Raw genomic sequence first — 56338 nt, 5'->3', positions numbered from 1 at the left:
CGTCAAAAGTTCTGTTAGCTAAGCCTGGTATGGTGTCCTTATAGTCCGTCTTGAATCCATTCAAATCTGCCCAGTTGACAAAGTCAATTTCAACTTGCTTTCTAGCTGATGAGGTCTCATTGTGGTAAAGCACAAAGTGAAGCAGCGGATTACCAGAAGCCTTAGACCAGTTATAAAGCATCACCCATTGAGTGAAGGACTCAACAAAGCGCTTATCGTTAGCATAAATAATCCGTCCAAGGTCGGTCGGCTTATATACGCCGGGGGCTAAAAGACCAAAATCTCGAAGATAGTACCTAAAATTTTCGGCTTTATTCTTTCCAACGCCAGATAGCCTTATGATTTCCTTATAACTGGTATCTGTATTATTGTAAAGCGTATTTAAAAAGTCGGAAAGGTCTCTCAAAACTACCTTGAAACCACCATACTGGATTAGCGAAGATTGCAGCGTTGATTCCATATGCTATGTGTCAATCCTTTTGTTAGCCAAAATGTAATCTGAGACTTTCATAGAAGGCACATTTTTGACATTGTCAAAAAAGGAAGCGAAAATCCTAATAATTAGGCGTTCTATGGCAACCCTTTGCTGTTTAGTAAGCCCAGCTGGCAGGGTATCAAAACGATAAAAATCCCAGTCTTCTATCTCCTCGCGATTTTGTCGAATCCTTCGAATAAGGCTCTCAGCTTCACCGATGTAAATCTTTTTGCTTTGAGTATCAATCAGATTGTAGATGACATTCACTGCTTCAATCTGACTTGGAAGCTCTTCGCGACCCCTCCAATTGCCTTTTACAAACCGAAAAGCCTCTTTATCATTCAGGCTATCATCAATTTTCTGCAGTGTATGTGATTTGATGAGTTCTTGGAATAACTCAATGTAAATCGGTTTCTGCTTATAGTGACATTTAAACCAGAATGTCTTCATGCTTGCATCAAATTCGATGTCTAGAAACTCCCAAAATGGTATTTCCTGCTCAATGTCTTGCGAGTCATATTGGGTCTTTCCTTTGCGTAGGTCTTGTTCGATACTACGCATGTAGCTCATGACAAAGACGTCTTTTAAAGCGTTGCCTAATTCCTTGGGAAAGAAAAGACGGTAAATCGTTTTCGAAGGAGAGTAAAGAATTCTACCCTTGAACTCACGATTTTCATACATTATCCGCACATGGCCATCAACATTGTCTTTGCTTCGGCAGAGACTAAACAGGGTTTCTATCTCCCAAACCTTCCATAAAAACTTTGGAATAGGAGTATAAGCCTGTTTAAAAACAGCTGCGTCAACCTTTTTACGCCAGAGCGGAAAATCAATGTCAGACCGTTCGTGCCTCATAAGCTATATAAAGCACGCAGCACAGCCTTCCTCTTCGTTCGAATCGTCTAGAATATCCAGTAGAAACATAGAGTGAGTAGTAAGCTTTTTTGCGGCCTCACGCTTAATGTAATCTGCCTTAATTTGTTGGACTCGCTCAGGTTGCATAAGCTCCGTTAACGTTTCGCGCTCATTCCAGGCATAGCCTTCTTTTTCATAAGCTATAGCTTTGGTATAAAGCTCTGGGTGTTGCTCAAGGAGCCATACCCACTCTATTTTTTGCTGGAAGAAACAGAAGTAGCACCCTGAGCGGCTGCGAGAATAATGGCCAACTTGACCATTTACTTCAAATTCCATCTCTTCGTAATACTTCGGGACGCCCACCCCGCTATTGCGTAGAATGCTGAATATGTCCTTTTTAACTAGGACATCCTTGTTTTCAACAAGTGGAAAAGAAGAAAGCTGCGCTAGTGGATAACTAGTTGATTGCAAAAACCTAAACACCAGATTGTTAAAAGACTTGACGTCGGCGTTTAGTAGCAGCGACGCTTTGCGGTTTTGTGGAAATTTTGGAGATATTGGTAAGTCTATCAAAGAAATAAACTCATCATCAACCTCAACAACTCCTTCACTTATCCAGCTCTGAATCATCGGTATTGATGAGTTGCTTAAAAACTTTGCCACTACATCTTCACTCCAAATATTCTGCCTGAAAGGGAAGATGGATTGGATATTAGATTTCTTTGAAATGTATCCTTCCCGTTCCTCATCGCCGCGAATACCGACATATGATATCACCAAGTCGTTGCCAATGAACCTCTCGAAGGGCTCTAGCTTCAGCTTCTTCGTACACCACCTTGCCTGTGAAGAGGGTAAGTAGCCACTGTATTGCTTTAAAAAGTGGTCAAAAGCCTCATGTTCACTGTTTTCAGCGCCTCTGAGTATGTGAATCTTCTTGCCTAGATAAGACTCTAGGTTGCGAATCAATTCATAAGTCTCTTCGAGTTCCTTCCCAGTATCAGAAGAATAGTACTCAATATCCAACTCCGGATAATTGTCCTTCATGTAGATAGCGAGGGCAGCACTGTCTTTACCTCCGGAGATGCCCAAGACATGTCGTACTTTCTGGCTCATGATTGCAGTAGTTTATTGAGAAGGTTAACCACGATAGCTAAATTAACTTGCTTTCCATGGTTCATAAGATTGAGACGAAGGAGAAGCGCGTCGGTATCCTTCTTAACAATTTGCTCCTTGGCTTTGGGCAGTCTGATAAGGGCTTTTTGCACTTCCGTACCAAAAGCGCTAAGCTCGATGGATGTAGCAGATTCTTTCTTCGCGTCAATGTTGCTGGCTGATAGGCTAGTTAGACTGTCCAGGTCAAGCAGCATTCGCTGAAATTTATCGTACAGTACCGATTCATCATCATCGCTGATGACATCCAGCGATTTGCCAACTACAGCTTGTGCCATGGCACTGAGCCAGGCGTCGCGGTCGGTGCTAGCCGAGTTAAGCCGCTGCACGAAAACTCGCTGGTTGGCCATCAGCATAGGCTGACTGAGCTTTTTAAAGCGTTTCTGCAATACAGACTTATACTCAGTAAACGGAATAGCTTGACCTACTACTTCTACTTGGATAAAGCTCTCAAAGCGATTCAGTAGCTCAGGGTAGGCATGGCGAATGCTACGAATAGCATCCTCAATTTTTTGAATATACTCTGATAACGACTCCGGCGAACTGAGTAGGGCATTTAGGGTGTAACCCAGTGCCGAAGGAAATTCATCAAAGAATGTTTTCTCAGGGTCTGTGGAAGTAACAATTGCTTTTCTTAGCGCAAGAACTTCCTTATCAAGACGCTGGGTATTCTTGGCGTAGGCAGGAAGCTGACGGTGAAAAGACAAGAATGGTCGAATTGTCTCAACAAACGTCTGGTTATCAACGAACAATCGGTCTTGTTGCTGGAGAAATGTGCGGTAGCTATTGAGTAAGTCCAGCTTAACGCCTTCGATGTCAAAGGTTTTTACCTCATAGTCGGACGGGTATTTGACAACTAGGTCAAGTATTTCATCCGATAGCTGAGGAATGTAGCCCTTGTCCCCAAACATACCGTAGTCATCCCGCTTAAGGAAAAGGAAAGTGGGTATCCAAAAATCTAAAAAGCCCTGCTTAAGCTTAAACGGTGCCGCTGCCAACTTTTCGTATAAGCCTGCTACAGACCGACGACGCTCCTTTGCACTCTGCAAGAACTGCTCTGACACCTCCCACAGCTGCTTGAAGCGATTAGGGTCGGGGTGCTGCTCATTACGACTTCCAAAACTGGTTGAGATTCCATTGGCCTTGAGCAGCGAGAGGTAAATAGTCTTTTCAGGAGGGAATTTGCTTTTCTCAAACCCGAGGTCAGGTTTGTCCCAATCTGTTACCAGCGCTTTAAAGTACTGCCGGCGAGCAGTAAAGATGGAGCTCGAAATAACGTGCCGGTTGACTAGTTCATTCTTGAAAACCGGGGTGCTCGGGTAGACAGTTTGGCAAACCCGAGATAGTAGTTGATTGAAAAGGCGTTGCGAATGAATATCCTTCTGCTCGCCCTGCCATAGCCAGGTAAGATGCGTAGAGCCAACATAAAGATTGCCTAATATGAAGTGGTTGAGCGTTTTGCGCGCAGCTTCAATATTCTCATCCAACAGACGCAACGCGATTTTATCGTCCGCATTATCGGCTTTTACCTGCTCAAGCTTCTGCAGCTCGTAAAGCAAATCGATGATGTCACGGGTGTTTTCGTAGTGCACGAAAATCAGCGCTTGGTCGGTATGTGCCGCCGAGTGAGCCCGTACCTTTTCAGCCGACAAGGCTTCGTTAAAGACCAAATAAATCAGACCGTCTACTTCACCGGTGGGGTGGTCGGCTCGTAGCTCGTCGGTGATAACGAACTTGAACTGGCGTGGCGTACCAAACTCGTAGGTGTAAGCTTTGGCCAATACTGGTGGCAGGTCATCATAACGTTGGAGCAACGCTGCTACAGCATCACTCTTTGCAATCTTCTGTTCAGCCTCAATCAAGGCGGCTTCCACGTCCAGTGTGGTGCCGTTGTTAGGAATGAAGCGTTTAGCGTGTGGCCGATACAGAATGATTTTATGCTTCTTCAGCGCTTCAACTAACTCAGCCGCATTTTCAAGGCCCAGCGCACTCTTAGCGTAGCTCACTAAGAATGCCTGATTCAGATTACTTCCCTGAGCAGCCGTGATGTTAAGCAGCCCAACGGTTTTGAGCAAATGCTGGTAGGCCTCAATGTCTTCCGAAAAAGTCCGCTCAATCTCATCTAATCCATTCCGAATGGCTGACCACGCAGCATAGTCCGGGTTGAATTTTGACTGGAGAAACGAGTAGAAGTTGAAGAATAGATAGTCATAAACCTGCCCGATGTGATAAAACGCCCCAGGCCGGTCACGACGGAACTGTTTCAAACTGGTGTGGTCTGATGCTTCTAGGAAAGAAAAGAGGCTGCGCTCGTTCTGGCCGTAGCGTTGCAAACAAAGCGTAAGTACGTTTGCGGCTAACAGGTCAAGGGGAAACAGGCCCGTCGCTACCTCTGCGGCGTATGCCGGCTTTAAGTCAAAGGCCCGCGTGTCATTAGCAATAAGGACCGTTTGCAAGACAGCCTCTTCCTCATGAGCATCGCGCCTAGTCGCGTCCAGGTGCGTGGCAGCCAAACGAAGTAACTGCTCAATCGGCTCATTGAACGTTATCTCACGAAACCGCCCCTTCACCTTACTCCATTCCTGTCGTTGTGGTACACTTAAGCCAAAAGCATAAGCATCAACGTTCTGGTGCACTGTCGTAATGAGCAGTACATTGTGGCGTGGGTCAGCTGCGAACTCGGCTAGGCTCTGGAAAAAGTAGACTGCGGCCCCAGGGTCATTCGCAGCCGCATGTTCCAGGAATTTGCCAAACTCATCTATCAACACAACCAGACGGCCCTTTTTCAGGATATCCTGGTGCTGATAGTAGAGTGCCGCTAGGATAGCAGTACCCTCGGCTCCTGGCTCCAGGCCATAGCGCTCGGCCATAACGTTAGCCAGGGACTGATATTCACCAATAAAGCGCACGACCTCGGTAGGGCCTGTACCAAAGAGTTTGTCGCGGAAGTAAGGCTTTTGGCCAGTAAGGTTTTGTTCTAAGGCCCACAGAAAAGCACTCTTACCAGTGCCATAGGAGCCAATCAGCGTGAAAGCCCGAATACCAGTCTGGTAGTCGGCCAGCAATTGGGAAACGATGCGCTTAGTATTATCAGTCGGGATGTAGTTCAATGCCCGATTGGCATCCCGCACGATATTGACCGAGGGGCTAAACATGGACTGAGGCATAGTAATTTCTTAAAATCTGGTACTTATCAGCCGGCTTTTCGCGGAATTGTAGCTCGCGTACACCGGCCTGGTCATTATAGGTAAGGAATTCGTGGCTACTGACCAGTTGTTCAATCTTGCGCAACAGACCAGCCCGGTTCATCCCAAACACGGCACATGGCATCCCAGGGTCATTTTCGAGGGTCTCCAAGTTGACCGACATACCGATGCTAGGGGAGTCCAGCAAACAGTAAAGTATCCAGTCGGCTGGCACATCATCGCGGTCTGAAGGCGTAATAACGTAGACTGAAATCTCGCTTTTACCATCCTCGTTTTTTCGCGGGAATGAATGCACTAAGTCTAACTCAGTTAGTATGCCTGAAAAGCTGTCTTCGCGGTCTTTTACCTTTGTACCTCGCTCGGAAGTACCCCGATAATACATTTTCAGAAAAACCCCGAAGTCTTCGCTGATACTTTTGGGACTCACCGTAAAGCTTTCCTCGCGACCTTTCTGCTCGATAAATCTCCCGTAATCCTCACGTGTGAACTCAATCTTACGCTTTCTAAACTCATCAAAAATGAGCCAATAGGTGGAAGCGAACCTAGTACGGACTAATTGATAGTGAAGCAACCACAAGGTGGCATTATCCTCTAAAAACGCATCAAACGGTGCTCCTTCATCATGGTACCCAAATAAAAGGTCAGCTAGTTGAGTAGGCTGGTCGGTTGCTTCGTCCAGTAAGCCAAAGGCCCGTAGCCAATGCTTGATAGCCCTCACCATATTGTTACCAACCCCTAGTATAACGGGTGCGTCATCGGCGCTGAACGTGCGGCCTTCGCGTAAATAATCATAGCCCTTCTTAAGCCATAGCAGCCGGCACTGAAAGCTGTCATGACCACTGAAAGTGTACTTATAGGATTGCAACATATCTCAAAAATGTTCGGCTAACCACCTTCAAAGGGTGCGAAGGCGAGTAAAAGTAGCATCAAAAATGCTATTAATTTTAGCTAAGCCGAATTAGGCAAATAGCTTTAGGATGCGAAAGGAAAAACTAGTGAGCCAAGTTATCAAGGCAGGTGTTCAGTTTGAGACCGCGATTGATTAGGTTTCTAGTAGCATTGGGTATCCCTACCTAGCATCAGTGGCTCTACTGGCCCCGCAGTCTCAACTCCGGTGGTCTGATTAATAAGATTAGAGATGTCATCGGAAGGCATAAGGAGGAAGAAAGAGAGCAGGAATCCACTGCAAAGTACGGGTTTCAAATGCCATTATTACACCGTCATAACACGAGCGCACTAAGTGGAGACTTGAACATGCAGAGCTTCAATAGATAAGCGAAAGCATTGCGAGTTTACAATTGCTTTTCTGCAATCACAAATTTGCAATTGTAAAATCATGATTGTAAATTCACTCGTTCAATATTTGTTCCTTTACCCATGAGCCAGCAAAGCATCAATCTGGAACGGTCCCAAACGTGGGATGCCCTCTGTTTCCCCGTAGCGTCCGTACCATTGGAAACCCTACTTCCGATTGGCTACCGCATCGTGCCCAGCGACCGTAAGCAGGCCATTGTGGGAGAACTGCCGGATGGGACGAAGAACATATTCGCCATGCAGAGCGGTGAGTACAGCCTGATTAAAAACGAGGTCCTGCGCGAGGCCGCTGAGTTGTACCTGCCAGGGCACACCATTGATGCCAGCTTTACGCCACAGGGGGAATTTTCCATCAACTTGATTCTGCCCGACGAAGTCAATATCGCATCGAGCTCGGCGAATACCAAAGTGGTGGACCGGCTTTATAAGTCGATGATTATTAACAACTCTTACTCAGGAAAAACGCCGTTCTCGCTGCAAGGCACGGCGTTAAAGGAACACATTGAGACGGGTACGACCTCGAAAATGCGGGTGAGCTATTACCGGCAGGTGTGCACCAATGGCCTGATGGGCTGGGCCGATGATTACATGAGCTTCGACCAATACTTAACCTGGCTGCTGAACGGCAAACCGAAAAAGTTTAAGGACGCACTTAAAATCAAGGATGCCGAGCTGGCCGTGCTGACGGGCCGCCAGGTGCAGCGCGAGCAGGAAGTGCTGGTGGATAAGAAGTTTCACCACAAAGGCCTCAACCTGGAGGTGTTTAAAAAGCAGCTGGCCAGCATCTTTACCGCCTTCCAGAGCCAAACCAACTCGCTGACTCCGACCATCGGGGTCTACAAGGAGCTAGCCAAACGTCCCACGCCGGAGAACCTGGCTACGGTCATTACCGAGAGCGGCTTGCCGAAAATGCTGGCCCGCAATGCGATGGACCGTCTGGCTGAGGAAATGAGGCTGCTGGAAACGCCCGCTAACCTGTGGCTGGCTTACAATGCCGTGAACCACGCGCTGTTCAACAGCCGTAGCTCGCTTTCCATCAGCGACCGGTTCCGACTGGACGAGGCCGCGTTTCATCAGTTGGCCACGCTGGCCCTGACCTAGCCCACCGGGGGGATGCGCATGGCCGCGTGGTCGTAATAGAGGGTAGCCCAGCCATTAGGGTTGGGGCTACCCTTCGTGCGTTGGTGCAGCACGTCCCAGACTTCGGAGTAGGGAATGCTCACTCGCGTCCAGTCGGCGAGGCGGCGGCCGTCGAGCAGAACATCCAGTCGCAGTTCATCGTCCCCCAACTCAAGGTTGCGCGTCGTTTCCTCGTTGAGCCACATAACGGCCAGCCACCAACGCGCAGGGTCGTCGCCATCTTCGTTGTCTTCGACGTGGTCGTAATAGTTGGCTTTCAGAAAGTAATGGTTCTTGGCGTCGGGCAGGCCGGCGGCCACCGCTTGCAGCGCCGCGGCGAGGGGAGCAGGGCAATTCATGATTCCGTGATTACGCTTTGTTGGTAAGCCCAGTCTTCGGGCAACAGAATGGCCTGCATGAAGGCGGAATAGCCCTGGTCGCGCCGTTCCAGCGCGTGCCGCCGCAACGCCAGGCTACTTTTGCTTTGCTCGAAGCCTTCCTGCTCGACCACGCGCCGCATCTTAGCCGGTAGGCCTTCAAGCCAGTCCAGGTAGTCGGCCTCGGTGATTTCGCCTACGGCCTGCTGCTGGTAGCGGTAGCTGGCATTGCCCAGCCGAAACAGGCGGGCGTGCTCTATCCGCTGCTCTTCCGGCAGGGCAGCTAGAAAGTCCAGCTGCGACTGGTGAAATTTATCAAGCGGGTGCCGGGGCTGAAGCAGGTTTTCCATACCTTATATAATAGGTGCGCCAAGTTACAAACCCAGCGAGTGGGCCGCGTTATAGGCAATGATGTCGTCGAGCCGGGAGTAGCGGCTAATCATGGCGTCGGTTTTCTGCTTTGTCTGGTTTTTGATGAATTCGTTGGACTGCCCGTTGAGCTTGGCCGTGGTGATGAACGAGGCGCGCAGCGAGTGAGCCGAATACTTTTCGCCCAGGTGCTCCTTCACGAGCAGGTTCACGCGCCGGTCCGACAGCCGTCGGCGCGAGGGGGTGCCCGCTTCCCCGGTTTTGCCCCGCGCGAGCGACACGAACACCGGCCCTTCGGTGCGCTCACCCAGCAGCTCCACCCAGGCCTTGTAGGCCCGGATGGGACAGAACAGCGGATTGGAAGCGTAGAAAACGGCTTTTTGCTCCAACTCCCCGGCCTGGTTGGTTTTACTTTTGGGCAGGCTCAAGATGAGGGCCGCATCGGTCAGTTCAATGTGTTCCAGGTTCAGGCCCACCAGCTCGGAGCGGCGAAAGGCCCCGGTGAAACCTATTAAGAGGAGTGCGCGCGCCCGCACGCCTTCCGGGCGGGTCAGGTCCAGTTCGGCAATGCACTTTTTTAGGTGGGCCACCGAGAAAGCCGGGGCCTGCTTCTGCTTTTTGCCCACGGCGCGGGCCACGCCCTTGCGCAGCACGTCCAGCGCCGGCGCGCTGATGGCCGAGGGCAGCCCCAGCAGCTGGTGATTCTTCTCGATGGCGGCTAGGTGCCGGTTGATGGTGGCCAGCTTGCGCGGGATGTCGGCCAGGTGCGCCACGTAGCTGGCGAGCGTGGCCACGGCGGCCGGCCAGGGCGTGAACTCGTGCGCGGCACAGAAGGCTTCGTAGCTGCGCAGGTCGGCCGAGTACGCCAGGCGGGTGTTGTCCGCGCCTTCGAGGCCCAGGGTCAGGTAACGCCCGACGTTGGGTGCCACTTGCCCGGCCAGGTCGTTGGCCAGCGCCAGCGCCGGCAGCTCGCCGGTCACGGCCGGCAGGTTCTTCTTTCCCTTTGGTACCATCTATGTTTTTGCAATTGCAAAATATGAGGCTGCAAGTGCGCGTCAAATGTACGAAAAACTTAGGTCCGATAATTAATGATTATAGAACCTAAGTTCTGAAAATGGGCGAAGACGAACGTGGTTGGAGCAGCCAAAAAATACGAGCACTGCGCTTCGCAAAACTTCACACTATTTTTACCAACCGCATTTCCATTCCGCTGCGCGCTTTTACTGTATGACCAAAAACTACCCGCTGCTTTTTCTACTCCTTATTATAAGCATGCCCGCGCTGGCCCAGCGGCCCAAGCCGGCGGCCGTGAGTTTGCCCCCGGCCGATACGGTCTATTTCGACCGCGACTGGGAACGGACCGAAACGCTGGAAGAGGTTGCCTACGCCCGCATTGCCCACCACGACGCGGCGGGCAAAACGATGGGCACCGTGCGCGACTACTTTTACCCCTCCTGGAAAAAACAATGGGAAGGCAAGCTGGCCGCCGAAAAACCCGACAAGCCCACGGGCCTGTGCTGCGGCTGGCACGAGAACGGCCAGGTCAGTTTTCGGGGTACGTATCTGAACGGCGTGCAGCAGGCCGACTTTCGCAGCTGGCGTGAGGACGGACGGGAAATCAAGTGTGCTTCCCGCCTGGTAGAAGCCCTGCCGCTGAGCAACGCTTCCATTCATTGCAGCAACTGCCTGCACTCCAGCCGCAAGGTGTTTACGGTGGATATTCCGGACGGCACGGTGGGCATCGTTTACAAGCTCGACGTGCGCGACGAGGGCCAGCCGCCGGTGTCGTGGTCCACGGCTTTAGCCATGGCGGCGGTAGTGGGCAGCGGCGGCACGGCGGCCCCGGCCCTGCTGGGCGCAGCCGCTTCCGCCCTCACCAAGCAAGGCAACAATGCCCCGCCCACAGTCAGCACCAAGTGCCACTGGTACATCACCGCCGACCCGGCCGCGGCCAACCAGTTTCTGGCGACGAAGGGTACTATTACGGATATGCAGGCCTGCCTGCGGGCCGCCGCGAATACGCCCCAGGAAACCCGTCCCATTACACTGCCACCGGGCACGCGCCAGCTCTTTGTGTGCGTAAATAACGATAACTACACCACCGACGCAACGGCCACGCTCAGCGTGAGCGCCCTGGTGCAGGCGTGTAAGTAGGGGGCAGAAAACGGAAAATTTAGCAGCGCCTGATTGAAAACACCAAGGCCACCGTTGCCGTTACCAGCACCCCGAACGTCGCCTCAACTTTTGCCGTGACGTTTCGCTGAGTGAACAAGCCGTAAACCTGCCATTTTTGTGGTTGACCGCGTGGCCCGGCTCCGCTTTTTCTGCCTGATTTTTTACTCCGTTGCTTTCGTTCTGGCGGTGGCGGCTCTGTTCCGCTACTTATGTCTGCTCCCGCTTCCTCCGTGCCTGCGCCTTTCTTTGAGCCGGACACATTGCTGCACGAACTGATGGCCGTCTCGCTCACGGGCATCAACCTGCTGCGCCCCTGCTATGGTCCTACCGGTGAGTTGGATGATTTTGCCCCGGAGTATTTCAACCCCGCTGCCCAGCGCATGACCGGGCTACCCGAGCAGCCCGCCGGCACGGCTCGCACCCTCTTCCCCAACATTTTCGCCAACGGTATTTTCGATTTTTACCGGCAGGTATTTGAAACCGGCGAGCCCGGCCGCTTCGAGCTGTACTACCAGGCTGACAGCCTCGACAACTACTTCCTCGTGGCGGCCCGCCGCAGCGGCGAGCTGCTGCTGGTGAGCTTCACCGACATGAGCGACCAACCCCGCACCGCCGCCGAAAATGCGCTGCGTGCCGCCCAGGCTGCCGAACAGGCCGCCCGCGCCGAGGCCGAGGCACAACGCCGGCGCTTCCACGAGGTACTCATGCAGCTGCCCGCCCACGTGGCCGTCTACCACGGCCCCGACCATATTTACCAGTTCGTCAACCCGGCCTACCAGCGCGTGTTTCCGCACCGCAGCTTCGCCGGCCGGCCGTTTCGCGAAGCCATGCCGGAGTCCGAGGGGCTGGGCGTTATCGCCTTGTTCGACCGGGTGTACCAGACCGGCGAGCCGTTCTATGCCCAGGGGCTGGAAGGCTGGTTTGACTTTCAGGGCACCGGCCAGCCCGAACAGTTCTTCTTCGACCTCTCCCTGCACCCGCTGCGCGACGCGCAGGGCCGCATCGACGGCATCCTGGACTTTTCCTACAATGTGACGGAGCAGGTGCGCGCCCGCCGCCAGGTCGAGCAGCTCAACCAGGAGCTGGAAGCCCGGGTGCAGGAGCGCACCCACGAAGCCCAGACTGCCCGTGCCCAGGCCGAGTGGCAGCGCGCCCGCCTCGAACAGTTTTTCATGCAGGCGCCGGCCGCCATCTGCGTCTTCGACGGGCCCGAATTCCGCTACGAGCTGGTGAACCCCGCCTACCAGGCCCTGTTTGCCGGCCGGCCTCGGGTGGGCCTCACCCTGCTCGACGCCCTGCCCGAGCTGGCCGGCCAGCGCGCCCTGCGCACGATGCAGGAGGTGTACGACACCGGCCAGACCCACCGCGAAGCGGGCGTGCTGGTGCGCCTGGCCCGCCCCGGCGACGGCCAGCTGGAGGACCGCTACTTCGACTACATTCAGCAGGCCCGGCGCGACGAGCACGGCCGCGTCGATGGGGTGCTGGTGTTTGCCTACGAAGTGACAGACCAGACCCTGGCCCGCCAGCGCACCGAGGCCCTCCAGGCCGAGCTGCTGGCCGCCGCGCAGCGCCAGGCGCAGGAGCGCGAAACCTTCTATCAGGTGTTCGAGCAAACCCCGGCGCTCGTCTGCATCCTGCGTGGCCCGGAGCACCGCTACGAGTACCTGAACAGCGCTTACCAGCGCCAGTTTCCCGGCCGCCAGCTGGCCGGCCGCCCCGTGGCCGAGGCGCTGCCCGAAACGGTGGAACAGGGCTTCATCGCGCTGCTCGACGGCGTTTACCACACCGGCCAGACCTATTTCGGCCAGGAGCTGCTGCTCACCATCGAAGCCACCGCCAACGCTCCGGCCCAATCCGACTACTACAACCTGACCTACCAGGCCTACCGCGAGCAGGGACAGATTGTGGGCGTGTGCGTGTTTGCCTACGTCGTCACGGAGCAGGTGCGGGCCCGCCGGCAGAACGAGGCCCTGCAGGCCGAGCTGCTGGCCGCGGCCCAGGACCAGGCCCGGGAGCGGGAAGAACTGTACCAGGCCTTCTCGCAATCCGCGGCTCTGATTCTGCTGCTGCGCGGCCCCGAGCACCGCATCGAGTACGTGAACGAGGCCTACGCCCGCCTGTTCCCCGGCCGCGGGCTGCACGGCAGCCCCATTGCCGCCTCGCTGCCCGAAGCGGAAGCCGACGGCTTCACGGCCCTGCTTGACGGCGTGTACCACACCGGCCAGCCGTACGTGGGCACGGAAGTGCCGCTGACGTTCCGGCCCGACGAGGGCGGCCCGGCCCACACCATTTACTTCAACTTCACCTACCAGGCCTACCAGCAGCACGGTCATACCCAGGGGGTGTCGGTGTTTGCCTACGATGTCACCGAGCAGGTGCGGGCCCGGCAGGAGCGCGAAGCCCAGCGCCAGCAATTGGCGGCCATCTTCGAGCAGGCGCCCGTGGCCATCTGCTTGTTTAGCGGCCCCGGGTTCGTGCTGGACCTGGTGAACCCCCCCATGGGCGAGATGCTGGGGCGCCCGCTCGACCAGCTCGTGGGCCGGCCCTTCTTTGCCGCCGTGCCCGAAGTGGCCGAGCAGGGCCTGCCCGCCCTGCTCGAAGCGGTGCGCCGCACCGGCACGCCGTTCGTGGCCCAGGAGCAGGAAATCCGCCTGGCCCGCCACCGCCCGGGCGAAACCGGCTTTTTCAACTTCACCTACCAGCCCCTGCGCGACGCCCAGGGGAACGTCACCGACATTACCTGCGTGGCCGTGGAAGTGACCGGCCAGGTCCTGGCCCGCCGGCAGGTCGGGGCCACCAACCAAGAACTGGCCGCTGCTAACCAGCAGCTCAGCCGCACCAACGTGGACCTCGACAACTTCATCTACACCGCCAGCCACGACCTGAAAGCCCCCATCACCAACATCGAAGGGCTGCTTGATACGCTGCACCACGAGCTGCCCGAGCAGCCCCCCACGGGCGAGGTGGCCTACATCCTGAATCTGATGCAGGGGGCGGTGGAGCGCTTCAAGCGCACCATCGACCACCTCACCGAAGTCTCCAAGCTGCAAAAGGAGCACGACCCACCCACGGCGCACGTGGCCCTGGCCCCCGTCCTCGAAGACGTGCGCCTGGACCTGGCCCCGCTGCTCCGGCAAACCGGGGGGCGGCTGCACCTGCCCACGCAGGCATGTCCCCCGCTCCGGTTCTCGGAGAAAAACCTGCGGAGTGTGGTGTACAACCTGCTCAGCAACGCCCTCAAGTACCGCCACCCCGACCGCCGCCCCGACGTGCACGTGCGCTGCCGCCAGGAAGCGGGTTACGTGGTGCTGGAAGTGCAGGACAACGGCCTGGGCCTGGACCTGGCCCGCGAGGCCCAGCTCTTCGCCATGTTCCAGCGCCTGCACACCCACGTCGAAGGCTCCGGCCTGGGGCTGTACATGGTCAAGCGCATGCTGGAAAACGCGGGCGGCAAAATCACCGTCCAGAGCCAGGTCGGCGAGGGCACCACCTTCGCCGTGTATTTCCCTCACTAAGCTTTCCCGCAGCCGTTGCTGCTGCTTGTTCATGTCCGCCATCCGCTGCACCCTCCTGGTCGACGACGACCCCACCACCAACTACCTCAACCGCAAGCTACTCCAGCGCCTGGCCGTCACCACGCAGGTTCGCGAGGCCCTCAACGGGCAGGAAGCCCTGGACGTGCTGGCCACGTCCTGCACCACGCCCGACGCGCCCACTTGCCCGGTCCTGATTTTCCTCGACGTCAACATGCCCGTCATGGGCGGCTTCGAGTTTCTGGAAGCCTACCAGCGGCTGCCCCTGGCCCAGCGGCGGGCCATTGTCATCGTCATGCTCACCACCTCCCTGCACCCGGCCGACGTGCAGCGGGCCGGCTCACTGCCCGTGGCCGGCTTTCTCACCAAGCCACTCACCGCCGAGAAAATCCAGCAGGTGCTCCAGCAGCATTTTGGCCATCCCGCCGGTTAAGCCGCTTCGCCGTTCGTGCCGACGGCACCAGCGGCGGCGCAAGTGGCGAAGCGGCCTACCCAAGGCTCGCGGCAACGCGCTCCATGGGGGCGCTCAACCGGGTATTCGGCGGCCATGTAACTTTTGGACCAAACTTTTAACCAAGGCCGAAGTGCTATGCACTGCCGGCCATTGGCCAGGGCTGGCGTGGAATGGTTTAAACATACGCCAGCCCTGACCGCAATGACGGGTAGCTTACTTCTTAACTATCAGGTCCATGCCGCACTTAGGGCACTTGCCGGGCTTGTCGCTCACTACTTCCGGGTGCATGGAGCAGGTGTAGGTGGTAGCCATGGCGTCGGGCGTGGTGGTAGATGCGCTGTCGGGGGCCATGGTGGTTTCGGCGGCGGGTGTGGTGGTCGTGGTTTCAGTGGTGCTCTTGTTGTCGGAGCAGCCGCTGGCGGCAAACGTGAGGCTGGCCAGGGCCAGGCCGAGGGGGAGGAACTTGTTCATTGGTTAGAATGGAAAAAAGGGTAAGAAACAGGCCGAACCGCGGCCCTGACGGTAATAATTCTGGTGGTTGGGGCTACATGGCCATGCCGCTCATGTGGTCGTCGCCGGCCCCCTGGCGCAGGGTAAATTCGCTCTGCAGCAGGTAGGCCCCGCTCACGACCAGCTGGTCGCCGGGCCGGACTTCGCCGGTGATGGCCACGGTGGCGGCCGTGCCCGCGCTGGTGCGCACTTGCACCCGGCGAAACTGCCGCTCGCCGGTCTGCTTCCAGACGTAGCTGGCGGCCCCGTCGTGAATAATAGCCTCCTGCGGGACACGCAGGGCAGTTTGCGTGGGGGCCGTGGCCGTGGTGGCAGCTGACGCGGCCGGGGCATCGAGCAGCACGTTGGCCTGCGCGCCGGGCTGCAAGGTGCCATCGGGGTTGGGTACCTGAATGCGGGCCAGGGTAATCTGGCTGGCCCCGCTCAGCTCGGGGCTGAGAAATACCACGTGGCCACGCAAGGGTCGCGCCCGGCCCACGACCTGCACGGCTACCGACTGGCCTAGTCGTAACCGGCCGGCATCGGCGGGGTAGAGCTGGGCTTCAACCCACACGCTGCCTAAATCGCTGAGGGTGAGCAGCGGCGAGCCTTCGGCCACGTACTGGCCCTGCACTACGTCCAGGGTTTGCACGGTGCCGGTAGCGGGGCTGTAGTAGGTCACCAGTGGACTGGCCTTGCCGCTGCGGGCCAGCTGCCGCAGCTGCCCGGCCGACACGCCGAGCAGGCGCAGCTTCTGGGCCGTGGCTTCGGCGAAGTGCCGGTAGGTGGGCTCGGCCACCTGCAAGTCCTGGGCCAGGGCCAGCAGGTATTCGCGCTGCAGGGTTTCGAGCTGCTCGCTGTACACCGAAAATAGCGGCGCGCCCCGGCGCAGCAGCTGCCCGGTCTGGCGCACGTAGAGCTTCTCGACGCGGCCGGCCACCCGGCTGCTAATGCTTTGGGTGCGCTGGGCATCGGCCGTGACGGTGCCGGTGAGCAAGGCTTGGGGCGCGGGGGCCTCGGCCGGGCCGGTAGCCTCACTACCCGCTGAGTTGTTGCCGATAGTCTGGACGCGGATGTTGCCTAATTCCAGCTGCTGGGCCGTGAGGATGAGGTCATTGGCGGCCGGGTTGCCGCCGGGCATGGCGGCCATCTCGGCGGGCGTCATTTTGACGGCGGGGCGACTGGAGGTTTTCACTAAATCCATGCCGCAGATAGGGCAGCTGCCGGGCTGAGCCTCGCGCACCTGCGGGTGCATGGGGCAGGTGTAGACGGCGGCCGAAGCGGCTTTTTTGGCGGCTGGCGCAGCCACCGGGGCCGGCTGCACCCGTATCAAATCCATGTGGCAGATGGGGCAGCTGCCGGGGCCATTCGCGTGGATTTGCGGGTGCATGGAGCAAGTATAGTAAGCGGCTTTAGCAGCCTCGGGGGCGGCAGTTTCGGCTGGGGGCTGGGCTTGCTGACAGGCCGCAACCGTCAATGCCAGCAGCATGAGCAGCAGCCGGCCCGCCCGGCTCAGGACCGAAGCAGGGAGTAAACGCGGGTTATTCATGGGCGGGGGGCGTAGGCGCGCCGACGGACGCGGTTTGGATGAAGCCTTCGCTGTCAATCAAGTACTGGCCGTTGGCGGCCACATCTTCGGTGCCTGCCAAGCCGTGCAGCACCTGCACCTGGGCGGCGGTGCGCTGGCCCACCTGCACCGCTACCGGCACGAAAGTGGCCCCGCGCCGCACGAAGGCCACCTGCCGGGTGCCCAGGTCAACCACGGCGGCGCGGGGTAGCCAAAAGATGCCGGCCAGCGCCAGGGCCGCGTCGGGCACCAAGTGACCAGTAAGACGCTGTCCGCGCCGCAGCCGGCCCAAGGGGTTGGGCAGATACACGCGCACGGCGGCCGTGCTGGCTCCGCTGCGAAACTCGGGCTCCACGAAATCGAGGCGGGCGGTAAGGGGCGGCAGGTCGGTGCCCTCGGCCACCACGCGCAGGCGCTGGCCGGGTCGCAGGCGGGCCAGCTCGGGCGGCGTGGGCTGGAAGATGCCCCACACCTGGTCGGTATTCATCACCTGAAACAAGGTCTGGCCGGTGGCCACGTAAGCGCCTTCGGTGAGGGTGAGGCGGCTGGATGGGGAGTTGGGGTCCGACGTGGCGGGCGCGGCAGCGGTTCCGCTCATGCCGGGGCTGGCTCCACCGCCGGCCGCGCCCATCCCGCCGGCGCTGGCGGCCACGTCGCCCATGCCGCCGGCCGGGGCGGGCGGCTCGTTGGAAGCCGGGGTTTCCACCACGTAGCCGTCGTAGGGGCTGAAAACGGCCATCCGGTAGCTGGCGCGGCGGGTGCGGGCCAGGTCCGCGAGCTGGCCTTCGGTGAGGCCGAGCAGCAGCAGCTTGCGGCGGGACCCGCTCACCAGCGGCTGGTTGTCGGCATCGTTGGCTAGCAGAAAAATGTACTCCTGCTCGGCCGTCACCAGCTCGGGGCTGTAGAGCTCCAGCAGCTTCTGGCCCCGGCGTACGGGCTGGTAGTTGTAGCGAATCAGCAGGCGCTCGATGCGGCCGCCGAAGCGGGCGGCCACGGCCCGGCTGCGGCGCGGGTCGTACTCCACCAGGCCGGGCAGGCTGAGTGTGTCGGCCGCGCCGTTGGGGCTTACGCCTTCGGCGCGGGGGCGCACGGTGGCCACGGCCGCCACCACGGCGGCGTTGGGGGACTGCACCACGTTGCCGAGGCCAGCTTCGGCCCGCGCGGCGGCGTTGTTGAGCACCTTGGGCACCAAATCCATGCCGCAGATGGGGCACTGGCCGGGGGCCTCGCGCACGATTTGCGGGTGCATGGGGCAGGTATACTGCATGGCCGCCGCGCTGGCCACCGGCTGAGCGCCGGCCTGCGACTCGGGGCCGTGGGCCTGGCCGTGGCAGCCGGCCAGCAGCGCGGCGGCGGCCAGCAGCGTCAGCCACCGGGCGCGGCGGGGCGGGCGCGAACTATTGCTCAAGTTCCTGGTCATAGCGCACGTGTAAGGTCATCAGGTCGTATTGGGTGTCGAGGTACTGCAGGCGGGTCGTGAGCCAGGTTTCCAGGGCTTCGACCACGGCCGGGAGCTGGGCGGTGTTCTGCTGGTAGGCCAGCAGCGTGACCTGGTAGTTCTTGCGCAGCGCCGGCAGAATGCCTTTTTCGTAGTTGAGTACCTGCTCGCGCTTCACCCGCAAATCCGATTGCAGGGTGGTGATGCGACCGGCCGCCTCGTTGAGCAAATCCGCCCGCTGCTGCTGCACGGCGCGGGCCTCAAGGCCGAGGGCGGCGGTGTTGGCCTTGTACTCGCGGGCCGCCCACGGGGCGAAGGGAATGGTGACCATGGCCATGGCCGAAAACTGGTTGGGGGTGGCCCCAATGCCATTCATGTGGTCGTAGCGCAGGCCGAAGTCGGGCCGGCGGCGGCTGGCTTCCACTGCCTGGTTGAGGCGCACCACGGCCAGCGAGCGGTCGAGGCTGCGCACGTCGGAGCGGCGGGCGGCGAGGGCGGCGGTGTCGGGGTAGGGGCCGCCGAACGCGGTGGGCAGCAGCGTGTCCACGGCAAACTCGGCTTCGGGGTCGCGGGCCATCAGCGTGTTCAGGCCGATGGTGGCCTGGCGCAGCTGGCCGTAGAGCTGGGCGTGGTCGTTGCCGTGCATGGCCACCCGCGCCTGCACCTGGTAGATGCTGGGTAGCGTGGTCTGGTTATAGGGGTAGCGGGCCTGGGCAATTTTTAGCAGGAAATCCAGCAGCTCCTGGCTCTGGTCCAGCACCTTGAGCTTCTTTTCCAGAATCACGCGGCCGTAGTAGAGCGTGCGGGCCTGGGCGCGCAGCTGGTTGAAGCTGGCCGCCTGGTCGGCCTGGGCCACGGCGGCCTGGCCGGCCAGGTACTCGCGTTTGGCCCGCTGCTTAGCCGGGTTGGGCAGCATCTGCTCGACGGACACCATCTGCATGCCCATACCCTGGCCGTTGTTCAGCTCCTTGATGGGGCGCTGGTTGTAGGGCGTCATCCAGTAGCCGGCGCTGACTTTGGGCGGCTCCCACGTATTGGCCCCGGCCACGGCGGCGTTTTTGGCCTGGGCGCGATAGTCGTACTGGCGCAGGGCCGGGTTGCGGGTTTGCACGGCCCGCAGTACTGAGTCGAGCGGCAGCGGGCGCTGGGCGCGGGCCGGAAGGGTTAGTAGCCCCAAAAGACCCATGAGGCTGACAGTAAATAGGGTATAACGCATGACAAGGGGTGTTTAATGCTTGACCGCCAGCACGTCCAGCTTACCAAACTTGCGTAGCTCGTACTCCTTGGTCATGAGAAAAATGAGCGGCGTGACCAGCAGAATGTGCGTCGACGAGGTGAACACGCCCCCAACCATGGGCAGCACGATGGGCAGCATCACGTCGGAGCCCGTGCCGGTGGCCCAGAGCACCGGTACCAGCCCGAACAAGGCCACCGAGACGGTCATCAGCTTGGGCCGCAGCCGCTTGGCCGCGCCGTGGAAGACGGCGTCGCGCAGGTCCTGCTTGGTGATGGTGGCGCTGGAGTTGCCCTTGGCGGCCACCAGCTGCTGCATAGCATCATTGAGGTAGATGACCATGATGACGCCCGTTTCCACGGCCAGCCCAAACAGGGCGATGAAGCCCACGGCCACCGCCACCGAAAGGTGCACGCCGTAGAAATACACCATGTAGGCCCCGCCGATGAGCGCAAACGGGATGGTGACCAGACTCAGCAGCGCCTCGCGCACCGAGTGGAAGGCGAAGTACAGGCAGCCGAAAATCACGACCAGCACGATGGGCAGGATGAAGAGCAGCGTGCGCTGCGAGCTAATCAGGTTTTCGTACTGCCCGCTCCACTCCAGGTAGTAGCCGGCGGGCAGCTGGCCCTGCATGGCCTGCACCTTTTGCATGGCCTCGCTCACGGTGCCGCCCAGGTCGCGGTCCCGCACGTTGAAGAGCACCGCGCCCCGCAGCTGGGCATTCTCCGAGTTAATCATGGGCGGGCCGTTTTCAAAGCGCAGCGTGGCTACGGCCGAGAGCGGCACGGGGCCGTAGGCCGTGGTTTGAATCGGGATGCGGCTCAGCGCGGGCAGACTGTTGCGGAAGTCCTCGGCCAGGCGCACGTTGATAGCGAAGCGGCGGCGACCTTCCACGGTGCTGGCCACGGGCGCGCCGCCGATGGCCATTTCCACTACCTCGTTTACCTGGTCCACCGTCAGGCCGTAGCGGGCCAACTGGTCGCGGTTGAGGTCAATCTGTAAATATTTGCCGCCCGTGATAGGGTCCACGTAGAGGTCCTGCACGCCGGGCACGCCATTGAGGGCCGTCCGCACCCGCTGCGACACTTGGTAAATCGTGTCTAGCTGCTGGCCGTACACCTTCACGCCCACGTCGGTGCGAATGCCGGTGCTCAGCATGTTGATGCGGTTGATGATGGGCTGCGTCCAGCCGTTCACTACCCCCGGAATTTGCAGCTTGCCGTTCAACTCCTCAATGAGCTTGGCCTTGGTCATGCCCGCCCGCCACTCCCTGCGGGGCTTGAGCTGGATGATGGTTTCAATCATGCTCAGCGGGGCGTTGTCGGTGGCGGTGCTGGCCCGGCCGGCCTTGCCGAGCACGCCCTTCACTTCGGGCACCTGCGCGATAATCCGGTCCTGCACCTGCAAAATGCGCTTCACCTCGGTGTTCGACACGTCGGGCTGGGTGATGGGCATGAACAGAATGGAGCCCTCGTCGAGCGGCGGCATAAACTCGGTGCCCAGGCTCAGCAGCAGCGGAATGCTGATGGCCAGCAGTAATAGGTTGATGGCGATGGTGGTTTTGCGCCAGGTCAGGCACCAGTTGATGAGGGGCGCGTACACCCGCTCCAGCCCCCGGTTGATGGGGTTCTGCTCCTCAGTCTTGAATTTGCCCTTCATGAAGAAGGACAGCAGCACCGGGGCCAGCGTCACGGCCAGCACGGCGTCGATGAGCAGGATAAACGTCTTGGTGTAGGCCAGCGGGTGAAACAGCTTGCCCTCCTGCCCGGTGAGCAAAAACACCGGCAGAAAAGACGCCACGATGATAATCGTGGAGAAGAAAATGCCCCGCGACACCTGCTGGCTGGATTTCTCGATGATGGCGAGGCGCTCGTCGTTAGTCATGGCGAATAGGTTCAGGCGTGGAGATGGCAGCAACGGGCGTGGGCGGCGCACCGGGTGGCCCGGCCGCCGCTTCCTCGGCGGCCTGGTGCAACGCCAGGTTGCGGTAGGCGTTTTCGGCCATCACGATGCCGTTGTCGACGATGACGCCGATGGCCAGCGCAATGCCCGTCAGCGACATGATGTTGGACGAGATGCCGAAGGCGTTGAGCAGAATGAAGCTCGCGGCGATGGTAATCGGGATTTGCAGCAGGATGCTCAGGGCGCTGCGCCAGTGAAACAGAAACACCAGCACCACCAGCGACACCACGGCCATTTCCTCCAGCAGCGTGTGCTTGATGTTGGCCACCGACTCCTCAATCAGCCCGCTGCGGTCGTACACGATGTCGAACGACACGCCGGCGGGCAGGCCCTTGGCTACTTCCGTCATTTTGGCCTTCACGCGGGTAATCACGTCGTCGGCATTCTCGCCGTAGCGCATCACCACGATGCCGCCCACGGCCTCACCCTGGCCGTTGTGGTCGAAGATGCCCAGGCGGCTCTCGCCCGTCATCTGCACCGTGCCGAGGTCGCGCAGGCGCAGCGGCACGCCGCCGGGGCGGGTCAGCACCGGCACGTTTTCTAAGGTGGCCACGTCCTGGATGTAGCCGCTGGTTTTGATGATGTAGCCCACGCCGGCCTGCTCAAGCTTGCGCCCGCCGGCCTCGTTGTTGTTCTGGCGCACGGCGGCCAGCACTTGCGGCAAACTCACGTTATAGTAGGTGAGCTTGGTGGGGTCCACCGTTACCTGGTACTCGGGCTGGAAGCCGCCGAAGCTGGCCACCTCGCTCACGCCGGGCACGGTTTGCAGGCCAAACTTCACGTACCAGTCCTGCAGGGCGCGCTGCTCGCCCAGGTCCAGCTTCGGGGCGTTGAGGGTGTACCAAAGCACGTGGCCCACGCCCGTGCCATCGGGCCCTAGGGTGGGCGTGAGGCCGGCCGGCAGCAGGCGCTGGGCGTAGTTGAGGCGCTCCATTACCCGTTCCCGCGCCCAGTAGATGTCGGTGTTGTCATTGAAAATGACGTACACGAAGCTCATGCCGAACATAGAGGCGGCGCGCACGGCCCGCACCTGGGCCAGCCCCTGCAGGTTGGTGACGAGGGGGTAGGTTACCTGGTCCTCGATAATCTGCGGCCCGCGCCCGGCCCACTCGGTGAAGACAATCACCTGGTTCTCGGACAAGTCCGGGATGGCGTCAATCTTGCTGGCCCGGATGGAAAACGCGCCCCACACCAGCAGTCCGGCCGCCAGCAGCAGCACGATGCCCCGGTTGCGCAGGGACAGGGAAATAAGTTGCTCAATCATCTGATAGTTACTGCTAAGCGCACGCATAAAAGCCCCGCGACCAATCGGCCGGGGGAACAAGGCAGCACCCAGAAGCTAAATCAGGAAAGCATGGTCCCGCACGTAGGCGGGGCAGTCAGGCGGCGGGACGGCCGTAGCCGCCCGCGGCGCGGCCGGCGCTTCGGGCGGGTAGGTGGGAGCTGGCAGCCGGTAGGCCAGGCGCAGCGGGGCCGGGGCGGGCACGGCCGCCGGCACGGGCAGCTTGAGCTGCGCGCTGGTCAGCTTCACGTCCTTGACGGTGCTGGTCACCTTCTGGTCGTGGCAGCAGCCGGTGGGCTTTTTGGGCACGGGGCAGCAGCAGGCCGCTTCCTTGGCCACCGAAACCTCCGTCAGCGTTTGCCCGCAGAAGTGCATGCTGTACACCAGCCCGGGGCTGGACAACAGGTAGCTCAACAGCAAAAACAAACTAAGGAAGCGTTTCACGCGGGCAGGTTGGGCGTTATAAGTAGCCACTTACAAAGGTACGGCGGCGGGCCAGGCCAGGATTTACACAATTCTTGCGCAAACCTGGCATAATTTCCGGGTGGCGGGCCTCGCCAGCCGCCGGCTACTTGGCCGCCCGCTCCCGTTCCAGCCGGGCCAGCATCCGCTTCATCTGGCCAATCTCGCGCTCCTGGGCCGAGATGATGCTATCGGCCAGCGTGCGGACCTCGGGGTCTTTAATGGTGGCGCGCTTGCTGACCATGATGGCGATGGAGTGGTGCGGAATCATGGCCTTCATCCAGAGCTTATCGTCCACGAAGGTTTGGGAGCGCACCATAATGAGGACCACTACGAAGGCCACCAGGCTGCCGCCCATAATCAGGGCGTTGCGCTGCTTATTGGGGTACATGCTCCACATAAAGCCCATCATAATCAGGGTCATGGGTACCAGCATGAGCAAGGCCATGTACACGCGGGTGAGGCTGAAGTACACGTGGTCCCACTCGTATACGTTGAGGTACATCACGGCGTACATGGCCACCAGCGAGGTCGCCAGCATCAGGAAAAAACGGGAATAAGGCTTTTTATGCTCCACGGGAGAAGGGGAAAGGGCGTGAGGAAAGAAGGTTATGTGCCTAGGGCAAGTTACTGATTCTGCGCCTCGTGCTGCCGGCGCAGCGGCACGTCGAGTAGCATGGGCACGCCCTGAATGAGGGCCAGCACTATATACTGGTAGCCTTTCAGAAAATCGTGGTTGAGCAGCACCAGCACAGCCCCCACCAGGTTGAGCACGGCCGCCGCCGCGTACAGCTGCTTGCGGGAGCGACCGTCTACCACCACGGCGGTGTAGGCGAAGCCCGCCGCGCCAAACAGAAACCACAGGGCGTGAAAGCTGAATAGCATCAGCGGCTTGGCCTCAGCGGCGTGGGCAGCGAAGTTTTCGGCCATGGCCAGCACGGTGGCCCCGGCCCACACCCAGACTAGCGCGTTGGCCCGCTGGCCCAGGGCCAGGGTGAGCAGCACCGGAATCAGCATGGCCCCGGTCCAGGTCCAGAGCACCGCGCCGTGGCCATGTTTCAGGGTATGGCCAAAATATTCGGTCAGCAGGTAGGCCACCGTGACGGTGAGCCCCCACCACAGCAGTAGGGTTTGGCGGGTAATGGTCATGGGCGCGGTTGGGTTAAAAAGCGTGTTGCAGGCCGAGCGTAGCCGTGAACTTGTCGGCGTCGGTGCCCAGGCCGGCCGAAGCGCCCGCGCTCAGCACCAGCCGCGGGTTCATCTGCCGGCGCAGGCCGGCTTCCAACGACGAGCCCAACTCGCCCCGGAAGCGGCGCTGCTCGCGCACGAAGTCCAGCACCAGCGACGACTGCGGGCTGATGCGCGTGGAGTAGCCCACCAGCAGGGCAAAGCGGTCGAGGCGCTCCTGCTTCAGCTCATTGCCTTCGGCCAGCACGCCGGGCTGGCTGTTGTGAAAGTACACTACGTTGAGGTGCAGCCGGTTGAGGGTGCCCAGGAAGCTCTTGGTGAGGATGAAGCGACCGTTGTAGTCGGTGCCTTCGCTGCGCAGGCCGGTGGGCACGGTGAGCGTGCCGGCCAGGGCCAGGGCGGGCAGGAACTTGCCTTCGGTGTTGAAGTTATAGAGGCCCGACACCTGCACGTTGCCGCTGCCTGACCGGTCGCCGTTGCCCGAGTAGATGGGCACGGCCACGGCCAGCTGGGTGTTGCGAAAGGGGCCAAACTCCAGCGTAGGCGTGTATTGCACCAGGTTGTCGCCCTGGCGGCTGCGCTGGTAGCGCACCGGCAGTTGGAACTCGCGGTTGCCCCAGGCCGTGGGGTAGGCATCTTCGAGGCGGGTGGGTAGCCCGGCGTCGAGGTTAATCTGGTCGGATTGGGCGTGGGCCAGCGGCGTGAGGCCCAGCAGGCAAGCACCGGCCAGCAGCAGGCGGCGCACCGAAATAAATGTTGGCATAGGAAGTAACGGCAAGAGGATGAGAAGAAGACGAAAGGAGCCCTAGCGGCCAAAGGCGGCCAAGGTGGGCTCGTGGCTCATGTCGAGCGGGGGCGCGTCGGGCATGTTGCCGTACTTTTCCTGCCAGCCCTTGAGCATGGCGTCGCGCATCATCTCGGGCGTTTTGCCGGGCTCCAGCGCGCCGGGCATCATCTTCATGTCGGGCATCATTTTCATCATGGCGTCGTGCAGCGAGCCTTCGATTTCGCCGGGCTCCATGCCGGGGCGCATCTTCATCTGGAACTGGGCCATCATCTTCTCCTTCATGTCCGGGGCCATGTCGGGCATCATCAACGGCATCATTTCCATCATCATCTCCATCATGATTTTCGACATAGAGCCTTCTGGGCTGGCCATCCAGGCGGGGTACTGGCGCGGGTCCACGTCGGGATAGGGCAGGTCGAACTTGCGCACGTACTTTTCGTCGCCGGGCTGGTAGCTCATGGCGTCGATGACGCGGTACAGCTCGTCGCGCTGCTGCTGCTCGGTCCAGCCCTCGTAGCTCAGGATATCATAAGCCAGGCCGTGGAGCATGTGCAGGTTGTCGAAGATATTGGCCGACTCGGGCGACATGCGCGCGTAGCGCGGCATCAACTCGCGGCTCAGTAGCATGCGCTGCGGCCGGTTCTTGTACACCTCGTTGAACATGAGGTCATTCACCGCCTTGAGGGCTGCCTCCTGGCCGCCGTCGGCGTTGCCGCTTATCATCTGGGCCTCATAAGCAGCCGGGTGCCACCAGTGCGCCACCCAGGCCTGCGAGTTTGATTTGGGGTAGAAGTTGCGGTAGTAGGTGAAGTAGGGCTTCATCATGGTGGCCGCCCGCCGCATGGTGATGTCGAGCGGGGCCACCGAGCGGGCTACTCCCGCGTTGCGCTTGAGGTAGAGGCGCACGGCACGGTCGGTCCACTCCTTTTTCTTGTCCCAGGCCACGCGCTGGCTGGCCATGATGTCGTAGGTCTGCTCGTGGTGCTGGTGGGTCCAGTCGATGGTCCGAAACAGCTTCCACATCACCCGCGCCGTGTAGGGCCCGAACAGCTCCATGGTCGGCCCCACCTTGGTTTTCTGGTTCTTCACGTAGTCGAACACCTGCGCATCGAAGTCGGCATCCACCTTTTCGCGGTCGGCCAGCTTGGTTTGCAGCAGCACGTCGTGCTCGCGCCCGTGGTGGAAGTGGAAGCCGCCCGAATAGGCCTCCGACGGCCCGTGCCGCCGGAAAAAGGCCGCATTGTAAGGCCCCCGGATGTAGCTGACTTCCTTGCGAGGCTCGGTGGTGGTGTTGCTGGCCGAGCAGGCGCTCAGCAGTAAGGCCAGCCCCACCGCTAGGGTAGGTTTTGGTGACATAAGGTGATGATAGTGGCTGCCCAGTGAAGGCCAGCCCATTGACAAGAACCCAATTTTACGGGAGCGTTCAAGCGTCGATTATGCATAATTGCTGCCTTGGCTTGCATAATTTTGGGTGCGGCTCAGCTTCGCGCAAGCGCCCTGTCCCTGCCCGCCTATGCCGCTTCGTTGAGTAAGCCGCCAATAAAAACGCCCGGCAGAACCGGGCGTTTTTCAGAGGTGACTTTCGCGGCTAGGCTGCCTGAATCTTGAAGCCAGCCCCTTCGACCGCCTGCACGACCTGGGCCGGGGTGAGCTGGTCGGACGTGACGGTCAGAATCTTGTTGGGGTTGGCCGTGTCCACCTGCCAGTTGCCGGCCCCGGCCTGCTGGTTGAGCGTGGGCGTAACGGCCTTGATGCAGCCGCCGCAGTTGATGTTGGTTTTGAATTGAAGCGTTTTCATGAGGCGATGAGTGAAGCGGCCCAAAGCCGGGCCGGTGACTATACAACACGCAAAGAGACGGCCAAAGTGACCCTTGGAGGGTGCAGAATTGCGCTCCGGGCTTGCATGATTTTAGGCCGCCACTACCGCCGGTTTAGGCTGCTTGCAGCCCTTGGCGGCAGGCAGCTTCACAGCGGCGGCAGGCCTCGGCGCACTCCTGGCAATGTTGCATGTGCGTGTGCTGGGCGCACTCATCGCCGCAGGCCTTGCAGATTTCGGCGCACTCGCCGAGCAGGTGCGCGGCGTGCTCCGAGCCGCGGGCCACGTAGCGGGCCGTGAGGGCGCAGATGTCGGCGCAGTCGCGGTCGAGGCTAATACAGCGAGCCATCATTTTCACATCATCTTCCTGCAGGCAGGCGGTGGCGCAGTGCTCGCAGGCGGCGATGCAGGCATTGAGGGCGTCGAGGAGGGCTTGGTTTTGGGTGTGCATAGGAAAGGGGATTGGAAGTAAACGAGCGTTGTTGACTCCTTCCTATACTGGCGAAGCCGCTTCCGGTTTTGCATCAAATAACCCGTGGCTTGCATCATTTGGCGCTGTGGACGCAGCAGCAGTTTCCAGCTGCTGCCGGTAGGCCGAGGGCGAGCACTGCGCAAACCGCCGAAACTGCCCCGAGAAGTGCGCCAGGCTGCCGTAGCCCAGCTGCCGGGCAATGCGCCCGATGCCGGACCGCGAGGTAGCCAGCAGCTCCTGGGCATACGTCACCCGCTGCCGCGTGATGTAGCTGAGCAGGCTGTCGTGGCCCGGCAGCCGGGCAAAGCAGGCGTGCAGCCGGCGGACACTCAGGCCGGTTTCCAGCGCCAGCGCGGGCATAAAGTCGCGGTGCCGCAGCGTATCGGGGCGGCGCAGCAGAGTTGTCACGGCCTGTTTTATCCGGGCTACCCGCTGGTGCGCCGGGTCTTCGAGCAGCGCGAAGCCGGCCGTAGTCAGGGCCTGGCGAATGCGCGGCCAATCCAGGCTTTCCGCCGTGCCAGCCACCGTGGCCGCCCCCAGCCGCACGTCGAGCACCCGCAGCCCCAGGATTTCCAATTCCCTCCGCACCACCCGAATACCGCGCGCGCAGACCATGTGCTTGATGTAAAGCACACAACTGGCAGCAACAGGTGCAAATGAGGAAGCAGTAGGCACGGGGAACGGGTAAGCGGTGGGCGGTACCGGGGTAGGCTTGGGGTTGCGGCAAGGGGTAGGGCAGCCAGCGACAGCCCGGCCCACGAGTGAGCGGTGTATCATGCTCCCGACCGCAACGCTGCGTTGCAGGGGGAGGCAAAACCAGGAAAATGGGGGAAGGGGGCGCGGCCGGGCCACGCGGGCGAGCAAACGAAAAGGCCCGCCCCGGACATAGCACAGCTACGCCGGCGCGAGCCTTAGCGCGTCGGAAAAATCAGACAGTCAGCGACTGGATGAAGATGCGGATGTCGGGTATTTTGGGCTTGAGGTGCCGGGGCGGAACCAGGGCCACCGTAGCCGTGCGGTCCCACTTAGCAGCCAGGGGCCGGAAATGAAACTCGATAGCCGCCGGCAACACAGCCGGGGCGGGCAGGAATAAGTGCTTCTGGGCGGGTGTCGTCAGCGAGGACAGCAGCGACGCCGACTTGTCCTTGCAGCAGTCGTGGCTGCGTGTCGACTTGGGCGCATGGCCGTGCTTGCTGTGGTGAGTTGCCACCGCGCCGTGGCCGTGGCAGCCTGGGTGCGCTGGCTTCTCGGCCTGGTGGTGTTCCACGGTCGCCATTGGCGGAGCCGGCGGCAGCGGGTTGACCGTCGCGCACCAGCACTGCCCCACGAACACGTTGACGAAGACGAGCAGGAAGCTCGTTGCCAGCAAACGGCGGAAGGGGTACAGGCTACGGAACATAACGGGCATGAAGCAACCGCAAAATTAGAGGTATCTGCTCAGAAGAGTAAAGCTGCTTCTTTACCCGCAACGTCGCGGAAGGGTTCGGGCAGCCAAATCCAGCTTGCGGATAGGAAGAGGTAAAACAACGATTCTAAAAGCCTCAGGTTCATTTGTGGAAGTGCTGAGCGGATATTAGATGAGGAGCAGCAGCAAAATTATGCAAGCCGAATGCGCGATTTTATAAGCTCAACTGATATAACATCCTGAGAAATTCAGGCTACGCCGACAACTTTTAGTTGCTCAGTTTCTAGAAGGAGTGTTGGATTTCGTATTCATCATCGAGCGGAGTACATCGCCTCAGGGCTGCTACTCCACTCAATAATTTTTCTACAATTAACCCTTCTCATGGAAGAACTCAGCAACCGCGTAGACGAAATTGCTTCGCTTACGAATCATTACCTGGTACGGGCCAAAAGCACCGACCACTCTTACTTCACGGGTTTTCTGCAAGCCGGAACCGTATTGAAGCAGGCCCTCACGCCCAAGGAATTTACCTTTTGGTGCGCCGAGAAGATGCTGCTTAAGCCGCAGCCATTTAACGAGAAAACGTTTATCCAATACGCCGTTGAAACCACGGTGGTACGGTATTTCGGCGAGCGGTTTCCCACCGGTTTTCGCGTGGAAGCGAAAATCAACCCCGCCAACGATAAGGACGTGGACTGCGTGTTTATGGACGAGGGCTTCACGTTCAACGTGGAAGTGAAGTGCTCGGACTTCAAAGCCAAAGAAAAGGTAGACAGCCAGGATGCCTTCAAGTACGAAACCGCCGGCCGGCTGCCCGACCGTGGGCAAGAAGCCATGGCCGTTGTTTCGGCGGCACTGGACGAAGGCCTGGCCAAACGCGGCGAGGCGACCAAGCCGCACCTGACGGCCAAAAACATGGACAACAGCCTGAAGGACTTTCTCGAATCAGCCCACGAAAAGTTTGGCCCGCCAGTCGACGAGCAGCACCTGAATGTGCTGGTGGTGGGCTGCGGCGACGCAGAAGACCTGCAGCGCTGGTTCAACTACCTGTGGGAGCACAAGGGTTTGTTTACCCCCACGCCGTTCACGGACCGCTCCTTGTACCAGAACGTTGATTTGGTGGTGCTCACGAACCAGTACGACAAGCACAGCCGGTTTTTCGAAAAGGACGTGTCCAATAGCTGGTCGCTCGGCGAGGGCTTTAACCTGATTTTTGGCAACCCCTACCGGCATAGCCTGAAAGAAGCCGCCATCAAGCACTTCATGAATGTGCTGCCCAATTTCACCACCGAGCTGGGTGCTTATCAGGTGCCGGGTGGTGCCCCGGATTATGTGAAGAATATCCGCCGCATCCCGTGGTTTGTGCATGACCACCTGGAAAAGCAGCAAGGGCGCTACCTCTTCCAGAACCCCTCATAGCGGCTGCCGGGGCCTTTTCTTCTCAAAGGAAGGACCCCGGCAATCCGTCAAATTATGCAATTCTGGGGCGGTATTTAGTACCAACTTCGGTCCTCGACAGCCGTTCCTTTGTAGGGTGATTATGGGCTTGCGCCAACTGGCTAAACGGCTCAAAAACCATGTTTTACACCGCTTGCTATGGAACCTGCCACTAAAACCGAAACCCTCGACATTGAAGGCATGACCTGCGCTTCGTGTGCGGCCTTCGTCGAGAAGTCGCTCAGCCGCACGCCCGGCGTGCAGCGGGCGCTGGTCAACTTTGCCACCGAGAAGGCCACCGTGGACTACGTGCCCACCCAGGCCTCCCCAGCTACGCTGAAGGAAGCCGTCATCAACGCCGGCTACGGCGTAGCCGAGCGCGCCCCCGATACCAGCGCCGCCGAGCGTAGCGCCGAAATCGACCGCCAGAAAGCCCTGGCGTACCAGAAGCTCAAGCGCCGTTTCTGGGTGGCCGTGGGGCTGGTAGTAGTCATCATGCCGCTGAGTATGCTCATGCTCTGGCCGGCGATGATGCAGCGCGTGAACGTGCAGTGGCTCAACTATACCCTGTTGCTGCTTACGCTACCCGTGCTACTATACAGCGGACGCGAGTTCTACGTGTCGGCCTGGAACGGTTTCAAGCACCGGGCGGCCAACATGGATACGCTCATTGCCGTGGGCACCGGCGCGGCGTTTCTCTACAGCCTGGCGGCCACGGTGGTACCTGGCTTCTTCACCAGCCGGGGCATCATGCCCGAAGTGTACTACGATACCACCGCCACCATCATTGCCCTGATTCTGCTGGGTAAGGTAATGGAGCTGCGGGCCAAGACCCAGACCTCGGCGGCCATGCGCAGCCTCATCGGCCTGCAAGCCAAAACAGCCCGCGTGGTGCGCCCCGATGGCGCGGAAGTCGACGTGCCCATCGAGCAGGTGCAGCTGGGTGATGTTGTGGTAGTGCGCCCCGGCGAGAAGGTGGCCACCGACGGTGAAATAACTGATGGCCAGTCCTCTATTGACGAGGCCATGCTGACGGGCGAAAGCCTGCCGGTGGAGAAAAAAGCCGGCGACCCCGTGTTTGGGGCCACCCTCAACAAGACCGGCTCCTTCCGCTTCCGCGTCACCAAAGTGGGCGCTGATACCATGCTCTCGCAGATTGTGAAGCTGGTGGAGGACGCCCAGGGTAGCCGCGCGCCCATTCAGCGACTGGCCGATAAGGTCAGCGCCATCTTCGTGCCCACGGTGGTGGTCATTGCCATTCTCACGTTCGTCATCTGGTTCGACCTGGCCCCGGCCGGCACCCGCCTGCCGCTGGCGCTGGTCAACTTCGTGGCCGTGCTCATCATTGCCTGCCCGTGCGCGCTGGGGCTGGCCACGCCCACGGCCATCATGGTGAGCACTGGCAAGGGCGCTGAGCACGGCGTGCTGGTGCGCAACGCCGAGGCGCTGGAAAAAGCCTACCAGGTAAACACCGTGCTGCTCGATAAAACGGGCACCATCACCAAGGGCGAGCCCGCCGTGACGGATTTCTGGACGCTGCCCGGCCAGGAAGCGAGCCAGCTGCTGCCGGTGGTGGCCGCCGTCGAGCGCCAGAGCGAGCACCCGCTGGCCGAGGCCGTGGTGCGCCACGCCGACGCGCAGGGCGCGGCCAGCCTGACCGCTACCGGCTTCCGGGCTGTCGAAGGCAAAGGGGCTGCCGCCACCGTAAACGGCCAGGTCGTGCTGATTGGCAACCGCCGCCTGCTGGCCGACGAGGGCGTAAGTCTCTCCCCTACCCTCATTACCCAGGCCGAGCAACTGCTGAGCCAAGCCAAAACCGTGCTCTATATTGCCGTGGCGGGCCAGGCCGTGGGCTTGGTGGGCGTGGCCGACACCGTGCGCGACACGTCGGCCGCCGCCATCAAAAAGCTCCAGGCGCTGGGCATTGAGGTGGTGATGATGACCGGCGACAACCCCGAAACGGCGGCCCAGGTGGCCGGGCAGGTCGGCATCACGCGCTACTTTGCCGAGGTGCTGCCCCAGGACAAAGCCGGCAAGGTGAAGGAGCTGCAAGCCGAGGGCCGCACCGTGGCCATGGTGGGCGACGGCATCAACGACGCGCCCGCGCTGGCCCAGGCCGACATTGGGCTGGCCATCGGCTCGGGCACCGACGTGGCGATGGAAGCCGCCGGCATTACGCTCATGCGCTCCGACCTGAACGGGGTGGTAACGGCTATCGAGTTGAGCCGCCAGACCATCCGCACCATCAAGCAGAACCTGTTTTTCGCCTTCGTTTACAACACGTTGGGCATTCCCGTGGCGGCCGGGCTGCTCTACCCCTTCTTCGGCATTCTGCTCTCGCCCATGCTGGCGGCCGGGGCCATGGCCCTGAGCTCGGTATCGGTGCTGACCAACTCGCTGCGCCTGCGCAGCTTCGACAACCATTAATCTCGCTCTGCTATGGATACGACCGCCATTATTGTCACCGTCGCCGGCCTGAGCCTGGCTGCGTTCGTGCTGTGGTATTTCTTCTTTTCGGCCCGCCAGACGGCCAGCGCCGTGTCTACTTCCGGCGGTGTGCAGGAGGTGGCCATCACCGTGAAGGGCGGCTACTCGCCCGATGTTATTGAGGTGGAGCGCGGCAAGCCCGTGCAGCTGAGCTTCTACCGCGACGAGGAAAATAGCTGCTCGGAGGAGCTGCTGATGCCCGATTTCAGCATCCGCCGCGACTTACCGGCGTTCAAAACCACGCTGGTGGAGCTGCTGCCCCAGCAGGCGGGCAAGTTTGAGTTTACCTGCGGCATGGGCATGCTACGGGGTAGCCTGGTCGTGAAATAATGCCGCACCCTATGCACGCCGACGTTAGCATTACCCACGTCCTGCCCCCGCCCGGCTCGCACCGCCTGCTGATTAAGAACATGGTGTGCCCGCAGTGCATCCGGGTGGTACGCGAGGAGCTGACGGTGCTGGGCCTGCACGTTCACCGCGTGGCGCTGGGCGAGGCCGACGTGTCCACGCCAGACGGGGCGGCTCCCGACTGGGCAGCCATCCGGGCCAGCCTGCAGGAGGCCGGCTTTGAGCTGCTGGAAGACCCCCGCGACCAGCTCGTGGACCGCATCAAAACCCTGCTGGTGGCCCTGATTCACTATCCGCCGCCGGGTCCGCGCCTGCTTAACTACTCGGATTATCTGGTCGAGCACCTGAGCAAGGACTACCACTATCTTTCCCATTTGTTCTCCGCTTCCGAAGGCCTCACGATTGAGAAATTCATCATCCGCCAGAAGGTGGAGCGGGCCAAGGAACTGATTGGCTACGGGGAGCTGAGCATGGCTGAAGTGGCCCAGCAACTGGGCTACAGCAGTCCGGCGCACCTCTCGCGGCAGTTCCGGCAGGTGACCGGCCTCACCCCTACCGAGTTTCAGCGCCTGGGGCCCGCCAGCCACGCCCGCCGCAGCCTAGACTCGCTGATTTAGTGATGGAAATTATGCAAGTCGGGACCTCACTGCTGTAAATCCTGGATGCCGCCAGTCCGTTTCAGCAGCAGATAAATTTCACCTCGACCCGATTTTATGAAAAAGCATTTTCGCCTTCCCTTGCTGGCCCTGCTGCTGGCCTCCGCATCCCTCGCCGCTACTTCGTGCAGCAAAGACGACTCTGATAGCCTGAAAGTGCAGGCCCACGAGCAGAACACCATGATGACCATCATGCATGACATGATGAAGATGATGGACGGGATGGCCAAAACCCAGGACCCCGACCAGGATTACTCCATGATGATGGTGATGCACCATCAGGGAGCCATTAAGATGGCGCAGGAGGAATTGAAAAACGGCAAGGACACCCAGATGCGGGACTTGGCCACCCGCATCATTGCCGCGCAACAGGCCGAGATTACGCAGTTTAACGCGTTTCTGGCCGGGCACCGGGTGGAAACGCCCCTCGTGCCGGCGTTCAACACCCGCCAGATGATGGCCATGGATAAAATGATGCGGGCCAACGACCTGCGGGTGATTACCGGCAACACCGACCGCGATTTTGCCCAGCTCATGCAAGACCACCACCAAAGCGCCATCGAAACCTCTCAGGCCATTCTGGATTTGGGCCGGCATATGGAAACCAAAGCTCTGGGGCAGCAAATTATTGATTCTCAGATGATGGAAATCAAGGAGATGCAAGAATGGCTGCTCAAGAACAAAGGGTATTAGGCCCCGCCGTTTACGCTCCCCAGCAGAAGCAGCGGGCCCGACGGCCCGCTGCTTTTTGTTTTTCCGACCTCGATGCGCCGGCTCTATCTCCGCCCCATGGGCAGCCCTAGCGGCAGATTTCGAGTGCGTCGGCTTGCGGACCCCGGGGTTCTGCGCATCTTAGTGGTTCCATTGGCCTATCCCGTTTTATGTCCGCCGCGCTACCGCCTCTTATCCAGCAATACAAAGCTGATTCCGAGTCCGTTTACAACACCTGGTTCATCAACAACGAGGAGCGCCTGAAAGCCTTCCGTTCCATCCGGCGCGGGGTGCAGCAGGTAGTGAAAGACATCAAGGCCGGCAGCTTCGGTAACGACTTTAAGGGCACCTCGCTCGAATTCGTGCTCAGCGTCATCAGCGAGCAGAAGCAGGTGTTCCAGGGCGCGGCGCACCCCTTCTACTGGAAGCCCAAGCTGCGCATCCCCGACATCTACGAGCACGAGGACAACAAGCGCGCCTTCGGCCAATTCCTGGAAAGCTGCTTAGCGGCCACCACCGAGCAGCAGTTGCTACGCGAAATCAATATTCTGGACCGCCGCAAAATCAAGGGCTTGGGGCCGGCCGTGGCCAGCATCCTCTACTTCCTGCACCCCACGCTGATGCCGCCCTGCAACACGGCCATCGTCAACGGCTTCAACGCCCTGTTTGGGGAGAAAATCAAGCTGGGCTCCTGGTCCGAGTACCTGCGGATGCGCGACCGGCTGCGCGACCTTAATCAGGAGCACCGCCAGCACCTGAGCCTCGACTACGGCGCGCTGAGCGGGCTGCTTTTCGACGTGGGCGTGAAGAAGATGATTGCCGGCGACCAACAATTTGCCACCGACGAGGACCGCGACAAGTACCAGCAGCAGGCCCAGAAGCGCCACAAGGAGGTGCAGTCCGAGGCCCAGGAGGAAAACCAGCACACCGAGATGCAGCACCACCTGCTGCGCGTGGGCAAGGCCCTGGGCTGCGACGTGACCACGGCCATCAACGACCGCAACCGCCTCTGCGGCGGGCAGAAGCTCTCCTTTCTCTGCGTCGACCAGCACCCCGAGCTGCCCGTGCCCGCCGACGTGGCCAGCACCATCCGCCTCATCGACATCGTGTGGTTCGCGCCCGGCACCAACCGCGTGGTAGCGGCCTTTGAGGTGGAGAAAAGCACCAGCATCTACAGCGGCATTCTGCGCCTGACGGACTTGGCGTTCTCCATGCCCGAGCACGAAACGGCCCTCTACTTAGTGGTGCCCGATGCCCGTGAGAAGGAAGTGCAGGCCCAGCTTTCGCGGCCGGCCATCCGAGCCGCCGGCGCGACCATCCGCTACATCCTGTTTTCGGAGCTGCGCCAGCACTGCGAGGCCCTGTGCAAGTTCGGCGACTCGCCGGCGGCGATGCTCAAGATTGCACGCTCGGTTTCCTGAGTTACCCCCCCCGATGATGTTAAACGACCCAGTATTGGAGGCGATTCTGCTTGGCTACCCGCCTTTGAGCCTTTGTGAATATTCCAGCTACTTATCCCAACGGGTATACCGCCACCTCTCGGATGTTTTTCGCCATGAACTGAGCTTCTCGGAGTTGGGGATGACCGACCATTTCATCCTGGATTTGGTAAGGTTCACTCATCGGAGCAGTCCAGCCACTGTTAAGGTGTACAAAACTTCGTGGCCGGTGGAAACCGCGTTTGGCAACGACATTGATTTGTTTATAGGGGACGGGACCGGTCAGTACGATTGGTACGCGCTGCAAGCTAAGGTAATGTCGCACGAAGGGGAATTCAACGACTTGAAAGTAAAGGTGAAGGGTGAGTTGCATCAGTGGCACAAGCTGCTGCTGCACGAGCGGCTGTTCGGCAGTCAGGCGTTTTACTTGCTGTACGTGGGGAAGTCGAAGACCAACTTGCCATCGACCCGCCCAACGAAGGAGGATTGCCACGGGGTAGCCCCCATCGGAGACTATGGCCTGAGCCTGGTGAAAGCGCTCGACATCCATAAAACGGTTACTCGGACCACTCCGATGAAGTTCAGCGAAGTATTTCCTGACCTGGTGGAACCGCTGCGGAGCATTTTCTGCTGCCCTCGCCCCTTGCCGCCGACCGCAAAAAAGTACAGTGCGGCCGAGATATACACGCCCGCTTACCGCCAGGTTTACGCGCGAGAAAAAGGCGATGCAAGTTATCGGGACTACAACAATCTGGACCATTTCCTGCCCGATGGCTTTGCCCCTCTCCGCATTCTGATTGACCTCAATCCGGACGTGGGTAAAGCGGAAAAATTCAGTTAAGCTTTTCCGAACATGTAAATGCTCAATGCGGGCGAGCCCTGCGGGCCAGGCTATACAGGGGTCCGCTGCGCTGCCGTGCTGCGCACCGCTCCCGCTGGTCGCGCCTTTTCTATCCTTCTCGCAAAACCCCACCGCGCCGGCCCGGCCCAGGCAGCGGCTCTTACTCGGGGGCGGAGCCGGCTCTCCTCTGCTCCCGCTGGTCGCGGCGGAATGCCGGCCCCGCCCCCGGTGCGCTTTGCAGCCCCAGCCGGGCCTCCCCCCTTTCATTTGCTGCTGGCCGAACCGGCAAGGGCCGGTACCGCCATCGGAGTGCTGGGGCCGGCGTACCGCCGGCAGTTTTTTACAAGAACAAGGGGGAAGAAGGAGTTGGCGCAGTCAAAACGGCAAATCGATTTTAGCTGAATATTGTTGTCTTTTTAGCAACAAAAACGTCTTAAATTGCGTTTAGTAGGATAAGTAAGTGGTTGTACACTATCGCCTTAGCCCTTTTAAGCGCCATGCTCAATCCTGAATTCTTTCCTTCCCCGGCCGCCGTTATTCAGCGCATGCTCGACCCGTTTTTCAACCCCGCTTCCACCGGAGACGAGGAGCCGGGCAGCGACCGGTACCGCCGCTACAACCCGGCCGCGGCAGCCCTGCGCAAGCTGACCATTCTGGAGCCCAGCGCCGGCAGCGGGGCCATCGTGGACGCGCTGACGGCCTGGCTGGACCGCGAGGACTACCACAGCCGCAGCGGCAAGCAAAACGTGTATTGCTGCGAGGCCGACCCCGAGCTACGCGCCGTGCTGCACGACAAGGGCTACAAGGTCATTGCCAATGACTTCCTGAACTATCGGGGCGACCATTTTTTTGACCTTATTATCATGAATCCTCCCTTCTCCAACGGTGACCGGCATTTGCTCAAAGCCTGGGACGTGGTAGCCGCCGGCGGCGATGTGGTGTGCCTGCTCAACACCGAAACGCTGGCCAACCCCTACACCGAAACCCGGCAGCTGTTGGCCCGCCTCATCGAGGACCACGGCACGAGCGAGGCCCTGGGAGCTGTTTTTGCCGAGGCCGAGCGCCCCACCAACGTAGCGGTTAGCCTGGTCCGACTGCACAAGCCGGCCAAAGCTGACCGCCTAACCTTCGAGTTCACCAGCCGGGGCCGCCGGGGGCCGGAGCTGGATGAAAACCTCTTTGCCAATGCTGTAGCCACCCGCGATGTTATCGGCAACATGGCGGCCGAATACGAAGGCCTGAAAGCGCAGTACGCCGCTTACCTCCAAGCCCGTGAGGGCATGAAGTTCTACGCCAAAAGCCTGCTGCGCAACGACTACCAGGACGTGCTGAAAATGGCCGAGGCCAGCTTGGAGCGCGGCAGCCTGCGCACGAGTTACAACAACTTCGCTGACGAGATGAACCAGCAAATCTGGGGGCTCGTGCTCGATAAGGTGAACATTCAGAAGCTGATGACGGCCGACGTGCGCCGCAACTTCGCGGCCTTCAGCAAAGCCCAGGGCTACCAGGAATTCACCCACGAGGCAGTGGCTGAGCTGGTGGCGCTGGTGCTCGACAACCGCGAAACCATCATGGAACAGGCCGTGGAATCGGTGTTCGACACCTTTACCAAGTACCACAAGGAAAACCGCCTGCACGTCGAGGGCTGGGTAACTAACTCGCAGTGGAAAGTGAACCGCAAGGTGATTCTGCCCTACGCGGTGGAGGAAAGCTATTCGGGCAAGGGCTTCCGGGTGAACTGGAGCCGCCGCGACGACTACGCCGACATCGACCGGGTGATGTGCTACCTGACGGGCGAAAACTACGATACCTGCGTGGGCATCGATACCGCCCTTGACCGCTACAGTAATCAGAACTCCAACCCGAATGGCGTGTACACGGTCTACAGCCGGTTCTTCGAAATCCGTGCCTTCAAGAAGGGCACGGTGCACCTGACTTTCCGCGAGGAATTTCTCTGGCAGGAGTTCAACCTGCGGGCCTGCGCCGGCAAGCAGTGGCTGCCCGGCCCCGAAATGGCCGCCTACCGCGCCCGCCAGGCCAAAGCCGCCACCGCGAAGACCCACCCCCTGGTGCCCGAGGCAGAGCCGCTGGCCGCGCCCGGTACCCAAATGCAGCTGCAGCTTGCGGCCTGAGTACCGATGCCAGCGGGCGGGTTGCCGTCCGCTGGTACGCGCTGGGGGCAGTGGCGCATAATCCTGCTGCTGCTTCTCCCGTAAGGCCGGGAAGCGTTATACTGCCTGCATGAAAACCTTAACCCCTGTCACGGCTCCGCCCGGTGCTACCCCGCTGGCGGGCCAGCAGTTCAGCTACCTGTTACGCCACGGCCGCTTCTCCTTCACCGAGCGCGAGCTGCAGGAACACCTGCAAATGACCTATCGCACCATCAAGCAGCGCGAAGCGGACCCATCCAGCCTGACCGTGGCCGAGGCGCTCCGGGTGGCTGAATTGCTGGCCGTGCCCGTACAGACGGTGCTGGACGCAGCCCTGGCCGATGCGCAGGCGGCCGGGGCGAAGCAGTAGTCCGGTTTGGCACATTTTTGCCTAACTTTCGTTTGCCGTAGTAGACCACTCAGGCAAAACAGCATGGATACCCTCGTAAAATTCGGCCCCAAGGAAGCAACCCGCGAGCAGCGCCAGGCGCTGTCGGACCGGGCGGCCGCGCTGAACGCGACCCAGGACCGCCAGCTGAGCCCCTTTGCCGAGCAGCTTAGCCAGCGCTACATCAACGGCGAGCTGAGCCTGGCCGAAGTAAACGCCCAGCTTGATGCGCACTACCAAGCCCAGGCCCAGATGCCGGTACCCACGCGGGGAGCCGATGGCATCCTGGCGGTGGCGCCCCGGCCGGCTCCCGCCGTGGCCAAGGCCCGCTCATTATCGCACTAGCCCTTCGCTTCTTATCTATTCGCTAACGCCCTGCCAGTTGGTGGGGCGTTTTGCTTGCTTACTCAGTTCCCGCGCGGCTTTCCTCTATGACTGACGGTTTTACCGACCCCCACACCGGTGTCCTGATTAACAAGCTCAACATCGCCGATGAGGACAAGCTGGCCGAGGTCGAAGGCAACCGCTTCCACTTCCGCCTGCTGGAGGTGCTGGCCGGCCACGTGGAAGTGACGCCTCACAATGCCCAGGGCCTGCAGGCATTGCACCGTCACCTTTTTCAGGATGTGTACCCGTGGGCCGGCGAAACGCGCGCCTGGGGTGAGTTCCAGGCCACTAAGTCAACCTCGGCCGATAAGGACGGTCCCGGCCTGTACACCATGTACTTTGGCAGCTACCAGCAACTGCCCGCCCACCTGGATGCCATCGGGCAGCAACTAGCCGCTGAGCGCTTTCTGAAGGGGCTGGATAAAGACCAGTTCGTGGCCCGGGCGGCCTACTATTTCGACCAGTACAACTACGCCCACGCCTTCCGGGAGGGCAATGGCCGGACCTTGGGCGCGGCTTTTCAGGTGCTGGCGGAGAATGCCGGCTACGACGTGAATCTCGTCGCGCAGTCGCACCCCAAGCAATACAACCAGGCCCGGGACTATGCTATTCTACGGCCCACCGGGAACCCGGAAACCGATTTGCAGCCGCTCCGCGCCTTTTTTGGCCAGATTACCACGCCGCTCCCGGAACTGGTGCTAGCCCCGGCCACGCCCGTGGTAGTGCCCGAGTTTCTGCGGCGCGTGGACGCCATGCGCGAGGTGCAGCAGAGCCAGGAGCCCATTTGGCGCGCGCTGCTGGGAGGGCGTCACACCGGGGTAGCCCGGCAGATTATGCAGGGCACCCGCGGCGTGGTGCATCCCGATGCGCAGCAGCCGGCGCGGCTGGCCATCCTGAAAACCGGGGCTGAGCTGCTGGCGCAAATGCCCGCCAAGATGGAAGATACCCGGCTGCGCCAGCGCGTGGCGCGGTTGTTAAAGGCGTTACCTCTGGTTACGGTGGTGCTGCTGGTTGTCGGACCGCCGCTGCAGGCCGCGCCATCCACCGGCCCGGAACCGCCGAAAGTGCCGGCAGCCAGCAAAGACGAGACAGTGCAAAAAGCACCGGAGCTAAAGCGTCGAGGTCCAAAGCTGTGAGTTCAAAACCGAGCTGATTTAGTGCCGCCCAGGCCGCTGATGCAAGCTTTTATACGTATCTTGTAGTGGTGGAAAAAGCACCCTATTTCTCCGAAAACGAGCAAACCAAGCAGCAGCGTCGCGAGGTGGTGAGGTTTGCAGTTGGCGTGTCAATGAGTCAAAATCGACCGCCCTCGGCGCTTCTGGTGGAGTTGCAGAACCAATACATTGCCGGGCAGATTGACCTGGAGCAATTGTCGGCCGCGCTCGACGTCGAGTACCAGCCAGCTCCTGGCTTTGACCCTTTCGCCAGGTATGCGCCCGGAGCAGGCCCGCAAGTAGAGCCGGCCCATCAGTACGACCCATATCTGCACTTTGATGAATCGAGCGTGGGCCCTCACCTGCCGTAATGGTAGCTTTACTAAATCCGGCTGATTTAGCGCAACTATAGGCCCTGAAAAGGTGTTTAAATAGACTAGAGCCTGGTATTGCCTTTCTCCCTCTGGTTCCCAACCCAGGTTTGGGGATTATGCTTTCTAGTCATACGAAAGGCGAATAGCCCCGGCTCACACATCCTGTACTCATGGAAAAGCTCACCCCTTCTGCTACGGTTGCAACGCCCGAGCCGCAGGCCGTACCGGCCCCGCTAGCCGAGCACCTGCCAACGCTATTGTGGGACGTAGACCCCGAAGCCATCGACCCGCAGGCCATGGCGCGTACCATCGTGCAGCGCGTCATTCAGCGCGGGAACAAAGAAGACTGGGCTGCCATGCTGGAATACTACGGCCGGCCCCGCGTGCAGGAAATCGTTGAAACGGTACCCTATATGTCGGATGCCGCCATTGCGGCCGTATGCCAGTTCTTCCACATCGAAAAGGAAACGCTTAGATGCTACCAGCGCAAGCAGTCGATACCGCAAACCTTCAACTCCTAGAGCAGCTAATGCAGGAGCCCTTGCTGAAGCCGTTCGTCCTGGTAGGGGGAACGGCTTTGGCGTTACATCTGGGGCACCGTCGCAGCCGCGACCTCGACCTTTTTTCGGACGGCCCCACCCCGATTGACGGAGAAATCAAAGACCTGCTGATAAGCAAATATGAGATGCGGGCCGACGGCGCGCTCCAGCGAATGCGGGCCCAGGAGCCGGAATGGGACAAAGCCGCCATCCAGGGCGTCATCGGCCAAGTGAAAACCGATGTGGTGAATTATGGCTTCCCGTTGTTACGACCGCCCGTGCTCTATCCCGACTCCAACATTCGCTTGGCCTCGCTCGAAGACCTGGGCGCTATGAAGCTGGCCGGTGTGGTGATGAGCGGCGAAAGGCTCCGCGACTTCGTGGACGTGGCCGCGCTGAGCGAAAAGCTCACTCTGAACCAGATGCGCCAAGCCTATGAAGGCCGCTTCAACACTTCCTCCTCCGAAGTGCCCCGTGCCCTGGCCTTCCACGGCGACATCGACTTTAACATGAAGCCCGAAATGCAGGGTTACCGCTGGCCGGCCATTGCCGCGCGCCTGGAGCAGATGCAGCGCAGCCCCGACCGCCTGTTTCCACCCATCGTGGAGCAGCGGCTAGTGATGCCGGTGCTGGGGCCAATGGCAGAGGAAAATGCCAAAGCCTTACTGCCAGACCAACAAAAAGCCCCCGAGCCGAAGCGTCGGGGGCTTAAGTTATAAGCAGTAGAAATAGCCTAGAAAGGCTTGTACCGCTCGTAGGGATTGTACGGATTGCGGTTGGGCGGCGTGACCTTACTGGAAAGTCCCCAGAACTTGCTTAGGCCAAAGAGCACCAGCCCCCAGGTGGCGGCAGTGCTGCCCCAACTGGGAGCCCAAGACGAATACAGAAAGGCGATAATCGCCGCGAAAATCAGGAAGCTACGCATACCAACACGGGTTAAATCTTCACGCTAACTAGGCAGGCAACGCAGTGCGGGCACTTTTCGTTGCTTCTGCCCAGCTGCTGAGCTTGACAATGCCTATTTGAAAGTCCGGGCTTTGAGCAGGTCGGCGTTGGTAAGCTTGAGCTTGACGTTGCGCCCGCCGCCCTTTTCGTACACCTCGATGATGAGCTGCTTTTGCTCGGGGATGGTGAATTTCTTGAAGATGTAGACCTGTTCGAGTTGGCCTTTGGCGTCAATCTTTTTCAGGCCCCCATTGAAGACGTAAATGGGCGTGATTTCTAAGGCCTGCTCGGCCGTACGCTTGGCCACCTGCTTATCCTGAATGTAGAATTTGACGAAATCCACGTCGTAAGTCACGTTCGATTTGTTGGCAACGTGCAGCGGAAAAAACAGGGTTTCCTGCTTGTAGCCCACGTTGCCAGCGCGCACGCTGAGTTGGTTGGCATTCTCGCTGGCCGAGGTACCGCCCGCCGCCAGCGCTTGCCGGGAGTAGGCATCCAGATTGCCCTGCGGGATGGGCGAGTTCGACAAGATGGCTTCCCCCTGTGCCGACGAGGCCGACCCAGCCGCGCCCAGGTCGAGGCTGAGCACCTTGGGGTCGTGCTGGTAGTTCACCACGAAGGAATAGAGCTTTCCATCCGAGGTGAGCACCGTCATGTTCGACTCGGGGAAGCCGGCCGAAGCGGCTTTCACCCGCACGATATTTTCCGCGCCGGTGGCCTTGGCCGCAATCAGGCCCGAGCTGCCCAGGTCGACGTAAGTGACGGGAAAAGGGAACACTAGATGAGTCGTTTTCTGGTCGCTGATATAGAGCGGATAGGTCGGCAGCTTATTGGCTTCCGAATATTGCAGCATCCGGGCGGCCGAGGTCTGGGCCTGCACCGGAACAGCCGCTAGGCCGAGTAAAAGGGCGCTGGTAGCAAATAGGGTGGTTTTCATGGGAAGGAGTCGTTAGTCTTTATCTACTTTGAGCATCACGTTGTAGCCGGCCTTCAGGCGGACTTTGACCAAGCGGATTTTCTTCTGGCCAATGCCTTTCACGGCGCTAACCGCCACGCCTGCCGCGGCCATGGCTGGGTCGGCGCTCATCGTCATCATGTCGGCCGCACCGAGTCCTTCGGCACCAGCCTGTTTTGCGGCATCGCGGGTAATGGCGCCGGGAATGTGCAGGCCTTCCAGCCCGTCCACGTCGTACACTTCTAGCGCCGCCGGAAACACGCTGTTGCCCGATTTGAGCGTTTCTATGGCAATGCTGAGCCGCTCGCCGGCCAGGCTGCACTTGCCGTAAATGAAGGTGTTAGCCGGTAAGGAGTGGCCATTGATGACGGCTGATTCGGTAAGACGCATCTTCACCAGCGAGCCACTTACCACTTCCTGCGATTCGTGGATGACGGCCGGTAGGGTGTTGCCGTCGCCACCCTTGCCGGTTTCTGCATCAAAGCCCTGAAAAGAGGCCGTGCGCTTGCGCCCCGGCCCATTGGAGCCCAGGCGTGACACTACAGCGTCATCATCAATGGCGCGCAGGCGGGTGGTGGGCTTCTTCTTTTTTGGTAGGGCCGCAACCGTGCGCGGGGCTGCTGCTCCCCCACTGGCGCTGTTGGATTGGGCTAGCAGTGCCGCCATTTGCAACTGGGCTTTCTGCTCGGCCAGGTCGCGTTCGTGCTGGCTGCGCATCAACTCCATTTGCTCCTGCGGGGTGAGGGCCCCTGGGGCTGTTGTGGCAGGGACTACGGTGCCGGGCGCAACTCCGCCGTTCATCTGGGCCTGCTGTGCGGCAATGAGCTGCTGCTGGGCCTCAACCACCGACTTATCGACGGAGCCGTTGGGTCCCGCCTTGCCATCGGCCCCCACCGCGTAGGAAAGGCCCGAGCCCGAAGTCGTATCGAGGCGGGCATCGACCAGGCCCCGGTTGCGCAGGGTATCAACCGGGCTGGCGTAGGCTTCGAGCTTGCTGCTAGTAATGGTACCCTTCTCGGCTTTGGGTAAGTTGGTGTTGAAGCCGGTTTCGGTGTTCTGCGCTGCCGCCGGTGTGCCCTGGCCGCCCCCGCCCAGGTAGAACATCACGGCCAGAAAGGGCACGCCTACCACCGGCAGAAAGGTGGCCATCTTGCGGGTGCGAAGAAATTGCGCGTCGTGCGGCGCGTTGGTTGCCGTTGCCATAACAGGGAAGGATTAGCGAGGAAGCGTATTCAGGTCTTCATTCTTGAGCACCCGCCAGTTCTCCATCAGAAAGCCGTGGGGATTATTTTCCGAGCGGGTCACGTCGCGCAGGGAGCACTCGGAAAGGAAATTGCGGGTGGTAACCGAGGTGGCCCGAATGACGCGCTGGTGCCCGTAGCACCGCGCCACCATCGGGCGCGAATTGGTCACTACCACGCTATCCACCGTCATTTCCAGGCTGATGTTGGCGGCAATCAGGTCGTTATAGAAGCCCTTCTCCTTGAAGTTCTCGTACTGCCGTTTGGCCGAGTTATCAGCCAGGTATAGGGCCTTATTGACGTTGCTGTCGATGGCTTTCTGGTCAGGGTCAAGCGTGAAAAACAACTCGTGGAAGCGCGTGACGTGGCTGCGTGCCTCCACCGGCCGGTTAGCCCGCGCATCCCGCGCCCCAGCCGTGAGCAGCTGTCCACCTTCCAGCACATAGATGCGATTGGCCGCGGCGTTGGTGGTTTGGAAGGCGAAGTAGGCGATGGTGCCGGCCAGCACCAGCACGGCCACAATGAAAATAAGTGCCAGGGTTTTTACCTGCTGAAAAGCCGAATCAATGGTTTTGAGGGAAGCAAACATGGGAAAAGGAAATAGTGGGAAATCACCGCGCAACCAGGGCTAGCCCCGTAGCCGGTTGACGAAGCTGGCCGCCCGTTCGCGCACCGCCGTGCCAGCCCGGTGACCTGCGGCCTCACTCCGCGTCATGTTGCCCGAGGCAGCATTGCCAGCTAACGCCTGCCCGGCCCCAACTGCCGCCCCAAGGCCCGATGCGGCCCCGGATACGCCGGCCGCGCCCGCCCGCCCGGCTGAACCTGCCGCCGCGCCAGCCATAGCCGCCCCACCACTCATAGCCGATTGCATGGCCCGGGCGGCCTGGCCTGCCCCGGAAGCCGCAATCATCATATCGGTGATGAAGGGAATAATCAGGTACCCCGTGATGGCAATGCACAGAAACACGAGGTAGCCGAAGTCGGCCGAGTCAACGCCTTGGTTAGAGGTCAGGCGGGTGATGTCGCCCTGTAGCATCATTATCTGAAACTGGCCCATAATGGCTCCGAAAATGTTGGCCACGGGCACCCACAGGCTGATGGTGATGAATTGCCCCAGCCATTTAGGAATGGAGTTGCCGAAGCCTGGGAAGATGGCCAGCCCAAAAGTGAGCGGTCCTAGCACCGACAGCACGATGAGCAGGAAGGTGGCCAGCACGTTGATGAGCAGCCGGGCCGCGACATGGAACAGCTCCAACGTGTTCTTCATCCACTCGCGGAAGTTCTGGTTCACATCGTACTTGAGCTTATCAAACGAGAGCGACAGCTGCTGGCCCATGTTCATCATGCCCAGTTCGTCGAGCCGCTTCTCGTAGGCCTCGTCCGTGGCGAAGTACTTGTTTTCGGGCCGGGCGGCCAACAACGCCTTTTTCTGGTCCTGCAAGGCCGTAATCTGGGTGGTTTGGTCCACCCGGACCGAGTCCGTGCTTGATGCCAGCGCGCCGGTGATGCCGCGCAGGCCGCCGAGCAGCTGCGGAAACAGCAGGATGGCCAGCCCAATTAGAAATGGGCGCAGCAACGGATACAGGTCAATGGGCTCGGCGCGGGCAATGTGGCCCCATACCCGGGAGCTGATGAAAATGAGGGCTCCTACCCCGCCCACGGCCCGGCCTAGGGTAACGAATTGCGCCACCAAGGGCAGCATGGAATCATAAAGCCGGCTAAGCATCTGCTCCATTTGGAGCATTTGCGCGGTGATGGAATTCATTTCCATAATCAGGTAGGTTGGGGCTAGTGGATGAATGCGAAAGGGCTACTGCTTGGCGCCCACGAGGGTGAGCACGGACGCCCGGTCCTGAATGGCCTGTTGCTGGGAGAGGGCCACGGCTCGGCATTTATTGGTGTAGTAGGTCATCAAGAATTGCTGTTGCTGCATCTTATCGCCAATCTTGTTGATGAACTTGATGCGTTGCGGGTCTGTCATTTCCGCCCGGTTTGTGGTCATGATGGTGGCCAGCTCGCCAATCAGGGCCACGTTTTCCTGCAGCAGTACCTGGTACACCTGCGCCGCTTCGGTCACCTGATTCGGGGAGAGGCCGCGCCCACGCAGGTCGGCCACGCCCGAGCTGAACTGCGAAATCATCGAGGCCTGCGCGGCGTAGATTTCCCGCACCCGGCGGTAGTTGCGCACCCCCGCGCTTATCTGTAGCAAACTGCTGTACCACTGCGCGTGCAGGGCCTGCGTCTGGTCCACGATGCCCTTAATCTTGCCGCTTACCACTTGCATATCGCCGGCCAGGGCCTTGCCCCGCCCCAGCAGGGTGGTCGAAACTCCTTGGTGCACAATCTGCTTGCGCGAGCTGGATTCGGCTATGGGCGCGGAAATGACGGCCGGAGCCTGGGCAAAGCACTGCTGCGCGCTCAGCCCCAGGCCAAGCAGTATCATGGTGGTATATGCTTTCATTGGAAGAGGAAGGGTTAGTGCGCGCCCATGAGGCTGAGCAGCGCCTGATGGTCCTGCTCGACCTGCTGGGCCGTTTTGAGCACCATCATGTTGCGCCGGGTGAAGTAGTTGACCAGGCCCAGCTGGTCGGTGATTTTGGCGTCCAGCGTGTCGATGAACTCCATCCGCTCCGCGTCGGTCATCTTGAGCATGGACGGGCTGGTGATGGTGGCCAGGTCGGACACAGTATTGGCTCCTTCAGCCAGCATCTTCGTGTAGATGGACACCATCTCCGTCAGCTGGGCCGGCGTGATGTAGCGCGAGGTGCGCAGCACGTTGATGGCTGAGGAATAAGTCGAGATAATCTGGGTTTGCTTAGCGTAAATGGCCCGCACCCGGCGGTAATCCCGCACCGCGCTGCTCACCTTCAGCAGCCCATCGTACCAAGCCTTGTGCTGCTCCATGTTTTTGAGCGAGTAGGTTTTGGTCAGTTCCTGCTCCTTCACGCCCAGGGCCACTAACTTGTTGGCTGCCGCTTCTAGCCCCTTCATCGTGTTTTGCAGGCCGGTTTGCACGCCGCTCTGCACTTCTAGGACCGGGGCCGTTACCACCAGCTGGGCCGACACTTTCAAGGTGCTGAAGCTCAGCAGCGCCAGGCTGAGGATGCCAATCTTCGTTTTCATAGGGAAGGCAAGTAGTTGAGAGAGGCGGTCCTACAGCGTCCGCGTATAGGGGTGCTCCAGGTACATCAGGTGCCGCTCAGCAGCGAAGCGCACCCGCCCGATGCTGGATTCCACGCTCTGCAGCGTCGGTAGGGCCTGAGTAGCCGTCACGTTAGGCTCCTGGATGAGCGGCACCAGCATTTTCATGGCTTCTTCGCACTGTGGCGTAAAGCCGTTCCAGGTGGCCACGTCTTCGGGCTTCACGCGCTTCAGGCTCCGCGAACGAACCACCGTGCGCAGCACATAGCGGTAGCGTTTCCAGACGTTGGCCACCACTGGATGCTCCTTTACTACAGCGTTCAGGCCGCTGGACTCCCAAGTATTCACCGTCTGCGCGTAAGCCCGAGCGGCAGCGATGTCAGCTTTTTCAGCCTTGGGAGCCGACGCCAAGCTATCGGCAAACGTCACGGCGGCCACGGCCACCGGCGACGTGGAAACTGTTGATGGAGCTGTTCCGACGGCTTTATCATCCGTCACCGTGGTAGCCTTGTCGGAGCCGCAGCCAGTCAGCAAAGTGGCTAGGCCGAGTAGCGAAAGCATGGTTTTCTTCATGATGTTGAGCTTTAGTTCATTTCAACCCCTACCCTTCGCGCAGCTCGTTGGCGAAGAGCTTGATGGCCGTAGGCATATCGCCGGTCTGCTTGAGCTTCTCAAACAGCCGCACTTTCTCGGTTTCCTCGGTGGTGTAGGTCACGTATTCTTCTTTCGATACCTCGATGGCGTACACCTTCGACACGACCCCGCCCAGGCTGATGAACACCTCCGTGTAGCGGCCTCGCGTGGCCTTGTTGTCGCGATTAATACTTAGCACCAAGTCCTTTTCCTTGGGCGTGAGCGAGAGCAACGCCTGAATCTCATCGAAGCGGTTGATGAACTTGCGCTGGTCGAGCAGAATCTTGCAGTCCGAGTTGTTGATGATGGCGTCCTTGACAATCTCGTTGCCGATGATGTCGTCGATTTCCTGGGTCACCACGATGGCCTCGCCGAAAAACTTGCGCACCGTCTTAAAGAGGTACTTAATGTAGGCGGCCATGCCTGGCGTGGTGAGGGCCTTCCAGGCCTCCTCAATCAGAATCATCTTCCGCACCCCTTTCAGCTTGCGCATCTTGGAGATGAAGGTTTCCATGATGATGAGCGTGACCACCGGAAACAGGATGGGATGGTCCTTGATGTTGTCGAGCTCGAACACGATGAAGGGAGCCTGCACGAGGTCCAGCTCCTTCTCGGAGTTCAGCAGGTAGTCGTACTCGCCGCCCCGGTAGTAGGGCTTGAGCACATAGATGAAGTTGTCGATGTCGAAATCCTTCTCCCGGACCTTTTCCTCTTCCAGAATCTTCCTGTAAGGCCCTTTAACAAACTCGTAGAACGTGTTGAAGCTCGGCTTGATAAGCGCGTTGGCTTCCAGCATCACGTAATACAAACTGACGGCCGTTGAGAGCGACACGTACTCCGATTGGCTCACGCTTTCGTCGTCCTTTTTCCAGAGTGCCTGCAGCAGCGTTTTGATGGATTCCTTCTTTTCCACGTCCAGCTTGCCTGAAATCAGGAAGGGATTGAAGGCAATCGGGTCGTCCTCCTCGTAGGTGAAATACACTCCGCCCACCAGCTCACAGAGCCCTTTGTAGGAGTTGCCGGTGTCGACCAGCAGCACGTGGGCGCCCTGCTCGTAGTACTGGCGCACCATGTGGTTGGTGAAAAAAGACTTGCCCGAGCCCGAGGGGCCGAGCACGAACTTGTTGCGGTTGAAGATGATTTGCTTCTTCATCGGCTCATCCGAAATGTCCACCAGCACCGGCTTGCCGGTGAGGCGGTCGGAGAGCTTGATGCCCTTGGTGGCCCCGGTGCTGCGGTAGTTGGTTTCGGAGGCCCAGAAGCAGACGGCCTGCTCGATGAAGGTGTAGAAGGTTTCCTCGCTGGGAAAGTCGCCCGCGTTGCCCGGAATGCCGCCCCAGTAGAGCGCGGCAATGTCCACCGTGTTCTGCCGCGGCTTGCAGTTCATGGCGTTGAAGGCCGCGTTGACCAGCTTGCGCACTTCAGTCAGCTCCTCCTCGTGCCGGCCCCAGGTGAGCACGTTGCAGTGCACGCGCACCGGCCGGCGCTTGTGGGCAATCAGCTCGTTGAGAAAGGCGTTGTAGTACTCGAAGTTGATTGCGTTCTGCCGCGAGTAGAGCGAGAGCGAGTTGAGCCGGTCCTTCTTCTGCTCGAAGGTTTTGACCGTTTTGGTGGTGTTGTCCAGAAACACGTACTGGTTCAGGATGTGGTTAGCGCCCAGCAGCAGCCCCAGCGGGGCGGCGAAGCTGATGGGGAAGTCCGAGTACTCGGTGCTGTATTGCTCGTAGCGGATATCCGTTTCCACGGAGGTAGGCAAGTCATCGAGGTTGGCCACCGAGAACATCTGGCAGAACTCCGCCCCCACTTTCAGCCCTTCGGTCAAGTCGAGGTCGACCTGTAGGGCCTGGTCGGACAGGTCCAGCGCCAAGTACTTTTCCAGCAGCCCGGCCTTTTCGGCCGTGCCGGCAAGCTCATCCGAGGTCAGCCGGTGCGAGCGGATGTAGGGCGCGTTGGTCGGCCCCACTCCTTCCAGCGTGCGCACGAACTGGCCCACGTTGTCGAAAAAGCTCTCCATTACCTTGGTGTCGAGCATGTCCTTGGGCACGATGTTGCGCCGGGCCAGCAGCCCCGAGGTGCTGCCCCAGTTGGGCCGCTCCGACGAGGTTTTAGTGATGTAGAGGTAGCAGAAGTGGTTCAGAAAGGGCCGCTCGTTGAAGTGCCGCTCGTAGGCCGAGGAGAGCAGCGTGCGCTCGGCCTCAAAGCCGGGGGCGTACTTGTCCTCCACGTACCAGTCCTGCTTGTGCACCACGCAGTGGTCGGGCAGCAGGCGCACTGCCTTCACAAAGGCGGCCTGCAGCTGGGCGTAATCGTCCCGGGAGAGGGTGAAGATTTCGGGCAAATCCAGCCGAAACGCCACGGTCACGTCCGCATTCTTCGAGATGAGACAATCCTTCTCCACCTTGTAGATGGGCTGCTTGGATTCGAGGGATACGGAGGGCAGAACCTTATTGCTCATAAGCGGGAAAGCACCCAAACCTGCCGCTAGGCGCGGCTGGTCGGGTCCTCGTTGAGGCGTTGGAATAGGCGGCTGTGCCGGTTGGTAATGTATTTGGGCGACGAGCGCCGGGCGGCGGCCTTCATCAGCCCGTGCTCGCCGTAGCGGCGATTCAGGGCGAACACCCCGGCCCATATGCCGCCCCCGGCCAGAAACGTGACCAGCACCGTGAGCACCAGCGGCAGGCCTAGCAGGTAGCAGGTCACGAACAGGGCAAACACCAGCCCGATGCCGGCGGCCAGAAAGTAGATGTTGCTGCCCACCAGGCCCTTGAATTCGACGGGCTTGTTGATGCCGCGATTGAGGTCGTAGATGGGCATAGCGCTGACTTAGAGGAAGAACGAGCGCACCACCGTGGCCACAATGACGAGGAAAATCATCGAGCCAAACCACGAGACAGCCGTTTTCTGGGTGTCCTGGTCGCCGGCATTCCACTTGCCGTAGACCTTGATGGCCCCCACCAGTCCCAGTACCGCGCCGATGGCGTACATAAGCTTGGTCAGCGGGTCGAAGTAGCTGGTGACCTGGGTGGTGGCATCCTGAATGCCGGCCGTGCCGTTGCCGCCCCCGGTCTGGGCGTAAAGCAACTGCGAGCTGAGGAGTAGGACCGCGAGGGCCAGCGAGGTAATGAAGGGTTTCTTTGTCATGGCAATGGAAGTGGAATCGGGAATCAATGATTAGGGAGAAAGAAGGCCGGGCTACTCATCGTCGGGACCGAAGAGGTCATTCAGCTCGGCGTGGTTGAGGGCCATCTGCTGGGCCATTTGCTCGGCCAGGGTGGTGCCGGCCAGTTCGACCGGCGGCACGGGCTGCTGGCCGGCTTGCAGCAGGGTCAAGTATTCGGCAACCGAAGCGGCGGCCACCAGCCGGGGCGGGTCCACGGGAGCGATGTCCAGCCGCGAAGCCACCGGCTCCTCGAATGTGGCCAGCGGCTCGTAGCCCTCCGCTATTAGGGGCAGTTGCACGGTTTCAGGCTCCAGAACCCCGTCAGCTGCTGTATCCGCCGCCACAGAATCCGGTGCCAGGTTATGGGCTTCACGCCGGACCAGAGCGGCCAGGTGCTCATCGGCCTGGTCGGCTTCCTCGGTGCGGTTTTCATCGAGCACCTGCGCTTCGTCGCCCGCGGTGGCCGTGGCCTCCATTGGGGCGGTGTCGCTGGTGCTTTCGTCGTGGCCGGTAGCCGTGCCGGTAGAATCGGGCAGCGTCCCGCCGACCAGCGGCTCGGTGGCGGCTGGCAGGTTCTGGTCGGCCCCGGCTTCGGGGAGTTCTGCATCATCGGCTTCTTCCCGGGTTTCCGTGGCCGCTGGCGTGGCCTTCACGAAGGCTGAGGTGGGGCGCACCAGTGAGGGCGGAGCCACCGTGCTGCCGCCCGCGCCGGTGAGCTGGGCACCGGCCAGCTTTTTGCCCGGAGTGAGCAAAGCCATGAGTTCTACCCGGTAGTAGAGCAGGCCCACCACCAGGTAGTATAGAACGACCACAACCAAAACGAAAAGGCCAAACTGGCCCCAGGAATAGGCGCTAAGCATCGCGGGGAAATAGCGTGGCACCCCAGGCCGACCGGCCTGGGCGTGAACTTGCCAAACCGTGATTTGACGCTACAAACCTATCCGGGCTATAAACTGCTTGGGTAGAAAGTTGACGAATGGTTGGAATTCGATGGTGAGGTGCAGCCCCGACACACGAACGGCACATCATTCAAGCCTGAATTTTAGAGAAAAGAAACTTGGCTGTTGCAGAACTTGCTGGACGGCTCACTAAGCGGGTAGGTGGGCTGTCAAAAGCACGTAAATGGCCCATTTGCCATTCTTTCCAGTTCGATTCGGCTTATCAACCCCTTGTTTCCAGACGCCACACCGAGTTGTGCAACCGCCACGAGCGACTGATTAGCGGGGCGCGGAATGATGACTTGCCCGGCTGCGCTCGCCATTCGTTTTTAACTCGGCGGGAGTATTTCCCGTTGAACGGAATTGGCTGTTGACCTTCCCTATGCTCCTACTTTTCCGCATCTCCTGGCTGCGCATGGCGGCCGCGTGGGGGGCGTTTGCCTTCTTCATGATGCTGGTGGCGTACGGGCAGGCCATTACGGGCACCGGGCCATTGCAATGGCGCACGGTGCTGCTGGGGCCGCTGCTGTACGGGCTGATTGGGACCCTGCTCACACCGGTGGTGTTTGTGCTGGCAGCGCGCTTCGACCTCACGGCCGGCCGCGCCCGCTGGCTGCCCTACCTGCTGGTGCACGCGGCCGCCAGCGTGGCCCTCACGGTGGCCTACCGGGCCTTGTTCATGGCCACACTCTACCTGGTAGGCGGCTCGAATGCGCCCGTTTCATGGGTCACGATTCTGGCGGGATTTAATTTCTGGATTCCGCTCTACTGGATGGTGCTGTTCGTGGCCTACGCCCTCGACTACCACGACAAGTGGCAGCGCCGCAACCTCGACGCGGTGCGCCTGGAAATGCAACTGGTGCAGGCCCAGCTGCACGCCCTTAAGCAGCAGCTCAACCCGCACTTTCTCTTCAACACCCTCAATGCCATTGCCACCCTCATCGGCGACGAGCCCGCCGCCGCCCAGCGCATGATGGCCAAGCTCGGCGAGTTTCTGCGCCTGGTGCTCGACCATTCCGATGCCCAGCAGGTGCCGCTGGCACAGGAGCTGCACTTCGTGGAGCTGTACCTGGACATGGAGCAGGTGCGGTTTTCCGACCGGCTGGCCGTGACCTACGAGGTGGACCCGGCCGCGCTCCCAGCTCTGATTCCGCACCTGCTGCTGCAGCCCCTGGTGGAAAATGCCGTGCGCCACGGCCTGAGCGCGGGGGGCACCGGCCGCCTGCATATTGCCGCCGAGCGGCAGGGCCAGCAGCTGGTGGTGCAGGTGCGCGACTCCGGCCCCGGCCCTGAGCAGGCCGGCCCCCGGGGCGTGGGCCTCGAAAATACCGAGCAGCGCCTGCGCGCCCTCTACGACGACCGGTACGCGCTGCGCCTGCTGCCCGCGGCCGGCCAGGGCACCGTGGTGCGCATCGAACTACCCTTTCACCACTAATTTGTGGCAATGGCCCCCATTCAAACCCTGATTGTGGACGATGAGCCGCTGGCCCGCCGGCGCATTGCCCAGCTGCTGGCCGGCCAGCCGGGCTTTGTCATCGCGGGCGAGTGCGGCACCGGGGCCGAGGCGGTGGCCACGCTCTCGCACGGACCGGCCGTGGATTTGGTATTTCTGGACGTGCAGATGCCCGATTGCAACGGCCTGCAGGTGTTGCAGCAACTGCCGGCCCAGCCGCGGCTGTTGGTGGTGTTCGTGACAGCCTACGACCGGTATACCCTGCAAGCCTTTGAGGCCCACGCCGTGGATTACCTGCTCAAGCCCCTGGACCCTGACCGTTTCGCGCGCTGCCTGCTCTACGTGCAGCAGCGGGTCGGGCAGGTGGCCGCGCCGGGCTGGGAGGCGCTGGTGCAGGCGCTGCCCGCCCCGCCGGTGCCGTATGCGTCGCAGCTGCTGGTGAAACAACCCGGACGTTTCTACTTCGTGCCCGTCGAGCAGGTACTGTACCTCGAAGCCACCGGCAACTACGTCACGGTGCACGCGTCCGGTGAAACCCACCTAGTGCGCGCCACGCTCACCCAGCTGGCCAGCCAGCTCGACCCGGCCCGCTTCCTGCGCATCCACCGCTCGCTGATTGTGCACACCACCCACATCAAAGAACTGCGGCCCTGGACGCACGGCGAGTACCTGCTCACGCTGCACGATGGCACGCACCTGACCTCTTCGCGCAGCTGCAACGAGGGCATTCAGCAGTTTTTGCGGCAATTTGTCTCTTAAGTACAGCTATTGGCTGGGTCAACTGCTTAAGGAATATGCTACTCGTCCCGCTAAAAGGCCACTTCGTCACGGTGGATAAACACTGCTTACTTATCGGCCGTATGAGCGGGTGTCGGGCCGCATTCGTGGCGCGGCCATGCTTTGCCAGCTTATATGCCCCAAACTACTACTACGCTACCTAGCCCCGTGGCTTTACTCCCGGCCCCGGCCGAGCAAGAGCTGGTGCAGCGCCTGCTGGCCCGGGACGAGCGCGCTCTGGGGCAATTGTACGAGCAGTACGCCCGGAATCTGTTCACCGTCATTCTGCGGGTGGTGCAGGACGAGGCGATGGCCCAAGACGTGCTGCAGGAAGGCTTGCTCAAGGTCTGGCTCAGCATTGGCAGCTACGAGGCCACGCGGGGCCGCCTGTTCACCTGGATGGTGCGCGTGTGCTGCAACCAGGCCATTGATGCCCTGCGCAGTCCGCGCCATCGCTTTCACCGCCGCAATCCGTCGCTGGAGGCTGCTGGAGCACACTATAGCCCGGCTCCCACGGCCTTTTATCCCGAGCACATTGGCGTGCGCGAGCTCATCGTGCAACTAAAGCCCCGGCAGCGGGAAGTCATGGACCTGCTCTATTTCGGCGGCTGCACCCAGGCCGAGACGGCCGAGCAGCTAGCCATTCCGCTGGCCACCGTTAAAACCCGGGCGCGCGCCGCTTTGGCTGTGCTCGCCCGGATGGCACGCTAATGGCAGCGCCTAGCTAAGCAGCGTCTTCCTAACTAATCTGTTTCATCTCTCATTTTTTACTTTACCTCCTGACCTGATGGCCAACCTGCACCACTTCCGAGTGCCCGCCCTTCTTGTTTCGGGCCTTGCCGTGGTGGCGGCGGCCGCCTGCCAGGGCGGTTCCGACACGAAGACAAGTACCGAAACTTCCACCACCCAAGCGGCGACGGACACCGCCGACACCGGGGCCACTCCCGTAGCGCTCCGCACCGGCAACGCCGAGGCCGGCCGCGACGTGTACCGCAACGAAACCTTCGGCGACGAAGGCTTCTGGACCGATGC

General features: G+C 60.3%; 56 protein-coding genes and 1 pseudogene (1 of these 57 cut by a window edge). 22 read left to right on the top strand and 35 right to left on the bottom strand.

Annotated features, from left to right (window positions below; genetic code table 11):
* The 5 genes in view from I7X13_RS20255 to I7X13_RS20235 are tightly spaced (at most 3 nt apart) and all read right to left on the bottom strand, a layout consistent with a single transcriptional unit that may run on beyond the window.
* A protein-coding gene (locus I7X13_RS20255) for a hypothetical protein (protein ID WP_198076874.1) crosses the window boundary here: on the bottom strand, positions 1-460 show its 5' portion. 344 nt of this gene lie to the left of the window's left edge; the window shows 460 of its 804 coding nt (coding positions 1-460); its start codon is at positions 458-460; the stop codon falls past the left edge of the window.
* A 3-nt stretch (positions 461-463) separates the two neighbouring features.
* Positions 464-1330 carry a GIY-YIG nuclease family protein gene (locus I7X13_RS20250; RefSeq protein WP_198076873.1) on the bottom strand — a complete coding sequence of 289 codons (867 nt, stop codon included), beginning with the start codon at positions 1328-1330 and terminating at the stop codon, positions 464-466.
* A 3-nt stretch (positions 1331-1333) separates the two neighbouring features.
* Complete coding sequence (locus tag I7X13_RS20245; RefSeq protein WP_198076872.1) at positions 1334-2443, bottom strand: phosphoadenosine phosphosulfate reductase family protein; 1110 nt, start codon at positions 2441-2443, stop codon at positions 1334-1336.
* On the bottom strand, positions 2440-5655 hold the full coding sequence (locus I7X13_RS20240; protein WP_198076871.1) for a hypothetical protein: 3216 nt from the start codon (positions 5653-5655) through the stop codon (positions 2440-2442). Before I7X13_RS20240 ends, I7X13_RS20245 begins: the two co-directional genes overlap by 4 nt.
* Positions 5648-6574 (bottom strand): DUF4007 family protein, encoded by a 927-nt coding sequence (locus I7X13_RS20235; protein ID WP_198076870.1) that lies wholly within the window; start codon positions 6572-6574, stop codon positions 5648-5650. Before I7X13_RS20235 ends, I7X13_RS20240 begins: the two co-directional genes overlap by 8 nt.
* 509 nt (positions 6575-7083) lie before the next feature.
* Here I7X13_RS20235 and I7X13_RS20230 point away from each other — a divergent pair.
* On the top strand, positions 7084-8121 hold the full coding sequence (locus tag I7X13_RS20230) for a hypothetical protein (RefSeq protein WP_198076869.1): 1038 nt from the start codon (positions 7084-7086) through the stop codon (positions 8119-8121).
* Here I7X13_RS20230 and I7X13_RS20225 read toward each other — a convergent pair.
* From I7X13_RS20225 to I7X13_RS20215, 3 genes are read right to left on the bottom strand one after another with little or no spacing between them, the layout of a single operon-like run.
* Positions 8118-8498 carry a hypothetical protein gene (locus I7X13_RS20225; protein ID WP_198076868.1) on the bottom strand — a complete coding sequence of 127 codons (381 nt, stop codon included), beginning with the start codon at positions 8496-8498 and terminating at the stop codon, positions 8118-8120. The genes I7X13_RS20230 and I7X13_RS20225 overlap by 4 nt on opposite strands.
* Positions 8495-8866 (bottom strand): hypothetical protein, encoded by a 372-nt coding sequence (locus I7X13_RS20220; RefSeq protein WP_198076867.1) that lies wholly within the window; start codon positions 8864-8866, stop codon positions 8495-8497. The genes I7X13_RS20225 and I7X13_RS20220 overlap by 4 nt, the downstream gene beginning before the upstream one ends.
* A gap of 24 nt (positions 8867-8890) precedes the next feature.
* Entirely contained in the window at positions 8891-9898 is a 1008-nt protein-coding gene (locus tag I7X13_RS20215) for a site-specific integrase (protein WP_233454869.1), read from the bottom strand.
* Between the two features lie 214 nt (positions 9899-10112).
* Here I7X13_RS20215 and I7X13_RS20210 point away from each other — a divergent pair, with 214 nt between their 5' ends.
* The 3 genes from I7X13_RS20210 to I7X13_RS20200 all read left to right on the top strand — a co-directional run bounded on the left by I7X13_RS20210 (position 10113) and on the right by I7X13_RS20200 (position 15026).
* Positions 10113-11039: a toxin-antitoxin system YwqK family antitoxin gene (locus I7X13_RS20210; RefSeq protein WP_198076866.1), complete on the top strand. Its 927-nt coding sequence runs from the start codon at positions 10113-10115 to the stop codon at positions 11037-11039.
* A 230-nt stretch (positions 11040-11269) separates the two neighbouring features.
* Entirely contained in the window at positions 11270-14575 is a 3306-nt protein-coding gene (locus I7X13_RS20205) for a PAS domain-containing protein (protein WP_198076865.1), read from the top strand.
* A gap of 31 nt (positions 14576-14606) precedes the next feature.
* Positions 14607-15026, top strand: coding sequence for a response regulator (locus I7X13_RS20200; protein WP_198076864.1), 420 nt, complete (start codon positions 14607-14609; stop codon positions 15024-15026).
* 234 nt (positions 15027-15260) lie between these two features.
* Here the strand turns inward: I7X13_RS20200 and I7X13_RS20195 are convergent, their stop codons facing one another.
* The 15 genes from I7X13_RS20195 to I7X13_RS20125 all read right to left on the bottom strand — a co-directional run bounded on the left by I7X13_RS20195 (position 15261) and on the right by I7X13_RS20125 (position 29155).
* The gene (locus tag I7X13_RS20195; protein ID WP_198076917.1) at positions 15261-15518 is read right to left on the bottom strand and encodes a heavy metal-binding domain-containing protein; all 258 of its coding nucleotides are present in this window, start codon (positions 15516-15518) and stop codon (positions 15261-15263) included.
* Positions 15519-15591: 73 nt separating this feature from the next.
* Positions 15592-17085 carry an efflux RND transporter periplasmic adaptor subunit gene (locus I7X13_RS20190; RefSeq protein WP_198076863.1) on the bottom strand — a complete coding sequence of 498 codons (1494 nt, stop codon included), beginning with the start codon at positions 17083-17085 and terminating at the stop codon, positions 15592-15594.
* Positions 17078-18523 (bottom strand): efflux RND transporter periplasmic adaptor subunit, encoded by a 1446-nt coding sequence (locus I7X13_RS20185; RefSeq protein WP_198076862.1) that lies wholly within the window; start codon positions 18521-18523, stop codon positions 17078-17080. The genes I7X13_RS20190 and I7X13_RS20185 overlap by 8 nt, the downstream gene beginning before the upstream one ends.
* The gene (locus I7X13_RS20180; protein WP_198076861.1) at positions 18501-19757 is read right to left on the bottom strand and encodes a TolC family protein; all 1257 of its coding nucleotides are present in this window, start codon (positions 19755-19757) and stop codon (positions 18501-18503) included. The genes I7X13_RS20185 and I7X13_RS20180 overlap by 23 nt, the downstream gene beginning before the upstream one ends.
* Before the next feature lie 12 nt (positions 19758-19769).
* A complete protein-coding gene (locus tag I7X13_RS21820; protein ID WP_198076860.1) occupies positions 19770-21662 on the bottom strand; it encodes an efflux RND transporter permease subunit in 1893 nt (630 codons plus the stop codon).
* Positions 21655-23004: an efflux RND transporter permease subunit gene (locus tag I7X13_RS21815; RefSeq protein ID WP_262895122.1), complete on the bottom strand. Its 1350-nt coding sequence runs from the start codon at positions 23002-23004 to the stop codon at positions 21655-21657. Before I7X13_RS21815 ends, I7X13_RS21820 begins: the two co-directional genes overlap by 8 nt.
* 75 nt (positions 23005-23079) lie before the next feature.
* A complete protein-coding gene (locus I7X13_RS20165) occupies positions 23080-23466 on the bottom strand; it encodes an HYC_CC_PP family protein (RefSeq protein ID WP_198076859.1) in 387 nt (128 codons plus the stop codon).
* A gap of 124 nt (positions 23467-23590) precedes the next feature.
* Positions 23591-24061 carry a DUF305 domain-containing protein gene (locus I7X13_RS20160; protein WP_317191596.1) on the bottom strand — a complete coding sequence of 157 codons (471 nt, stop codon included), beginning with the start codon at positions 24059-24061 and terminating at the stop codon, positions 23591-23593.
* A gap of 50 nt (positions 24062-24111) precedes the next feature.
* Positions 24112-24633 carry a hypothetical protein gene (locus I7X13_RS20155; RefSeq protein WP_198076858.1) on the bottom strand — a complete coding sequence of 174 codons (522 nt, stop codon included), beginning with the start codon at positions 24631-24633 and terminating at the stop codon, positions 24112-24114.
* Between the two features lie 13 nt (positions 24634-24646).
* Entirely contained in the window at positions 24647-25435 is a 789-nt protein-coding gene (locus I7X13_RS20150; protein ID WP_198076857.1) for a hypothetical protein, read from the bottom strand.
* Positions 25436-25477: 42 nt separating this feature from the next.
* On the bottom strand, positions 25478-26815 hold the full coding sequence (locus I7X13_RS20145) for a hypothetical protein (protein WP_198076856.1): 1338 nt from the start codon (positions 26813-26815) through the stop codon (positions 25478-25480).
* Positions 26816-27047: 232 nt separating this feature from the next.
* On the bottom strand, positions 27048-27257 hold the full coding sequence (locus I7X13_RS20140; protein ID WP_198076855.1) for a heavy-metal-associated domain-containing protein: 210 nt from the start codon (positions 27255-27257) through the stop codon (positions 27048-27050).
* Between the two features lie 133 nt (positions 27258-27390).
* Positions 27391-27726 carry a four-helix bundle copper-binding protein gene (locus I7X13_RS20135; RefSeq protein ID WP_198076854.1) on the bottom strand — a complete coding sequence of 112 codons (336 nt, stop codon included), beginning with the start codon at positions 27724-27726 and terminating at the stop codon, positions 27391-27393.
* 42 nt (positions 27727-27768) lie between these two features.
* Positions 27769-28422 (bottom strand): helix-turn-helix domain-containing protein, encoded by a 654-nt coding sequence (locus tag I7X13_RS21965; protein ID WP_198076853.1) that lies wholly within the window; start codon positions 28420-28422, stop codon positions 27769-27771.
* Between the two features lie 253 nt (positions 28423-28675).
* On the bottom strand, positions 28676-29155 hold the full coding sequence (locus I7X13_RS20125; RefSeq protein ID WP_198076852.1) for a hypothetical protein: 480 nt from the start codon (positions 29153-29155) through the stop codon (positions 28676-28678).
* Between the two features lie 378 nt (positions 29156-29533).
* Between I7X13_RS20125 and I7X13_RS20120 the strand changes: the two genes are divergently transcribed.
* The 14 genes from I7X13_RS20120 (at position 29534) to I7X13_RS20055 (ending at position 42782) form a co-directional block, all read left to right on the top strand.
* A complete protein-coding gene (locus I7X13_RS20120) occupies positions 29534-30571 on the top strand; it encodes a hypothetical protein (RefSeq protein WP_198076851.1) in 1038 nt (345 codons plus the stop codon).
* Between the two features lie 177 nt (positions 30572-30748).
* Positions 30749-33016: a heavy metal translocating P-type ATPase gene (locus tag I7X13_RS20115; protein WP_198076850.1), complete on the top strand. Its 2268-nt coding sequence runs from the start codon at positions 30749-30751 to the stop codon at positions 33014-33016.
* A 12-nt stretch (positions 33017-33028) separates the two neighbouring features.
* The gene (locus tag I7X13_RS20110; protein WP_198076849.1) at positions 33029-33406 is read left to right on the top strand and encodes a cupredoxin domain-containing protein; all 378 of its coding nucleotides are present in this window, start codon (positions 33029-33031) and stop codon (positions 33404-33406) included.
* An 11-nt stretch (positions 33407-33417) separates the two neighbouring features.
* Positions 33418-34041 (top strand): helix-turn-helix domain-containing protein, encoded by a 624-nt coding sequence (locus I7X13_RS20105; RefSeq protein ID WP_198076848.1) that lies wholly within the window; start codon positions 33418-33420, stop codon positions 34039-34041.
* A 96-nt stretch (positions 34042-34137) separates the two neighbouring features.
* Positions 34138-34773 carry a DUF305 domain-containing protein gene (locus I7X13_RS20100; RefSeq protein WP_198076847.1) on the top strand — a complete coding sequence of 212 codons (636 nt, stop codon included), beginning with the start codon at positions 34138-34140 and terminating at the stop codon, positions 34771-34773.
* A 188-nt stretch (positions 34774-34961) separates the two neighbouring features.
* On the top strand, positions 34962-36212 hold the full coding sequence (locus I7X13_RS20095; protein WP_198076846.1) for a hypothetical protein: 1251 nt from the start codon (positions 34962-34964) through the stop codon (positions 36210-36212).
* A 13-nt stretch (positions 36213-36225) separates the two neighbouring features.
* Complete coding sequence (locus I7X13_RS20090) at positions 36226-37071, top strand: DUF6615 family protein (RefSeq protein ID WP_198076845.1); 846 nt, start codon at positions 36226-36228, stop codon at positions 37069-37071.
* A 497-nt stretch (positions 37072-37568) separates the two neighbouring features.
* Positions 37569-39203, top strand: a complete 1635-nt coding sequence (locus I7X13_RS20085) for a class I SAM-dependent methyltransferase (protein WP_198076844.1) — start codon at positions 37569-37571, stop codon at positions 39201-39203.
* 109 nt (positions 39204-39312) lie between these two features.
* Complete coding sequence (locus tag I7X13_RS20080; RefSeq protein WP_198076843.1) at positions 39313-39591, top strand: hypothetical protein; 279 nt, start codon at positions 39313-39315, stop codon at positions 39589-39591.
* A 63-nt stretch (positions 39592-39654) separates the two neighbouring features.
* Positions 39655-39954, top strand: a complete 300-nt coding sequence (locus I7X13_RS20075; protein WP_198076842.1) for an antitoxin VbhA family protein — start codon at positions 39655-39657, stop codon at positions 39952-39954.
* Positions 39955-40040: 86 nt separating this feature from the next.
* The gene (locus I7X13_RS20070; RefSeq protein ID WP_198076841.1) at positions 40041-41132 is read left to right on the top strand and encodes a Fic/DOC family protein; all 1092 of its coding nucleotides are present in this window, start codon (positions 40041-40043) and stop codon (positions 41130-41132) included.
* Positions 41133-41284: 152 nt separating this feature from the next.
* A complete protein-coding gene (locus I7X13_RS20065) occupies positions 41285-41521 on the top strand; it encodes a hypothetical protein (protein WP_198076840.1) in 237 nt (78 codons plus the stop codon).
* A gap of 173 nt (positions 41522-41694) precedes the next feature.
* Positions 41695-42045, top strand: coding sequence for a DUF6922 domain-containing protein (locus tag I7X13_RS20060; RefSeq protein WP_198076839.1), 351 nt, complete (start codon positions 41695-41697; stop codon positions 42043-42045).
* 8 nt (positions 42046-42053) lie between these two features.
* Positions 42054-42782 (top strand): nucleotidyl transferase AbiEii/AbiGii toxin family protein, encoded by a 729-nt coding sequence (locus I7X13_RS20055; protein ID WP_198070533.1) that lies wholly within the window; start codon positions 42054-42056, stop codon positions 42780-42782.
* A 14-nt stretch (positions 42783-42796) separates the two neighbouring features.
* Here I7X13_RS20055 and I7X13_RS20050 read toward each other — a convergent pair whose 3' ends face one another.
* The 12 genes from I7X13_RS20050 to I7X13_RS19995 all read right to left on the bottom strand — a co-directional run bounded on the left by I7X13_RS20050 (position 42797) and on the right by I7X13_RS19995 (position 52950).
* Complete coding sequence (locus tag I7X13_RS20050; protein ID WP_198076838.1) at positions 42797-42988, bottom strand: hypothetical protein; 192 nt, start codon at positions 42986-42988, stop codon at positions 42797-42799.
* A 93-nt stretch (positions 42989-43081) separates the two neighbouring features.
* Entirely contained in the window at positions 43082-43945 is an 864-nt protein-coding gene (gene traN / locus I7X13_RS20045) for a conjugative transposon protein TraN (RefSeq protein WP_198076837.1), read from the bottom strand.
* 12 nt (positions 43946-43957) lie between these two features.
* A complete protein-coding gene (gene traM / locus I7X13_RS20040) occupies positions 43958-45166 on the bottom strand; it encodes a conjugative transposon protein TraM (protein ID WP_198076836.1) in 1209 nt (402 codons plus the stop codon).
* A gap of 12 nt (positions 45167-45178) precedes the next feature.
* Positions 45179-45793, bottom strand: coding sequence for a conjugative transposon protein TraK (gene traK / locus I7X13_RS20035; protein ID WP_198070536.1), 615 nt, complete (start codon positions 45791-45793; stop codon positions 45179-45181).
* 39 nt (positions 45794-45832) lie between these two features.
* Positions 45833-46975 carry a conjugative transposon protein TraJ gene (gene traJ / locus I7X13_RS20030; RefSeq protein WP_198076835.1) on the bottom strand — a complete coding sequence of 381 codons (1143 nt, stop codon included), beginning with the start codon at positions 46973-46975 and terminating at the stop codon, positions 45833-45835.
* A 39-nt stretch (positions 46976-47014) separates the two neighbouring features.
* Positions 47015-47665, bottom strand: a complete 651-nt coding sequence (locus I7X13_RS20025) for a hypothetical protein (RefSeq protein WP_198076834.1) — start codon at positions 47663-47665, stop codon at positions 47015-47017.
* Between the two features lie 14 nt (positions 47666-47679).
* A complete protein-coding gene (locus I7X13_RS20020; RefSeq protein ID WP_198076833.1) occupies positions 47680-48327 on the bottom strand; it encodes a hypothetical protein in 648 nt (215 codons plus the stop codon).
* 30 nt (positions 48328-48357) lie between these two features.
* Positions 48358-48918, bottom strand: a complete 561-nt coding sequence (locus I7X13_RS20015; protein ID WP_198076832.1) for a hypothetical protein — start codon at positions 48916-48918, stop codon at positions 48358-48360.
* A gap of 28 nt (positions 48919-48946) precedes the next feature.
* Positions 48947-51433: a TraG family conjugative transposon ATPase gene (locus I7X13_RS20010; RefSeq protein WP_198076831.1), complete on the bottom strand. Its 2487-nt coding sequence runs from the start codon at positions 51431-51433 to the stop codon at positions 48947-48949.
* Between the two features lie 26 nt (positions 51434-51459).
* Positions 51460-51792: a DUF4133 domain-containing protein gene (locus I7X13_RS20005; RefSeq protein ID WP_198076830.1), complete on the bottom strand. Its 333-nt coding sequence runs from the start codon at positions 51790-51792 to the stop codon at positions 51460-51462.
* A gap of 9 nt (positions 51793-51801) precedes the next feature.
* Entirely contained in the window at positions 51802-52119 is a 318-nt protein-coding gene (locus tag I7X13_RS20000; RefSeq protein WP_044518329.1) for a DUF4134 domain-containing protein, read from the bottom strand.
* Positions 52120-52170: 51 nt separating this feature from the next.
* Positions 52171-52950, bottom strand: a complete 780-nt coding sequence (locus I7X13_RS19995) for a hypothetical protein (protein ID WP_198076829.1) — start codon at positions 52948-52950, stop codon at positions 52171-52173.
* Between the two features lie 508 nt (positions 52951-53458).
* On the opposite strand from I7X13_RS19995, the gene I7X13_RS19990 reads away from it, so the two are divergent.
* The 4 genes and pseudogenes from I7X13_RS19990 to I7X13_RS19975 form a co-directional block, all read left to right on the top strand.
* On the top strand, positions 53459-54511 hold the full coding sequence (locus I7X13_RS19990; protein ID WP_198076828.1) for a sensor histidine kinase: 1053 nt from the start codon (positions 53459-53461) through the stop codon (positions 54509-54511).
* A 9-nt stretch (positions 54512-54520) separates the two neighbouring features.
* Positions 54521-55288 carry a LytR/AlgR family response regulator transcription factor gene (locus I7X13_RS19985; RefSeq protein WP_198076827.1) on the top strand — a complete coding sequence of 256 codons (768 nt, stop codon included), beginning with the start codon at positions 54521-54523 and terminating at the stop codon, positions 55286-55288.
* Positions 55289-55474: 186 nt separating this feature from the next.
* Positions 55475-56017, top strand: a complete 543-nt coding sequence (locus I7X13_RS19980; RefSeq protein WP_211532142.1) for an RNA polymerase sigma factor — start codon at positions 55475-55477, stop codon at positions 56015-56017.
* Positions 56018-56093: 76 nt separating this feature from the next.
* Positions 56094-56338, top strand: a pseudogene (locus I7X13_RS19975) (hypothetical protein); the annotation flags it as partial.

Source organism: Hymenobacter negativus (assembly GCF_016056375.1).
Classification (GTDB): Bacteria; Bacteroidota; Bacteroidia; order Cytophagales; family Hymenobacteraceae; genus Hymenobacter; species Hymenobacter negativus_A.
The sequence above is the reverse complement of the archived record's forward strand: the minus strand, read 5'-3'. Positions and strand labels throughout refer to the sequence as shown.

Bases quoted from the DNA above. Each gene is read 5' to 3' on its own strand.
- I7X13_RS20250 (WP_198076873.1), bottom strand. From the start codon at position 1,330: ATGAGGCACGAACGGTCTGACATTGATTTTCCGCTCTGGCGTAAAAAG.
- I7X13_RS20245 (WP_198076872.1), bottom strand. From the start codon at position 2,443: ATGAGCCAGAAAGTACGACATGTCTTGGGCATCTCCGGAGGTAAAGAC.
- I7X13_RS20240 (WP_198076871.1), bottom strand. From the start codon at position 5,655: ATGTTTAGCCCCTCGGTCAATATCGTGCGGGATGCCAATCGGGCATTG.
- I7X13_RS20235 (WP_198076870.1), bottom strand. From the start codon at position 6,574: ATGTTGCAATCCTATAAGTACACTTTCAGTGGTCATGACAGCTTTCAG.
- I7X13_RS20230 (WP_198076869.1), top strand. From the start codon at position 7,084: ATGAGCCAGCAAAGCATCAATCTGGAACGGTCCCAAACGTGGGATGCC.
- I7X13_RS20225 (WP_198076868.1), bottom strand. From the start codon at position 8,498: ATGAATTGCCCTGCTCCCCTCGCCGCGGCGCTGCAAGCGGTGGCCGCC.
- I7X13_RS20220 (WP_198076867.1), bottom strand. From the start codon at position 8,866: ATGGAAAACCTGCTTCAGCCCCGGCACCCGCTTGATAAATTTCACCAG.
- I7X13_RS20215 (WP_233454869.1), bottom strand. From the start codon at position 9,898: ATGGTACCAAAGGGAAAGAAGAACCTGCCGGCCGTGACCGGCGAGCTG.
- I7X13_RS20210 (WP_198076866.1), top strand. From the start codon at position 10,113: ATGACCAAAAACTACCCGCTGCTTTTTCTACTCCTTATTATAAGCATG.
- I7X13_RS20205 (WP_198076865.1), top strand. From the start codon at position 11,270: ATGTCTGCTCCCGCTTCCTCCGTGCCTGCGCCTTTCTTTGAGCCGGAC.
- I7X13_RS20200 (WP_198076864.1), top strand. From the start codon at position 14,607: ATGTCCGCCATCCGCTGCACCCTCCTGGTCGACGACGACCCCACCACC.
- I7X13_RS20195 (WP_198076917.1), bottom strand. From the start codon at position 15,518: ATGAACAAGTTCCTCCCCCTCGGCCTGGCCCTGGCCAGCCTCACGTTT.
- I7X13_RS20190 (WP_198076863.1), bottom strand. From the start codon at position 17,085: ATGAATAACCCGCGTTTACTCCCTGCTTCGGTCCTGAGCCGGGCGGGC.
- I7X13_RS20185 (WP_198076862.1), bottom strand. From the start codon at position 18,523: ATGACCAGGAACTTGAGCAATAGTTCGCGCCCGCCCCGCCGCGCCCGG.
- I7X13_RS20180 (WP_198076861.1), bottom strand. From the start codon at position 19,757: ATGCGTTATACCCTATTTACTGTCAGCCTCATGGGTCTTTTGGGGCTA.
- I7X13_RS21820 (WP_198076860.1), bottom strand. From the start codon at position 21,662: ATGACTAACGACGAGCGCCTCGCCATCATCGAGAAATCCAGCCAGCAG.
- I7X13_RS21815 (WP_262895122.1), bottom strand. From the start codon at position 23,004: ATGATTGAGCAACTTATTTCCCTGTCCCTGCGCAACCGGGGCATCGTG.
- I7X13_RS20155 (WP_198076858.1), bottom strand. From the start codon at position 24,633: ATGACCATTACCCGCCAAACCCTACTGCTGTGGTGGGGGCTCACCGTC.
- I7X13_RS20150 (WP_198076857.1), bottom strand. From the start codon at position 25,435: ATGCCAACATTTATTTCGGTGCGCCGCCTGCTGCTGGCCGGTGCTTGC.
- I7X13_RS20145 (WP_198076856.1), bottom strand. From the start codon at position 26,815: ATGTCACCAAAACCTACCCTAGCGGTGGGGCTGGCCTTACTGCTGAGC.
- I7X13_RS20140 (WP_198076855.1), bottom strand. From the start codon at position 27,257: ATGAAAACGCTTCAATTCAAAACCAACATCAACTGCGGCGGCTGCATC.
- I7X13_RS20135 (WP_198076854.1), bottom strand. From the start codon at position 27,726: ATGCACACCCAAAACCAAGCCCTCCTCGACGCCCTCAATGCCTGCATC.
- I7X13_RS20125 (WP_198076852.1), bottom strand. From the start codon at position 29,155: ATGCCCGTTATGTTCCGTAGCCTGTACCCCTTCCGCCGTTTGCTGGCA.
- I7X13_RS20120 (WP_198076851.1), top strand. From the start codon at position 29,534: ATGGAAGAACTCAGCAACCGCGTAGACGAAATTGCTTCGCTTACGAAT.
- I7X13_RS20115 (WP_198076850.1), top strand. From the start codon at position 30,749: ATGGAACCTGCCACTAAAACCGAAACCCTCGACATTGAAGGCATGACC.
- I7X13_RS20110 (WP_198076849.1), top strand. From the start codon at position 33,029: ATGGATACGACCGCCATTATTGTCACCGTCGCCGGCCTGAGCCTGGCT.
- I7X13_RS20105 (WP_198076848.1), top strand. From the start codon at position 33,418: ATGCACGCCGACGTTAGCATTACCCACGTCCTGCCCCCGCCCGGCTCG.
- I7X13_RS20100 (WP_198076847.1), top strand. From the start codon at position 34,138: ATGAAAAAGCATTTTCGCCTTCCCTTGCTGGCCCTGCTGCTGGCCTCC.
- I7X13_RS20095 (WP_198076846.1), top strand. From the start codon at position 34,962: ATGTCCGCCGCGCTACCGCCTCTTATCCAGCAATACAAAGCTGATTCC.
- I7X13_RS20090 (WP_198076845.1), top strand. From the start codon at position 36,226: ATGATGTTAAACGACCCAGTATTGGAGGCGATTCTGCTTGGCTACCCG.
- I7X13_RS20085 (WP_198076844.1), top strand. From the start codon at position 37,569: ATGCTCAATCCTGAATTCTTTCCTTCCCCGGCCGCCGTTATTCAGCGC.
- I7X13_RS20080 (WP_198076843.1), top strand. From the start codon at position 39,313: ATGAAAACCTTAACCCCTGTCACGGCTCCGCCCGGTGCTACCCCGCTG.
- I7X13_RS20075 (WP_198076842.1), top strand. From the start codon at position 39,655: ATGGATACCCTCGTAAAATTCGGCCCCAAGGAAGCAACCCGCGAGCAG.
- I7X13_RS20070 (WP_198076841.1), top strand. From the start codon at position 40,041: ATGACTGACGGTTTTACCGACCCCCACACCGGTGTCCTGATTAACAAG.
- I7X13_RS20065 (WP_198076840.1), top strand. From the start codon at position 41,285: ATGAGTCAAAATCGACCGCCCTCGGCGCTTCTGGTGGAGTTGCAGAAC.
- I7X13_RS20060 (WP_198076839.1), top strand. From the start codon at position 41,695: ATGGAAAAGCTCACCCCTTCTGCTACGGTTGCAACGCCCGAGCCGCAG.
- I7X13_RS20055 (WP_198070533.1), top strand. From the start codon at position 42,054: ATGCAGGAGCCCTTGCTGAAGCCGTTCGTCCTGGTAGGGGGAACGGCT.
- I7X13_RS20050 (WP_198076838.1), bottom strand. From the start codon at position 42,988: ATGCGTAGCTTCCTGATTTTCGCGGCGATTATCGCCTTTCTGTATTCG.
- traN (WP_198076837.1), bottom strand. From the start codon at position 43,945: ATGAAAACCACCCTATTTGCTACCAGCGCCCTTTTACTCGGCCTAGCG.
- traM (WP_198076836.1), bottom strand. From the start codon at position 45,166: ATGGCAACGGCAACCAACGCGCCGCACGACGCGCAATTTCTTCGCACC.
- traK (WP_198070536.1), bottom strand. From the start codon at position 45,793: ATGTTTGCTTCCCTCAAAACCATTGATTCGGCTTTTCAGCAGGTAAAA.
- traJ (WP_198076835.1), bottom strand. From the start codon at position 46,975: ATGGAAATGAATTCCATCACCGCGCAAATGCTCCAAATGGAGCAGATG.
- I7X13_RS20025 (WP_198076834.1), bottom strand. From the start codon at position 47,665: ATGAAAGCATATACCACCATGATACTGCTTGGCCTGGGGCTGAGCGCG.
- I7X13_RS20020 (WP_198076833.1), bottom strand. From the start codon at position 48,327: ATGAAAACGAAGATTGGCATCCTCAGCCTGGCGCTGCTGAGCTTCAGC.
- I7X13_RS20015 (WP_198076832.1), bottom strand. From the start codon at position 48,918: ATGAAGAAAACCATGCTTTCGCTACTCGGCCTAGCCACTTTGCTGACT.
- I7X13_RS20010 (WP_198076831.1), bottom strand. From the start codon at position 51,433: ATGAGCAATAAGGTTCTGCCCTCCGTATCCCTCGAATCCAAGCAGCCC.
- I7X13_RS20005 (WP_198076830.1), bottom strand. From the start codon at position 51,792: ATGCCCATCTACGACCTCAATCGCGGCATCAACAAGCCCGTCGAATTC.
- I7X13_RS20000 (WP_044518329.1), bottom strand. From the start codon at position 52,119: ATGACAAAGAAACCCTTCATTACCTCGCTGGCCCTCGCGGTCCTACTC.
- I7X13_RS19990 (WP_198076828.1), top strand. From the start codon at position 53,459: ATGCTCCTACTTTTCCGCATCTCCTGGCTGCGCATGGCGGCCGCGTGG.
- I7X13_RS19985 (WP_198076827.1), top strand. From the start codon at position 54,521: ATGGCCCCCATTCAAACCCTGATTGTGGACGATGAGCCGCTGGCCCGC.